This window comes from Pseudomonas sp. MH10, assembly GCF_034353045.1.
In the GTDB taxonomy this organism is placed as follows: Bacteria; Pseudomonadota; Gammaproteobacteria; order Pseudomonadales; family Pseudomonadaceae; genus Aquipseudomonas.
The window spans coordinates 5,464,711-5,522,381 of sequence record NZ_CP133783.1 but is presented as its reverse complement, the minus strand read 5'-3'; the positions used below and the strand labels follow the sequence as shown (position 1 = coordinate 5,522,381).

Below are 57,671 nucleotides of genomic sequence, written 5' to 3'. Positions count from 1 at the left end.
AGAACCGCAACAAAATCGGCGGCAAAAGCGAACGTGATACCGCCCGCGTAAATCAACACGCTGGCCAGTACCGGCCCCAGCAGAATGGAAAAAGACGACATCACGCTTTTTGTGCGAAAGGCCAAGGAGACTTTATCGTCGTCTGCAAACAACGGAATCACCGACGCTTGGAGAGGATCGCGCACGCCGACGATTGCACTGCTGATCATCATCAGCGCACCCACCGCCCAAGGGTTGAACGACCCCATGGCAGACAGCACCACCATCAGCAGCGCCGTCAAAAGACTGATCCATGAGGCCAGCTTGATGATCAATATTTTGTTGTACTTGTCCCCTAGCCATCCCAGTAGAGGTTTGGCCAACACCTCCGCCGTGATGGAACAGGCAATCATGTTCGCGAAGTAATGTGCAGAGCCCGTTTCCTGCAACGCCCACCACGCCACCGCCAATTGATTGCACCGTCCGCCCAGAACCATCAGCAAAAAACTGAATTGCAGTTTGAGCAGACGGAGGTCGATATTGGGGAAGGCCCGAGTGATGCGTGAAAAGTTTGTAAGCATTGGCGGGCCTTGATTCGGGTGGGGCGAGTGCTTGAGAACTAGCTTGATTGAGGAAAGCCTACATGAGCCAACTCAAGCCTTTCGAGGCTTCAAAATATCGGACTGACAAAGACATCATCAGTGAATTTCTCACAGTGTCGCTTGAAGACCCAAAGGCTTCAAAAAATAAACAACCCGCTCGGTCTCAGCGAAGCCCAATGCCTTATGCATAGCGTGGCTTCCCTGGTTATCTAGCAGTGCGTCCGAAGCCAGTTCAGTGCAGCCCATTTCTTCGCCCCATTGCTGGACGCCCACTACGAGTTGCCGCGCTATGCCTTGGCCCCGGCTGGTGGGCCGGACGTAAAGACCTTCGAGAAAAGCCACAGGCGAGGAACGGGTACCGTTGACGTAATCCACTCGGATCGAGGCCTCGGCAAACCCTAGAGCATTGCCGTTCTCACTAACGAAGATCAGCACCAGATAGCGCTCTGGCGCGCTCAGTAGAATCTGTTTTTCATGGTCGTTGTGCGGGCCGGAATCAGGCCACAGGGCAACACGCAGGGGAAGCCAACCGTTATGGTCGAACAAAGTGCAGCGTTTGATCATTGAGGGGAATACTCGAAGGAATAAATGCGGAAGGTTATTGATTATCCTCCGTCAATGCTTGAAAGATCAGCTGGCGCTGGCAGGGGTGGTGTTACGGGTTATTACAGCCGAATCAATTTGTGGAGGAGAGACGGCTACAGCGTGCGTTACTCGCGTTTGCCACGGCAAATGGAGGTACTGGGCATGACCCATGGCGCCGGTCGTTTCGCAGCCCAGTTGTTCCCGAGCCATATAGAGTTGGTGCCGGATCGAGCCATGACGGGCGAATTCAGGGGCGACGCTTCCAATCACTTCCTCACGGACTTGAGATAGTGGCGGCGACGTTTTGAGTCGAAAACACAGCAACGGCCTCCGGATTGGCAGCGCCCAGACTCCTGCGCCGGATAAAAGCCATTCAGCACTGAGAAGGTGTGAGCGCCCTTGGTCAAGCGACAGGCGTATAAGCCTGGGCCCACCTTCATGCCTGCGCCCTTATCCCAATCCTCGGACAGCCGGGCTGCGTCGTATTCCTAGAACGTCTCAAGCGCCTCGAATGCGGTGTAGACCTGTGTGGGCGGGTCGTATTTCATACACGCGGCTTGGACAGCCCACGGGGTGGGCTCGGTGGCCAGCGAGCGCAAGATTCGATACTGCCCCTCATACCGCTAGCCTCTGCCGAATCAGGCCGCCAGCAGGACAGCCTGGTCAACTTCGCCTATTTCCATAAGGGGCAAAAAGACTATCTCCAGGGCGTGCCGAAGCTGGCCTTCGTGTTGGATCGACAGCAGTTCAGGCTTCAAAAAGAGGAAGTATTCCTCAATACCGTCTTCGTGCAAACCGGTGCAGGCGGCGCTGGCAACATCGACCAACTGGCCAACAACTATACGTATCAGCTGTTCGCCGCGATGAGCCACCTAGAATCAAATCACCGAGTTGCTTCGGTGTTGTTTTTTCATCTCCCTTCCCTTTTGAGATACATCTTCCTGAACTCTTAGAGCAACTGCCCGAAAGGCTGTTGAGCTCCTCAGCGAACGCCTGGCCGAAATCCTCTAATTTCAGAACCAACTCACTTGTCTCTTTTTAATGTTTAAAAAAATCAATTAGCGCAAGCATTTTTTTGTATTTTCAATAATATTTTTCCCCATTGAAGGATAACTCCCCCTAACTTTACCGGACCAACCATTAGGTTATGGGCGTTAACTCGACCAAAATTCAGACCACGATGGCCATGAATGACAATGCGGCTCCAAATGATATCTATTTAGTGGCCATGCTTCGAATTTTATACTAACTTTTAGTTACAAAAAAACAATCCCCCCTTCAACCCGCGTCATACAAGCCTCTCAGTGAGTATTCGAGCACAATAAGTTGTTTTCAATTGCCTTTGTGTCTTGACACCCGAATGCATCATTGCTAAACAAAAAAAGGCGATTTTTTCGTCTCCGAGAAAATAACGCAATGGACTCAAGCTCGCGGTAGGTGCAATAGGAAGATGAACTTCCCGCCACTTGCTGAATTAGGGACGATCACTGTTCATTTGGAACAGTCGAAAGGGATCGGGAATGCCGAAATTTGCGCTACGAAACGAAACTTGTCAGCGAATCCTCGTTTGTTCCCTGAACAATCTGACTGAAAGGTGCATCAAGTGCCCCTACGGTTGCTGTTCCGGCGAGCACGGTGTGCGCCCATGAAGGGCCTGCACTTGCTTGAACTTCATTCTAAAAAAATCATCTATCGCTCTCCGATGTATGGCGTATCAGCTGTGTCGGATTCGTTTCAGGTGCTGGTGGCTATCCCTAGCCAGACGTCAGATTTATTAGCCGTGGTGGCACTGTGAGCGGCCCTAATTTTCTCAGGAAAATCGATCATGACGGCAAGATCCAGCAAGTAGCGGGGGCTTTTATCAGCGCTCCCGTTCGGCTCTTGGCCGTGGTCCGGCAAGGTAGAAAAGCTCTACACCAGGCGTTCAGTTCGGGTATTTCTAACAAGTTTTTCATGGAAACCGAGGGCCTCGAACGATTTGTCCTGAAAGAAGCCCCGCCTTACGCCAGCTCATTATCCTTTTGCCGAGCATCTCTACAATTTCAGCAGCACTTGGCCAGAAGTGGGTTATTAATTCCTGAATATCGTTCTCTGTCAGACGACAACACAACATTTCACTTTGTGCTGCTGGAAGATGGCCGCGAAAGGATATTCACGCTTCAACGATTGGCCGACGGATACGAATTCCCTTCCCTTCCTATGATCGTAAAGGGCGCGGTGGATGCCTTGTATTCATTGCACACCTCAGCGCTATCCATGCCCAACAACAAGCTGCCGCACTACAATGTCTTCGATTGTGTAAATGACCTGCTTGTGCAAGGGCGAATCGAACCGGAACCCAAACTGAACTGCCAGTGGCTGCGACACAAAACCAAGGTATTGGAGCTGATCAAAACTTTTTCATGGACGGTCAACCACTATAAAGTGCAGGCAGAATCAGTAGGCTATTTCGAGGATATTCAGCCGGTGCACGGTGATTTTCATCTGAACAATTTAATATTCAGTAGCAGCGGTGCCGTGTCGGCGATGCTGGATTTTGACGACGCCAAGAACGATAACCCAATTCAGGATTTCGCTCGACTGGCTGTGAGCCTTTGCATCTTCAGTTTCCATATTGATCCTCAGCGGCCACTTGCGCTACTTCCTACGTCAATGGACCTGCCTTTACTGCTTGAACTGCTTGCTCACTCAAAAAGCGTTGAGATCGCTCGGATAAAAAAGGGGCCCTTTCCCCCTACCCTAAAGTGCATTGCGCTGCAGATGGCTTTCATCGGACTTCTTTCGGGAATGTATGGTACTGCCCAACTACGAGAGCTCCGACTTTTCCGACAATGTTGGACGCCGGATGCCAAGAACTGGATGCCCTGATTAGAAAGGAGCAAATGCATGGAATATCGTGACCTGCCCTGCCGAAAGAATGTTCGAACCATTCTTCTTAATCCGCACAATCAAATTCTTTTGATGAAGGTTGCACTGCCTGACCGAACCTTCTGGTGCACATTAGGTGGAGGAATAAACCCAAACGAAAGCTTTGAAGACGCTGCGCAACGTGAGCTTTTTGAGGAAGCTGGATACCGCCCGGAAGAGCTTTCCCAGGGACACTTGGTGTGGAAGGGGCAACATATATTAATGCGCCATGGCACGCTTTCTCTTCTGGATGAGTCTTTCTTGCTCTACCGGGTAACCCGCGTCGACTTCACAACCCTGCATCAAACCGACGAAGAAAAAGCTGTCGTAAAAGAGATGCGCTGGTGGACGCTCGAAGAAATTAACAGTTCCCGTCAATTCATCGTGCCACCTCGCCTGGGAGAGCATTTGGAGCGCCTCCTCACCCTGGGTCCTCCGTCCTCTCCAGAACTCATTCAGTTAACGGATGAGTCATGATACCGCTCGATGAACGTTCGTTCACTTGCGCTGACTCATCGCGCAGACACTTAGCAGTGCCGACATGGGGCATGCAGGGCCATCGTTATCATTGGTTGAAATTTTGCGGGTGCTGTATGACTCAGTACTGAGTTTTCACTGCGAGCAACCCTACTGGCCAGACCGTGATCGACTGATTCTCCTTGAGGTGAACTTGGTTGGCTTCGCCAGAGAGGTGCAATCTTGGTGTTGAGCTAACTCTCGGCCTGCGCTCGCAGTGGGTTATCCGTGCTGAATTATCAGTAAATAAATATAAACAAATAATCCATCCAAACAGATGATTGCTCCATGCCCGGCATTGGTGGGTAGTCGCTTAAAGCTTACGCCTTGGTGCAAAAGTTTCGCGTTCAGTCGGGACGGCGGAACGCCACGAGTAACCCCCATAACCCCATCAATAACTATTGAATCTGTTCTCATGCATCACTGCCGCGCTGGCTGTAGTACACCTATAGCCCAGTAAATACGGGCATCAGTGGTCATCCAGCTAAACGTTTATTTGTGAGCAGTCTCGAAAATAGGTTTTTACACTGGAATGTCAGAATTGAATCTCAAATGCCGAATTTGTCACCGATAGCCTAATATGGTCCCACCGTTGATACAGGATGCCTCATGGTTTCAATTTCTGATTTGGGCAAGCCTGATCCAAACGAAGGCGTACCCGACACCCCAAAGAGTCGGGCGAAAGCTGTTGCTGAATTAATGGCTAGACATGAGCACGACGGGCTCGGCCAGATCGCAGCCGTGCTATCGGCACAAGCTCCTACAAAGCTGAGTAGATATCAATCAAGCTTACATTCAGGCTTACATTCGAGCTTCCCTGTAATCGAAATCCCGCCCAACCCTGCTATAGCTCTGATTCGTGAGCAAGCTGCCCATGCACGCTGGGTTAAGGACCAAGCTAACCGCCCTTGGTGGAAAGGCTCTGGGGCTTGGGCGGTGGTTATCGCCATCTTGGCTTTAGTCCTGCCTCTGATAACCGAACACCCTGCTCAGATTCTGCCCAGCCTCTGGTCTTGGCTCAGTGCGTTGGTCGCTAGCTATATGCATTAAGGTATACCCTAATGAATATATCCCATGACGAAAGCTTTGAGCGCTATCCACGTATCTGGCACGAGTTGAGCGGGATGTTCAGTTATGAGCGGCAGTGCGAATGCCAAGATGGCGATAACGAGTGCCCAAGCCCCAGAGCCTTTCCACCAAGGACGATTAGCCAGCTTCTCAACCCGGCGTGCATGGGCAGCTTGCTCACGCATCAGAGCTATAGCAGGGTTGGGCGGGATTTCGATTATAGGGAGCCTTGACTGTAAGCCTAATTGATAGCTACCCAACATTGTAGGAGTTCGGACCGCTATCGCCGCTGCAATCTGACCGAGCTCGTCGTGCTCATGCCTAGCCATGAAATCAGCAACAGCTTTCGCGCGATTCTCTGGCGTGTCCGGTATGTCTTTGTCTGTATCAGGCTTGCCCAAATCAGAAATAGAAACCATGAAGCATCCTCTATCAATCGTGGGGCCATATTAGGCCATTGCTGACAATTTCGGCGTTTGAGATTCAGTTCTGGCGGTATCCATCCTGACGTTCTGCTATAGGCAGCGAATATTCCACAGCGACAAACACACTCTTTTGAGGGCTGTCACTGTCGGGTGGTGTTAAGCCGCTGCGTCGATCCACTGTTGTTTGACATCTGGCGGAGAGTGAAGATACATCCATCGTTCTTCACGTTGAACAGCTCAAACTGCGAATGGCCTGCTGGTGCTATTTGTAAGATAGTCGTTTGCATGGGAGATGCGGTTGATCCGCCCAGTATCAGATAGGAACGACTGGTTCTATCTTACACGTGGGGTAGCTCACCCACTGGGAGCCATCGTACCGCTGTAGACTTAACTCACTAATCGGCACACTCCCTGAAATTGCAAACCAATCGATGTGTGAACCACCCGTTTCTTGCCTTCTTTCTCCAGCTTACGGCGGGTGGTGCTGGTCATACCGGCATATTTGCAAGCCTCCACCCAATTCATCAGGCGTGGATCATCGCTTGAAAGACGGAAGCGGACCACAGTAACGGAGGTTCATTTGCGGCACCTGCATTACTTGGAAGCAAAGCCCCGTGTGTAAGAATCTTCGGGAGGTGATGCGTCTCAGTCGTGTAATGATAAATCAGTTCTAGCATACTCACTCCGTATCTCCTTAATCGAACAGCGGCTCGCTGTCTAATGTCACAAACATGTCCTATGCGTGGAATCTTAGGCACCCAATCTCAGCTCTGGAAATTCATTCTGTGGCGGTTTCTATGCCAGCATATCTATCTACCACTAATCTTACGGTCTGAATCAAACTGTCTTACGCGCTAATTTAATTCACGCTTTATCCTGTACACCGTTGCAATTCCACAGACTACCAACTTAGCAATCTCATCAGCGTTCATGGTTGGATGCTTGGCAATGGAAGTCATTACCATCGTCCATAACTCATCATTTCTACCTTTACCGCTTGGCTTCCAGTCAGGTTCTACAGCGCGCTTATTCGCCAATCCTTGGTTTATGCGTTCGACACGCTTCTCTTGATCCAATCGAGCCATAGTAGCCATGAGGTCAAGCAGCATGTTGTTGATGACTTCCATTATCTGGCCGGTAATTCCCTTATCCTCGACCATCATATGGCTGGTGGGCAGGTCGGCAATTACCAGACGCAGCCCCTTGGCCTTGATGGTTCCTTTCAGCGTCTCCAGTCTTCTTGCGAAAGGCGACTAAGCCGGTCAACGGACTCACACAGAAAGGCGTCCCCCTTCCCAGCGACGTCCAGCAGACGCATTAGCTCAGGACGATTCAACTTGGTGCCAGAAATGTTCTCAGCGTATACGCCGACTATGGATAAACCCTTGTCAGCAGCGAACGCTTCCAGAGCTACCTTGGCACGCAAAGCGTCTTGGTCCTTCGTGCTTGCTCTCAAGTACAAATGTGCTCTCATCGCTGCTATCCTTAGTCATCAATTTCGATAGACAAACGATAACAAGATCATATAGCTATCACTAAATGATATTTGATAGCTGGCGCCAAATAGTTTCTGGCTACCAGATAAGTAGACTCCTTTGATCGGAAAATTTGCGGTGTGTGTGGGGGGGGGTGAGACGGCCATTTTTGGGCATTTACCTGAATGTTTGATTTTTGTGATATGTGTCGACGCAGTGCAACGATTAGCACACGTCGCGTTGATCGTTTGGCGTCCTTATAATTGGTCTTCATTAACAGCGGTAGAGGTGGTAATGAGTGTTTGCGAATGGGAACAGTTTGAAGAGATTCTTCTATCTTCCAGATATCGGCTGACGGATTCTGGGCCTTTGTACGGACCTGTTAAAAGCTTTTCAATTAAAAGAAATTCGAAGCATCAAATCATCCTTTCTACAATATCCGCCGGAAATGCTAAAACATCCGAAGTCGAATGGCCTCCAGGCACTTTACGAGTTAATACCGATGTGGTGTATTTCGAAGATTACCTCGGATGCACAGCACGGGCAGTGGGTGTCATTGGATTTGATCACCGCAAAACGGATAATTATATTTCTGGTGGTTCGGTAACAAAGCAGGAATCAATCGTCGGTCATATTGAGGCTACATTTCCAAATGTGACGGTGGATATGCAAGTCGACTGGTTTATTAATATGGATGATGGAAGCTTACTATGGCCGCATAGTAAAAGGGTCGAAGAAGAGAGCACTCGTACAGTGCGGTGGATTAGCGGCAATGATGAGTTAATTTTAAATTCGAGCGATAACATGGTTAAATCAGGGAGTTCCTGTTTTGCTTTGTCAGTCGCTGGAAATGACATAATTATAGGTCGTAGCCACTCAGAACTAAACGAAGGGCCTAAGCGGGGGTACATTTTATACAAAAAAGAAACACCCGATGACGTTCGCAGAAAGATCAAAGATTGCGTTTCATTTGCACTCGGAATTTATTTGGTATATGTGGGGACGGCCGGGTTCTCAAAAGATGGTGGACTTGGCTATTTTAAATCAATAAGTGCGTACACAATCGGCGATAGAGTCTTTGAAATATACCGATCACCTGCGGCACCACTTGGCTTTACTTATCAAGGGGAGCTAGATCCGGCGTTGACATCTCGGATCATAAACTCATTGTTTGATGCTTACGATCAGTATCGATTCGAAGATGTATTTTGGCAATATTGGCATGCGCATTGTGCACCCTATCATGCTGCAGCAGTTCATTATGGCGCTGCCATTGAGTCATTGCAGAAGCGGTATATTGAGGTTTCCGGGAAGCTTTCAATTGGGTCGATCTTACTCAAGAAGGATTGGCGGGAGCTTCGTAAAAAAATCATATTATTACTTGACTCTGGTGGATTTTCCGAATCGGAAGCAAAGCTTTTATCCCAGCAAATTGATAATTTGAATCGGGCACCTCAGAAAGTAGTGATGGAGCGCTTTTTGGATAGTCTGGATATACCTCTGGGGGCATTGGAACTGTCCGCATGGCAGCAAAGAAATAATGCGGCACACGGCAATGAATTGGTAGAAGATGGACATATTGACGTCATTCGTGGCAGCAAACTTCTAAGGATCATGTTTGATCGGATGATTTTAAAAATGACCAATGCATCAGATCACTATGTGGATTATTATTCCCCAACATTCCCTGTTCGGAGATTGACAGAAGCAGTTCCAGCACATGATTGATTTCTAATGGTGAGCGTGGGGGGTTAGATGATCCAAGCACATCTGAGCCGTGTGAATTCAGCCCCCAAAACGCCTACAATCGTCACTACGAGGCTATAACGCAAAAACCAGTGCCCCCATAGGGCTGCCACTTAGATCGTCCTATGCGACGCCGTAGAGGCTGTACGCGGCACCATAACAATGGTGCGGTATATAACCAATTGCAGGTCTTCAAAAATATCAACAACCGCGACGCTATCTTTCGGGTGTTGGTCGAATAGTTGTTTTCGTAAATCAGGCTTGCCAGCGAGTTTCCATTCTTTCAACGCACGACTGACAACTCGACACGTACTCCAAACCTGGCCAGTATCGGCTTTGGTTGCGACTTTCGCCAGATAGGTCATCCATTCAAAGTAGCTATCTTTTTCTTCAAGGGTCCGGAGGTGATGTCCAAAAGCGTCAGTGTCAGGGCAGACAACCTTGTAGTCCGCTAGAAAACCACCAGCCAAGAGCTGTGCCATAAAACGTTGTAAGCTTGATCTCCGATCTAGCCTGTCGTTCAATATTATAGCGAAGTGATGATGTAAGCCCTCTTCGTCTTCATCGCACTCCACCACCGTTAATCGCAATGGTGTATAGCCAGACTTTCTTTTGTAAAAAGTAGAAAGACGTGCACTGAATGTTTGACTTGTCATTTTTTTTGTAAATCTGAGTCTGACATGATAGCCGCGTGGCCTAGAGCGGGCTTTTGTACCCTCATAAATCATCACATACAGTGCTTCTAAAATTTTGGTGATCGATGGGTATGACGAATCACACTTGACCGGAACTTCCATGAACCGATTGTGGAAGTAATATTCTTTATCAATTAACATAATAATTTTTATTAAAATTTGTATCCTGGTTGGATGCGTGAAAGACCACTTCAATTATTAGTAACACGAAAGCTGAGCTGCCTTGTATTACCCAGTATTATCCGTACGATTTTTATTTCTTGTATTTCTTGTATTCTCCACACCCCTTACACTACCTCCTTCCTTCACAGACCTAACACCCCAATAGATACAGTAGAATACAATAGAGAATTAAAGATCCCGCCCACAGAATACAGCGAATGCCCGACAGTACATGGGCTTGGGGAGTATTTTAGTGTTTGCAAGTCAAGCTTTTTTAGGCCGAAGGCTATTCGCGAAAAATAGCGCTTTTGAATTTTATACAATCATCTGCCGGGAGCGTGCCCCCCTCCCCCCCACAATCGGAAGCTAGACATTACGCTCTTTGGGGGGTGGTATACGACCCATTATACAGCCGCGCCTAGCCCATTCTAAACACTTTGAAAAAATAATTTTAAGTTGGTATTGCGATGTGCATACCAAAACATTGTGCGACAGGCACCATAATTTTGAACCTCGCATCAAGGGCGACTATAAGCCCGTTTGAGCCGCGCACCTAGCAACCCTGTAGGGTGTGTGCGGCTAAGGGCTGTATCGCTATATACGGCGCATCCTGATGGTTGCGATGACAGCATCAAACAAAAGTCACACTTAGTATTTGAGAAGCTTTATGGTGGTAACAAACAAGAAGACTAGGAAGAGACAGCCAGCCATAGCTTGTTTAGAAGGGATTTTTTTGAGGAAACTTTCTTTACAGCTATTGTTCAACACCTGTAGACGTCCATGCCAGTGTAAAATCAAGCCACAAAAAACCTCCTACTCGAGAGGCTTCGTTTGTTTCGCAGATTCACTCACCATCGTCTATCGAGTTCAGATAGTGAGCGATTACATCACCATGACATGCAGCAGGTTTGCAGTGACACCCTAGTGTTTTGCCTCTGAGCTTTTCGATATTTTCATTGAACTTCTCGGGAAGCTTTACAAATCTTCTTTCAAAGTCATAAGAATATTTCGCTATGACTTCATCCCGAGTGCCTTCAGCCCCTATTTGATAAGGGTTACCCCACAGGGTTCCACGACCAATGTAAACATCATAGCGCTGCCCCAAATCTTTGTTTGAAACCTTCGTAATTTTCAAATTCAAAGTTCTAATGGGAATATCTCTGTCTCTCAACTCATTGTAAAGCAGAAAGAAACAATTTCTTTCTCCATCTTGAAACAGAATCGCATGAGTAGCTAAATCGAGAGCTGCTTTCTCATTGGCACAAATGGTGAAATGCAACTGATGTTCTTCACTCAACCTTTTGCAAAAATGGTTTTCATCAGACACACAAATAAGCTCAACCTTCTCAAGTGAGCTTATAATTCTAGCCACCTTCCTTTCAAATTTTGGATAAGAAAGAAAATCACCAGGGTATGCGATTAACACCTTTGCATCGTTATTCATATTAAATCTTTGACAACCACATCAGTTTCACTCCATGAAGACTTCAAGTATTCAACCACCAGTCGCCTATGACATTGGTGGGGTAAATGCTCGCTGCACAGCAAACAACCCTCATCAATCATCTCAGGTTTAACGTGCTTTTCAACGCTTCTTTTGGACATCAGATTTAAGAATTTGTCTTCATACTGTTGCCAAGTAATTTCTTTTTTTTGATACGGCGAAAGAATTTCTTTCGTTGGGGCAAGGTCCGGCATATGAATATAATCAACACCACACAATTCTTTAAGAAAATATTTCAAATCATCTTTTTTAGCGAAAGCCGAAAGCTGTGAGGAATTATTCAGTCGAACATCAACCACTCGCTTTGCGCCAGACAATTTAATCAGTGAGAAAAACCGTTCGGCTTTCTTCTCTGTGAATCCTATCGTAAAGATTTTCATTTCTTTCCTCAAAACACAGCGGCGACAAGCTTATATGCAAAGCCACGGCTATCAATTTCGCCAAGGCTCACAGTGAAAAATGTGATGTCATCTGGCTGATACCGACCTGCACCAGCCTGAACATAGGTGGCTTCATAGGTGGGGTCAGTGACCATCAAACCGTAGTTGACGCGGTTATAAGTGAAGAAAGCTCGCACTCTAAGCCGTTGGTCTCCCCATTGCGCCCCTTCGGCTGACACCTTTATGGAAACATTTACGGGTTGAATGAGATAGAGGGTGCTGATTGGCCCAACCAAGCTAGCTCCCGGAACCCGGTCGTTGAGACCTGAGTAACTGTCATCAACTGAGTCAGGCCAAAGCCTAGGTGGCCCATCGACTAGGGTATGGAGATTTAAGCGGTCGAAACGACCGGCTGGCCCCCAGTGCAAGCTGGTATCAATGATGTGGTTTTCCTGCTGGAAGGTTCCCGGCTGAAGGCCTGTATACGAAATGTTTATCACATCGAGCAGACCGGCATACTGACCACTTAGATAAATCTGGTCCTGCAAAGTAATTGCTCGGTTTTGCCTTGGTGCGACCGGGCGAATCCAATTATTTTGATATTGCCCAAGCGTTACTTTTCCAGCGACACATTTTCCTCCCGGCTTTTTGGAGTTAGCCAAGCAAACCATCTGGTATACATATGCCATTTGTCAGATCTTCCGTGATGGCGATGTGCCAACCTCCATCGTCTCCTTACCACTTGAGCTAATCAAGCTCGACCTTGGGATGATGCACACATTTCGCTTGCCACTATTCCGCCACCCGCCACGGTCAGGCTATGGACAGCCTCAAACTGCCCCGGGAGGCGTCAGCGAGCGATGGCTCTTGCGTAGGAAGGGAGAGCCTGATATGCCCTGTGAGCGCTTGCAAGGTGGCAGGGCGAACGGATCAGAAGGAACCATGAAGACCGGTACAAGGCGCTGGAGGGCCGTCTGGAGTAGTACAATTGAGTAGTACAAATGAAAAACCCCGTGAACTCTAAGTAACTGAATTCACAGGGTTTTCTGTATATGGCGGAGAGATAGGGATTCGAACCCTAGGTACTGTCGCCAGTACAACGGATTTCGAATCCGTCCCATTCGGCCACTCTGGCATCTCTCCAACGGCGCGCATGATAACAGTTCATCTGCCGAACGTAACCCCCCTGCGGAGGAAATTTTCGCGTGCTATCAGGCGCTTGCGTAGATTTTTGCGTTAAAGCGGGACGCCGAGGCGTTTGGCGACTTCTTCGTAGGCTTCGATGACACCACCGAGGCCTTGGCGGAAGCGGTCTTTGTCCATTTTCTTGCGGGTTTCTTTGTCCCACAGACGGCAGCCGTCTGGGCTGAATTCGTCGCCGAGGACGATTTCGCCGTGGAAGGTACCGAATTCAAGTTTGAAGTCGACCAGCAGCAGGCCAGCGTCGTCAAACAGCTTGGTCAGGACTTCGTTGACCTTGAGCGACAGCTCTTTCATCCGGACCAGGTTTTCTGCCGTGCCCCAACCGAACGCCACGACGTGGGATTCGTTGATGAACGGGTCGCCTTTGGCGTCGTCTTTGAGGAACAGTTCGAAGGTGTAAGGGTTGAGCTTGATGCCCTCCTCCACGCCCAGGCGCTTCACCAGGCTGCCCGCTGCGTAGTTACGCACGACGCACTCGACCGGGATCATCTCAAGTTTCTTGACCAGACATTCGGTGTCGCTCAGCAACGCGTCGAATTGGGTCGGGATACCGGCTTCTTCGAGTTTTTGCATGATGAAGGCGTTGAACTTGTTGTTCACCATGCCTTTGCGATCAAGCTGTTCGATGCGCTTGCCGTCGAACGCCGAGGTGTCGTCGCGAAACAACAAAATCAAGCGGTCAGCGTCATCGGTGGTGTAAACCGATTTGGCTTTGCCGCGGTAGAGTTCTTCACGTTTTTCCATGATGGGCTCCGCTTGCTAAGTAGTTGGGCTAGGCGATGTGTCGCCAGTCGAGCCCTGAATCTTGATCGGCCAATTGCAGCCAGTCCGGGTCGCACCCGAGGGTGTCGACAAAACATTGCCGGGCCAGCTGCGGCAGGTTGTTTTTGCTGCTGAGGTGGCCCAGCACTAAATGCTGTAACGACTGCCATCCCAACTCGCTCACCAGGTTGGCAGCCTGATGATTGTTCAAATGTCCCAGTTCGCCACCTACCCGCTCTTTCAAGAAATACGGGTAGCGACCTCTGGCCAGCATGTCGCGGCAATGATTTGCTTCAATCATCAACGCATCCAGTCCGTAATAACTCTTTAACACCGCAGGGCCGTAGGAACCAAGGTCAGTCAGCAAGCCGAATCGGCGCTGGCCGTCGTTGAATACAAACTGCGTCGGCTCAAGGGCATCGTGGGCAACGCACACCACATCAATGCTCAGTGCGCCCACCTGCAATGGTTGACCGCCTGACAGAAACCCTGCGGCTTCTACAGGTTTGCGCATCCCGCGCAAGGTGCCGTTACTGAGGTAGACCGGTAGATTGTAGCGCCGTGACAGCAAAGCCACGCCATGCACGTGGTCGGCATGTTCGTGGGTCACCAGAATGGCACTCAACTGATGCGGGCTAACGCCTAAACGCGCCAGACGTCGCTCGGTTTCTCGCAGTGAAAAACCACAATCCACCAGCACATACGTGTCGTTACTGGCGACCAGCGTGCCGTTCCCTCGGCTACCACTGCCTAAAACAGCGAAACGCACTTAACCGAGGTTGTCTTGAATGATACCCAGCACGCGGCGCGCTACATCAGGAGGCGCTACGGTGTTGATATTTTTCTCGACCGTCACCTGCACGCTGTCACCCACCTTGCTCAAGCGAACTTGATAACGTTCGGCACGGGCTTCGATTTGTTCTTTATCCGGCGTGCTGCTGAACAGACGGCTAAAGAATCCAGGCTCGTTACCAGGCGTCTTCGCCTTCTCGGCCAAGTTGATGTAGTAAAGACCCAGGCTGCGGTTGATGTCTTCTACGCGCCAATCACCTTGATCCAAGGCACGGCCGACGCTTGACCATGCGCGGTCCAGGTCGTCAGCGACGTTCAATACCGGGTTACCACTGCCATCGACGCTCAAGGCAACGCGTTTCGGAGTATCGAAGTCACGCGCAGCAAGCAGGGAAACCGAACCGCCTTTTTCAGCGCTGCGGCTCATGCTGGCCAGCAGATCGTCGGTCAGCGCGGAATCGAGGCCCAGGTTGGTGGTGTTCGCTGGGAAGTCGACGTCCGCCGTGCTGCCCACTGGCCGCGTAACGCTGACGACGTAGATTTCACTGGTGTTGCGCTGCACACCCGGTTCGATACGAACACGCACGCGAGTTTCGGTGTCGGCGCTGGCGCCACTGCCGGTCAGGCGCTTGGCCATCGCGGAAGAAAGCCCATCGATACGCTGCCAACTGGTGTTGAATTCACCGGTCTGCGGACGTTCGTCACCAATGCGGAAACCGTTGTCTTCAAAATACTGATGCGCGATCGGCCAAACTTCGGCAGGCGAACGCTGAGCCAGGATCGAGCGCGACTCACCGGTTTTCTGCAGGCTGAAATCGCTGGCAGTTGCGGTCACTGGCAATTGCTGAGGACGTGGAACGACAAACTCGCCCTTGGTTGTTTCGTTAGCCACGTTACGCGGGATCGGCAGCAAAGGATCAAGCCGTTTCACACCGGTGATGTCGGGTGGCAATTGCATAGGCGCCGCTTGAGGCGCCGCCAGATAATCACTGCCGCGATCACGGAAGTAACCCTCAGGGCCCCAAATCCAGCCACAGCCGCTGGTACTGGAGATAATCAAGGCTAGTGCGGACAGTCCGGCCAATCGCTTCATTGCGTGATACTTCCTCATTAAAGCAATACACCGGACTGGCGCAGGGCCTGACGCAGCGGTTCGTGACAGGGCTCGCTGAGCCAGGTGAGCGGCAGACGGATGCCGTCCGGCATCATGCCCATCTCATGCAGCGCCCATTTCACGGGAATTGGGTTGGATTCGATAAACAGGGTTTTATTAAGCGGCATCAGTTTTTCGTGAATCGCACGAGCAGTGGCAGCATCACCACGCATCGCGGCGGCGCACAAATCGGACATGGCACGTGGCGCCACGTTTGCCGTTACTGAAATATTACCTTTGCCGCCCATCAACATCAGCTCGACAGCCGTCGCATCATCACCGGAATACACCAGAAAGTCGCTGCTGACCCGCGCCAGAATGTCTTTGGCACGTTGCAGGTCGCCAGTGGCTTCCTTGACGCCGATGATATTTGGCACCGTGGACAGACGCACAACCGTGTCTGCCAACATGTCGCACGCCGTTCGGCCTGGCACGTTATACAGAATCTGCGGAATATCGACTGATTCAGCGATGAGCTTGAAGTGCTGATACAGCCCTTCTTGCGTCGGTTTATTGTAATACGGTGTAACCAGCAGGCACGCATCAGCGCCTGCGGTTTTCGCGTTACGCGTCAGCTCGATCGCTTCGCGAGTAGAGTTCGCGCCTGTTCCCGCGATGACGGGGATACGCCCTGCAACTTGGGCTACCACGCGGCGAATCACTTCTATGTGCTCGCTGACGTCGAGTGTGGCCGACTCACCAGTGGTGCCGACCGCAACAATCGCGTTGGTGCCCTCTTGCAGATGGAAGTCCACCAGTTTGCTCAGGCTGTCCCAGTCAAGACGACCATTTGCATCCATCGGTGTGACCAGTGCCACCATGCTGCCCGCAATCATGCGACCGCTCCTGCCGGAAAAAGAGAGCCGTAATGGTACTGGCGCTATCAGGCTTGCACAAGCGAAGTACCGTGCTACGAGCATTCCCCTAAGCGATGCTTTTCGCTACCCTTTGTTCTTTGGTCAGTACGGGTCATCTGCGCAGCGCGTTCAATCGATCGAATTTTCCGTCGAAACCCTTGTTCCAACGAGGTCGCGACCCACCATGGCCTGGCCATGAAGGCAAGCGGCACCGGGGTTTGGGTTGCAGTAGACGAGAATTGGTTGTCGAATCAGCCGTGCAAGCCCAACGTATGTACTCACCGCTCATCGCCTAGGAATGCTGCATGTCGTCCACCCCCACAGTTCGCGAACAATTCCTTGTAATCAGTGCCCTTGGCGCCAACCCAATGGAGCTGACCAACGTGCTGTGCCGCGCCAGTCATGAAAACCGCTGTTCAGTGGTGAGTTCACGTCTGACTCGTCATGGCGAATACAGTGCGCTGATTCTTCAGGTTTCAGGCAGCTGGGACGCTCTGGCCCGTCTGGAAACCGGTTTACCGAGCCTGTCGAAAAAGCACGCCTTCACCGTCAGTGTCGTGCGTAGCGCCAGCCTGGAAAGCCGTCCTGAGGCTCTGCCTTATGTGGCTTACGTCAGCTCGGCTTACCGTCCGGACATCATCAATGAGCTTTGTCAGTTCTTCATCGATCATAACGTCGAGCTGGAAAACCTCATTTGCGATACGTATCAGGCGCCTCAAACAGGCGGCACGATGCTCAATGCGACCTTTACCGTCACATTGCCTGCCGGTATCCAGATCAGCTGGCTGCGTGATCAGTTCCTCGACTTCGCCGACGCGCTGAACCTCGATGCGTTGATCGAACCTTGGCGTCCACAGGCTCCTATGTAAGGAAACATTAATGGCCGTTGCGTTGAATGAACCTGTTGCCGATTTTGAGGCGCAGGCCACCAGTGGGCAGACGATTAGTCTGGCCGGGCTTAAGGGCCAGCAGGTGGTGATTTATTTTTACCCGAAAGACAGCACGCCGGGTTGCACGACTCAGGGTCAGGGCTTTCGTGATCAACACGCTGCGTTCGAGGCGGCCAACACCGTGGTGTTCGGTGTTTCGCGCGACAGCTTGAAGTCCCACGAAAACTTTAAGACCAAGCAGGCGTTTTCGTTCGAACTGATTTCTGACAAAGACGAAGCGCTGTGCCAGCTGTTTGATGTGATCAAACTGAAAAAGCTCTATGGCAAGGAATACCTGGGCATAGATCGCAGCACGTTCTTGATTGATAAAAAAGGCGTATTACGCCAGGAATGGCGCGGCGTAAAAGTACCCGGCCATGTGGCTGCTGTACTGGAAAGCGCGCAAGCATTGAACAACGGTTAACTGTCGTCGAAGGGATTCGCTGCCTGCACACATTGAAGTAGCTTGCAGCGAAAGCGCCTTGCCCTCCTCTTCCAGAAAATCCTAAAGCAGCGGCGACACCGTAGGCTCATTACGGGGCCAGGCGTCCAACACGGCTTTGAACAGGGTGGCCAGGGGAATCGCGAAGAACACACCCCAAAAGCCCCACAACCCGCCAAACAACAGCACTGCGCAGATAATCGCGACCGGGTGCAGGTTGACCGCACCGGAAAATAACAACGGCACCAACACGTTGCCATCCAGCGTTTGAATGACGCCGTAGACCGCCATCAAGTAAATGAATTGATCACTCCAGCCCCACTGGAACAGCGCAATCATTGTCACCGGCACCGTCACGACTACCGCGCCGACATAGGGTACGACCACCGACAAGCCGACCAGTAAAGCCAACAATGCCGCGTAGTTCAGCCCCAAGGCCATGAATGCCACGTAGGTGACGCCACCACAGAGAACAATCTCAATGGCTTTGCCGCGAATGTAGTTGGCTATTTGCCGATTCATTTCCTGCGCAACGCGGGTAATCAATGTTCGCTCACGCGGCAAATAACCGCTGACCCAACGCCCGATCAACTTTCGATCTTTGAGAAAGAAGAACACCAGAATCGGCACCAGTACCAAATAGATCATGGCATTGACCAGCAGTGGCAGGCTGGACAACGAAAATGTCAGTGCCCATTGGCCGAACTTGCCGGTTTCTCCGCGAGCAACCTCAATCGCTTGCAGCACTTGTTCGTCAGAGATCAAGTGCGGATAACGCTCAGGCAACAGCAGCAACAGCGATTGCCATTTGGCGAGCATGCCTGGCAGTTCGTTAAATAACGTGATCAGTTGATGCCAAAGCAGCGGTACAAGCACCAACAGAAAAACCAGCAACACACCCATGAACAACGCAAAAACCAACGAGACCGCGACCACTTCCGGCATCCGCAGACGCTCCAGAAGGCTGACCTGGCCTTGCATCAGAAACGCCAGCACCAACCCCGCCAAGACCGGCGCAAGCATGCCACCGAGCGTCAATACGATGGTGAACGCCAAGACCAACAATACCGCGAGCACCACGGCTTCCTCGTCGGAGAAGTACCGCTGTATCCAGTCGCGTAGCACCTTGAACATCAAAAATCCTTCAGGCAGTCATCGTCAGCAACGATCATTAAGAGGGGGAAATAAAATCACAGGGCATCAGGCTTTGCGTAACCAATAAAGGTAAACGCCCGCCTGGACCTCTTCGTGCAATAACGTGTGGCCGGCGAGCTTGGCAAAGGTCCGGAAATCGCGCTGGGAGCCTGCATCCGTTGAGATGACTTTGAGTACTGAACCACTGGTCAAGCGATTTAGCTCAAGCTTGGCTTTGAGCAACGGCAGCGGACAATTCAAGCCACTGGCGTCCACTTCAGCGTCACAGGCCTCGGGGCGCTCTACAGCGTCAGTCATCATTTCTCTCCAGGCAGGCACATCGAATGGCGTTGCAACCACCCAATTAGCGTGGCGGACGCCTCAAACAGGCAACAAGAATACCTCACTCTGGTCAGCAAGCCATTGAGCCAGCTACAGTAAGGGCTCTTTAACGCCTAGAGCCTTGTGCATGAAATTTCTGCGCCCTACCTTGTTGACGCTCGCTTGCCTGCTCGCCTCTCCGAGTTTTGCTGACGACTTGCCATCACTGGGCGATGCCAGCTCTGCCATCGTCTCCCCACAACAGGAATATCAACTGGGCCGCGCCTGGCTTGGCATGCTTCGCGGTCAGGTGTCGCAACTATCTGATCCGCAGCTCAAGGACTTTGTGGAGACCACGGTTTACCGCCTTGCAGAAACCAGTCAGGTGCAAAACCCCCGGTTGGAATTCATTCTGATCGACAGCCGCGAGTTGAACGCATTCGCCGCCCCTGGCGGGATTGTCGGGGTTAACGGCGGACTTTTTCTCAACGCGCAAAATGAAGCCGAATACGCGGCAGTGCTCGCTCACGAATTGGCTCACTTGTCGCAACGCCACTTCGCGCGGGGCATTGAGGCGCAGCAACGCATGCAGATTCCGGTCCTGGCAGCCATGTTGGCAGGTATCGTCATGGCCGCGGCTGGTGCTGGCGACGCAGGCATCGCAACGATTGCAAGTACCCAGGCAGCGTCGATCCAGGAACAAACGCGTTTCTCTCGGGCAAACGAACAGGAGGCAGACCGCATCGGTATCATCAACCTGCAAAAAGCCGGTTATGACCCGCGAGCGATGCCCAACATGTTTGAACGGCTGATGCGCCAATACCGATTCGACGCCAAGCCACCCGAGTTTTTGTTGGATCACCCGGTCACTGAGTCTCGGATCGCTGACACCCGTAACCGCGCAGAGCAAGAAAAGCCCGGCGGCAAAGAAGACAGCTTGCAGTACCAACTGATGCGCGCACGTGTTGCGCTGTATTACGAAGAATCCACCGGCCTTGCTGCAAAACGCTTCCGCGCGTTATTGAATGAAAACCCTAAATCTGAGTACGCACGCTACGGGCTTGCCATCGCTCAAATTAAGGGCTCGCAGATCAATGATGCACGCGAGACACTCAAGCCGCTGTTAGTCAAAGATCCAAACAACATCACGTATAACTTGGCGCAGGTAGAAATTGATGTCGCCAACAGCAAGATGGTCGACGCCCAGCAGCGACTGGACCGGATGAAGGTGCAATTTCCGGATAACTACCCGCTGAACCAGGCCGGCGTCGATTTATTGATCAAACAGAACAAGCCTGCGCAAGCGGAAAAAGGATTGGACCAACTGCTGAAAAGTCGGCCATCCGATCCAGATATCTGGAGTCAGGTTGCAGACGTGCGCGGGTTGGCAGGCAATATGATTGGCTCCAACCAGGCGCGCGCCGAGTACTTCGCTTTGACCGGTGACTATCGTCAGGCTCAACAGCAGCTCGAAATCGCCAAGCGGCGGGCTAACAACAACTTTCAACTGGCCTCGCGCATTGATGCACGGCAGAAAGAGTTTGCTGAGCAAGAGCGATTGCTGAAAGAAATGATGAACTGACCCGTGCCCGGTAGGAGGGGCCACGTCTCGACGTACCACACTGGATGGGGGATTTGTGGCTTGAGGTTGCAGAGTGTCAGGATTGACGCTTTCCCGAATAAATTCGGTCCCTCCGGTGTTTCAAGCGATGCACAACACCTGTAGGAGCAACTTGTTGGCGAGCGGCTTATGGGGTTCACCAACTAAGCAGCCTCGCCAACAAGTTGGCTCCGTGATAATTGGCAATCTGTTCCACCGACGTCAGGCATTACCCGCCAGTTTCAGGCGTGCGGCGCGGGTGAAATCCAACATGCGCTGCAATGGGCGAATCGCGTGGGGGATCAATGCCGGGTCGACGAATATCTCGTTACTGCCCTCTCGCAGGCACTGCAAGGTGCGCTCAAGGGTGTTCATCGCCATCCACGGACAATGTGCGCAACTACGGCACGCGGCGCCGTTACCGGCGGTTGGCGCTTCGATGAAGATTTTGTCCGGGCACAGCTGCTGCATCTTGTAAAAAATGCCTCGATCAGTCGCGACTATAAACATTTTATTAGGCAGCGATTGCGCAGCAGCGATCAGTTGACTGGTCGATCCGACAGCATCTGCCAGATCGATCACTGACTCGGGCGACTCGGGATGCACAAGAATCGCAGCCTCGGGATAAAGCGCTTTCATGTCCTCAAGCTGCTTGGACTTGAATTCCTCGTGGACGATACATGCGCCGTCCCACAACAACATGTCGGCACCGGTTTCGCGCTGAATATAACGACCCAAATGCTTGTCCGGCGCCCAGATGATCTTTTCGCCGTTATCCATCAGGCTTTCGACGATTTCCAGCGCACAACTGGACGTCACTACCCAGTCGGCGCGGGCCTTCACCGCGGCGGATGTATTGGCATAGACCACCACCGTGCGCTCTGGATGCTGATCGCAGAAGGCCGCGAACTCATCAACCGGGCAACCCAAGTCCAACGAACAGGTCGCCTCCAGCGTTGGCATCAGAATCCGTTTTTCCGGGTTGAGGATTTTCGCCGTCTCGCCCATGAAACGTACGCCTGCGACCAGCACGGTTTTTGCCGAATGCTGATTACCGAAGCGCGCCATTTCCAGGGAGTCGGACACGCAACCGCCGGTTTCCTCGGCCAAGGCCTGGATAACGGGATCGCAGTAATAGTGGGCAACCAAAACGGCGTCTTGCGCTTTTAACTCAGCAGCAATCGCCGCGCGGTAGTGAGCCTGCTCTTCGACGCTCAGCGTTTTGGGCTGTTTGGCATCGAGATGGGCCTGGACCAGAAGGCGTTCGGAAATCTGCGTCATGTTCGCTGGACCTAAAAGCGCTTGTGCGCGGATGCCGAAGTTTACACCTGTGGCGCAGAGTCCTGAATCCCTTAATTACCAATTCAAAACTATCAAAACGATGATGCTTATTGCGCTTATACCGGATGCTTGGGCGTATGGGCGGGAAGTGTCCAGCGACGGTGGCGCCGCCGAACTGCCAGGGATCTAAGCAATTTCTCCCGCCAAAACCACTATCAGCTCATGACGGCAAAACATCCCGTTTCGCGTTCTGTGCTCGTAACGCGGGCGAATGGCTTGAGTATTGCCGCTGCGTGTTGATGCATAGATGCCTCGGATTTTCCCTCCGCCGCCAGTGCCGCCGAGGCGTCTTCGACCAGCGCAAAGCGATAACCACGGTGATAACCCTCAACGATGGTCGACAGGCAGCACATGGTGGTGCCATAGCCAATCACCACAAACTCGTGGTCGGCATGCTGCTTAACGAAATCCACGAAGTCGGGCGAGGAAAACGAAGAGTAGTTACCCTTGATCGCATGAGTTTCACCCCCTTCAGGAACAAAACCGTCAATGAAGTCCGAGGTATCTGACGCGGCATTGAACAGATTACCGTCCTGCAGGTGCTGGACATGGACAATCGGCCAGCCTTCTTTGCGCGCGTGTTGCAGCATCAGGTAAGCATTCTGGAGGGATGGACCGATTGAACCAATATGAAAACTGCGGCCTGTAGAGATGTACTCGCGTTGGATATCAATCACGATAAGCGCTTTCATGGAAGCTTCCTTTCGGGTGGGTTTAATTTTTCAATCAGAGCCGTCACCAAGGCGAGACGGTCACCGTAGGACGACAGCTGCATGAACTCCTTGTCGGAATGCATGCCGCCGCCATAGGGGCCGAGGCCTACCAGTATCGATATGTTCTGGCTGGCGAGGTTGTTGCCGTCGCTGCCATAACCGACCCCGCGCGCTTTGAACGATTGTCCGAGCGATTGGGCGACTTCCTGGGCCTGGACGACCAAGGTGTGGGTATTGCTGTCCGGCAGTAGCGGCATTTCGGCAAGCTGAACCAGCTCGGTGCGAGTGCCTTGTTGCAGTTTTTTGTTGTAGACGTCGCTGTGGCCGCGAATGGTTTCCATGGCGGCAGCCACGCGCTCCCAATCGGAGACATCCTGAAAGCGAACATCCACCGTAACACTCGCTTTTTCGCAGACAACGTTCGGCTTGCTGCCGCCTTCAATGACGCCCGGATTGATGAGCAAGCCTTTCTCCGGCTCGGCCAGCGCCGCTAATTTGGTGATCTTGGTCGCCAGGTCCAAGCAGGCATCAATACCGTTTTCGGGCTCAAGTCCGGCATGCGCGGCTTTTCCGAAGGTGGTCAATTTGATCCAGCGAACGCCCGATTGACTGCTGACGACGGCACCATCTTCAAGGCCAGGTTCAAACACCAGCCCATAAGGAATGCCCTGTGCGAGCTGTTGCAGCACCGATTTGGATTGGCTCGAACCAATTTCTTCATCATCGTTCAGCACCACGCGAATGTTATCCAACTGACCGACGCTCTTGAGGTGCTCCAATGCATTAAGCATCAGGACCACCCCGCCTTTCATGTCGATCACCCCCGGCCCCATCAAGCGGTCGCCTTCTCGGCGGATCGACTGAAAGGGACTGCTGGGCGAAAACACTGTGTCCAGGTGCCCGACGAGCAAAACTGTCGGCTTGGCATTGGCAGTTTCGAAGCGCAGCACTTCACGTCCATCAGCGAGGGGATGATGGGTGACCTGCAAGCCGAGCGCTTCGAAATAGGGGATGAGTGTATTTCCGACGTTGGCGAGGCCGTCCACGTTGTGGGAATCGCTGTTGATATCGACGATTTTTTGCAGCAATTGCAAATAAGCCGGCGCTATCTCGTCGAGCGCATAGGCGCTTTGGGCGGTTAGCACCAACGCCCATGCGCAGAACCAACGCTTCACGCTACCGCCCCTTGGGCGATTAATTGTTGAAGTGTTGCGCTGGCTCGCTGCTCCAACGGCCCTGCGGTGTGCAGGCTGTTTTCCGGCCGATTAAGGGCCATGGGGTGATAACCGATGTGCCTCGAAGGCTGTGGGAAAGAAGCGTCTTCTTCCAGGACCATTTCCACATAGCCATGTTCTGAAAACGAGAACTGGCTGCCTGCGGAACGGAATCCATAGCCCGCATAAAACGATTCAAGGTGGATCTGAGCGTGCAGGTAGAAGCGCGAGAAACCCTTTTGACGGCAGATATCCAACAAGAACGAGAGCAATTGATGGGCGTGCCCGCGTCGTCGGTATTCGGCACGAATGGCCAGGCGTTCGATTTTCGCAAACCCGTTGAAGTAGCGAATTCTGGCGGTCAGCACCGGTTCGCCGGCGAGCAGTCCCACCACTTGAGTGGCGGTATGGTCGTTGAGGTCGAACTCTTCGTTGAAGGGGCATTGTTGCTCGTGCATGTACACGATGGCCCTTACCAACATCGCCTTGAGCCGCTCCTCCTCGCTTTCGACAATCTTGATGATCAATGGCACGTGGGCGACAGGTGTCGGCGCGGGAAAAGCGCGAGGGGTCGATGCTGACATGATGAGCGTCTCAGTGACGTTGGTTAGTGGAGGGGATGGACGGCGGGGTATCGCGAAGCGCTTCGATCATGATCTGCACCGTTGTCGTGGTCAGGCCGGTGGCGCCGTTACGAATAGCCGTGGCGGACACCTTGTCGCGTCGGACGACGGGATAGGGGTAGATCCAGCCCGACTCATCGTAAATACCGCGGACCCACATCCCGCCCAAATCGCTGCCGTGAATGCCATGGATTGGCCGACCGTGAGCCAGGGTCTTGACGTGCTTGAGCACCGAATAAAATCCGCCGCTGGCATAAGCGTCTGGCAAGGACAGCACCTCGACCACCGTGCTCAGACCCGCTTCGTCGATGGCCGCGCGCATCATCGCCAACCGCGTTTCATATTCGTAAAAGCGCGAACCCGTAGGGAAGTAGTTGAGGTGTACGTCCGCACGACGGGTTTTCTCGTACACCCTCATGCCATGTTCGTATTGGGCGATGAGAATTTCGCCGCGCTCCAGAGCCAGGACGTGAAGCTTCGGAATCGTCGTGCTGTGCAAGTAGACCTTTTCCAAACCCCGGGAATTGATCGCGTCACGAATAAGCGATAGATGGGTTCGGTGGATGGGGTTGAATGTCCCAAAAAACACGCCGACTCCGCCGCGCTTGAAGAACACCGCACGCCAGTCCGATAGCAGCCCAATAGCAAACATAAACGCGCCGAAGGTCAGCCCGCAGCCCATAAAAGCAGTTTTGGCCCAAGGCAGCCCGAGGGTGGCAATAGAAGTCACGACAATGTTGGTTGAGAGCGCAATCAGTACATTGCGGTTTCTGTCGCCTATTTCCCGGTTGGCAAACGCCAGGGCAATGTATTGCATGCCTTGTGAGGCACAGGTGGTCAGTAGCGCGATACCTACAACCCCCCCTAGCGTGTCCAGATTGGGCGCCGGAAAGACATCACCGGCGGTCAATACCAGAAAGATCCCCACGTTAAAAACAAACTGCGGAATGAACCGCCCCACGCGGCCCAGGCTGACAACGGTGGTGCGCAGGTTGATGATTTCCTCGAGCTTGTTGCTGAGCTTCGAGTAATAGGGAATGAATAAGCCGACAAAAACGCAGAGGGCTATCAGTACAGGATTACCGAGCGCAGAATGTGCCACGCCGTAACTTCCGTACATGAGCAGACCGATACTCATGCCGAGTTGGACAGAGGGACTTTTCAGGTGACTGGGGATCTTCACGCCTTACCCTCGACGGTCGATATAACGTCTGCCAAAACTTGAGCGTTAGTCGTTTTAAGATGTTCGGTCGTGGTTTTAAGAGTGCATTCAAAAGCGCGATTAAATGTAATAACTTCACCTTGGTTCGTTTGAAGTTTGGCGTTGGGTTGGAAGTTCACTTCCTAACTCCTGTGACTATAGCGTTTCAAGTGCGGCGATCATGTTGGCTATATGTTTGGCGCTCAAACGTTCTTTTGGTACGCTTCGCATGCCGTTTGGGAATATGAAAATACCGTGCTTTTTATGCATCGCGTGAAATTAGAATAATTAAGGGATGATGAGAAATGGCCAGGTCGCTTCCACCACTGGATCTATTGATTGGTTTTGAAGCCGCTGCGCGACAGCTCAGTTTTTCCAAGGCCGGCGATGAGGTATTCGTGACTCAGTCGGCCATCAGCCGTCAGGTCAAGAAGCTCGAGGAGTTCGTCGGCGTCGCACTTTTCGAGCGTCGGCACCGCTCACTGGAACTGACAGAAAAGGGGCGCTTGCTCTTCAAGGTCGCGAGCGAAACGCTGGCGCGACTTTCCGAAACGCTGGAAAGCTTGCGCGATGAGCCTTCGAACCGAAGCATCAAGATTTCCACCACCACCTCGTTTGCTTCATTGTGGCTGGTGCCGCGCTTGGCGCGCTTTCGAGAGCAGCATCCAGACATTGCCATTTACATCGAGGCCGACAACCGAATAGTTGACCTCAAGCAAGGCGTAGTAGATCTTGCGATTCGCTATTGCACCGCCGATCAAATTACCCCTGGCGTCGATATTCGCCTGTCGACCGAAGACATCTTTCCGGTATGCAGCCCTAGTTTGTTGCGCCGAAGCGGACGCACATTTAACCGTATCGAAGACCTTCGGCATCACACCTTGCTGCACCTGAGCGACACTCAAAATGCCTGGCCTTGGTTGCAGTGGTCTGAATGGCTAAAAGAAGCAGGAGCCCCCGGGCCTTTGGCCGATATCGGACTCCGGTTCAGCCATTTTGACCAGATGATTCACGCGGCGACGATGGGGCACGGTATTGCACTGGGCAGTTCGCCGCTGGTGGACTATCTGCTGAAGGAAGGGGCGTTGGTGGCGCCTTTAGTTAAGCGCCTGGTGAGTCCTCGATCGTTTTATATCTGTCGAGGTCCGCGCAGTGATGATGCGGTTTCGTCTTTGGTGGACTGGCTCATGACAGCAGTGGAAACGCCCGATGCCGAGACAGGCCCTTTAGAGACTCTAGCGGGCGCGGCAATCGACCTACGACCCTGGCTCGTCTAGAACCGTGTATCGACGACGGTAACAGGTCATTTGCACTACGGGCGTTACGGCCTCGCTTGGATTAACTGCACCTCTGTGGGACCGAATTTATTCGGGAAGCGGCCGATTCGATTACCGATCTGATCCCAGTATCTTTGTAGGAGCCAACTTGTTGGCGAAGATCCCCGCGCGGCGTGTCAGACACACCGCTTCGCGAACAGCTTGCCCGCGATCGGCTGCGCAGCAGTCGTAAAATCAGCGATTCTGCTCTTCAGTTGGAACCTGGCCAGCTTAACTGAACGCCATAGCCCCGCGTCGAGCAGCTGGAAGTAAAAACGTCGACGCAAAAAAAAAGCCGTAAAGCCTCATTTGCATGGGCCTTACAGCTTTTCAAAAACGTCGAACTTGAAAATGGTGGGTCGTGTGGGATTCGAACCTACGACCAATTGGTTAAAAGCCAACTGCTCTACCAACTGAGCTAACGACCCGACGTGGCGCGTATATTACTGATTTCTATGATTAATTCAACACTTAACTGAAATTAATTCAAAAATAGCGAGTCGGGTCGGCTACAGCCGCCGTGGCAAAGCCTTCTGCGCGCAAACGACAGCTGTCACATTTACCGCATGCGTGGCCTCGATCATCGGCCTGATAGCAGGAAACGGTCAGCCCATAATCGACGCCAAGGCGCATGCCGACTGAGACGATTTCGGCTTTGCTCAGAATCTGCAGCGGGGCCTGGATTCTGAAACCGTTGCCTTCCACGCCTGCCTTGGTCGCCAGATTGGCCATACGCTCGAATGCTTCGATAAATTCAGGGCGGCAATCCGGGTAACCCGAATAGTCCACCGCGTTGACACCGATAAATATATCTCGGGCGCCCAATACTTCAGCCCAACCGAGCGCCAACGAAAGAAACACCGTATTGCGTGCCGGCACGTAGGTGACCGGAATACCTTCGCCCGGAGATTCTGGGACCGCAATCGAACTGTCGGTCAACGCAGAACCGCCTATGCCATTCAGATCAAGGCCAATGACTTTGTGCTCGGCCACACCTAAATCGCGAGCGACACGCACGGCGGCATTCAACTCGGCACGGTGCCGCTGACCGTAATCGAAACTCATGGTGTAGCAGGTGTATCCGTCAGCCAACGCCATTGCCAACACGGTGGCCGAATCAAGGCCACCCGATAACAGGATGACCGCTCTTTTCTCAATCTTCGTCATTTCACTCACCTCAGCGTCCTGGCTCGTCGTCCCAGAGAATCTTGTGCAACTGCATTTGCAGGCGTACAGGCAGATTGTCGGCCACGATCCAGTCGGCCAAATCCCGCGCTTTCAAATCATGATGACTAGGGGAAAACAATACTTCGCCCGCGCGCCGCTCCAGGCCGTATTGAATGAGCTTGGACACAGCCCAGTCGTAGTCTTCGCGGGAGCAGATTACAAATTTGACCTGATCGTTAGGCGTCAACAGCTCGATGTTTTCGTAGCGGTTACGCCCGACCTCGTTAGAGCCTGGGGTTTTCAAATCGACCACACGACTGACGCGGGGATCAACCGCCGAGATATCAAGGGCACCACTGGTCTCAAGTGAGACTTCATAGCCAGCGTCGCATAGGCGTTTGAGCAGTGCGATCGCGTTCGGCTGTGCCAATGGTTCTCCGCCTGTCACGCAGACATAGCGAGGACGATAACTGGCCACTTGTTCGACGATGGCATCAAGCGCCTGGATGCTCCCGCCGCTGAAGGCGTAAGCGCTGTCGCAGTATTGGCATCGCAAAGGACAGCCCGTAAGCCGCACGAATACCGTAGGCAAGCCCGCGGTGCGCGTTTCTCCCTGCAATGAATAAAATATTTCAGTGATTCGTAACGTTTCTTGCATATGAGCCACGGGCGTAATAGCTAAACAGGCCATCCGCCTCCGTTAGGCACTTCAACGACCCTGCAAACGCATGGTCCAGAGAAGCGTATGTATTACCGAAATTTCGGGTGCGAGATTCTAACGAAAAAAGCCGCGACAAGCGCGGCTTTCTTTAATCGGTGGTCAGCCCAGCCTGGTTAGCAGCGCATCACATGCGTTGCAAATCACGTTGCGCGAGCTGCGCAGCGGAGGTGCCAGGGTACTGGGAAACCACTTGTTGCAAGATACCTTTGACCTTATCGGTATGACCGAGACGGCGTTCGACATCAGCAAGCTTGTATAGAGAGTCAGGTACTTTGGCGTGCTTCGGATACAACTGACTCACTTTAGCGAAGGCCTGACCGGCACCTTGAAGGTCACCTTTGGCCAGGTTCACTTCACCCAACCAGTACTGAGCGTTGCCCGCGTACTGGCTGTTTGGGTATTTGCGCAGAAAAGCCGTGAAGGCCTGACTGGCTTTGTCGAAATCCTTGGCTTTGATCAGATCGAAGGCAGCATCGTAATAGATCTTTTCCTTCGCCGGATCGCCCGGTTCCGCGCTTGCCGCCGGAGCCTGCGCTGCAGGTGCCGTAGGCGCACCACCGGCATTTACATCACCGTTGGCTTGAGAATTGTCGGTAGCTGCTGCGGCAGGTGTTCCGCCCGCTCCAGCTCCAGCAGTGATCCGTTGATCAAGTTCTTGATAACGCTCCAATGCTTCTTGCTTCATCCGGTCGATATCGTTCTGTTGAACCTCGACCGTACCGCGTAATTTCGCGATCTCGTCCTGCATTTGTTGCAGCTGCATGAACAGCTGACCCTGTGCCGAGGCAGGGGTCGCAACCCCTCCCCCGGCATAGGCGCCGGACGTGCCATAACCCGCTGGCGGATAACTGTTGCTGCTACCAGAGCCAGAATTGTTATCGACCACAGGAACCGCGCCCCAAGCAAAAAGCGGAAGGGCGAGAGTCAAAACGGTTAAAGCACGACGGCACGTTCGCATGTCAAATTACTTACGCAGTTCGACGCGACGGTTTTGAGCCCAAGATGCTTCGTCGTTGCCGGTAGCAACTGGACGCTCTTCACCGTAGGAAACCAATTCCAGCTGTGCTGGGGAAACACCTTGCAGTACCAGGTAGCGTTGAACGGCTTTCGCGCGACGCTCGCCCAGTGCGATGTTGTACTCACGAGTACCACGTTCGTCGGTGTTGCCTTCCAGAACGACTTTAGCGCCATTGGCTTTCAAGTCTTTAGCGTGAACGTCCAGGGAACGCATAGCTTCTGGTTTCAGGTCCGAACTGTCGTATTCGAAGTAGAAAGTGGTGATAGCGCGCAGAGCAGCTTCTTCACTCAGGCTGCCATCAACAGCGCCAGTGTTAGCGCCGTAACCAGCGTTTGGATCTACAGCAGCGCCTTGGCCAGCGTTATCGCCACCTTTGGACGAGCAACCTACAGCTACAGCCATGGCCAGAGCCAGCGCAGCAAATTTACCAATCTTCAGCATTTCCATCGTAAAACTCCTAATGAACCCCAAGTGTGTTAAGCAAAACGTGTAGCGCCGCGTCAGTTCAGGTAAGGGGACCAGGAAGGTTCTCTGACTTCGCCTTGAGCGGTAGGAAGCTGGACCCTTACGCGTCCGTTAATGGACACGAGCATCAAGACTCCCCGGCCCTGCTGGCGGGTGGCGTAGATTACCATGGTGCCGTTGGGCGCGACAGTAGGCGACTCATCAAGGTTGCTGTCTGTGAGGATTTTTAATGTACCGCGCTGCAAATCCTGCACTGCTACCTTGAAATTTGTGAAGCCGTCCTGACGGTGAATCATTACCAGCGTCTTTTCATCCGCTGACAATTTCGGGTTGGCGTTGTAGTTACCGATGAACGTTACGCGCTCGGCACCACCACCATTAATGCTGGTTTTATAGATCTGTGGCTTACCACCACGGTCTGACGTGAAGTACAGCGTCGAGCCGTCCTTTCCGAAAAACGGTTCGGTATCAATGGCCGAATCATTGGTCACGCGGGTGATTTGGCGAGTGGCCAACGTCATGACATAAATTTCCGGGTTGCCGTCTTTGGAAAGCACGAAGGCCAACTTGGTGCCATCCGGGGACCATGCAGGCGCGCCGTTGATGCCTTCGAAGTTAGTCACCTGTTCGCGGCGACCGGTATCGATATGCTGGATGAAGATACGCGGACGCTTCTGTTCGAACGACACATAGGCAATACGTTTGCCATCCGGCGCGAATCGCGGCGACAGAATCGGCTCGCGCGATTGCAACAAGGTCACGGCACGAGCGCCATCGTAATCAGAACGCTGCAAGGTAAACCGCGTGTTGTCGACAGAGAAACGTTCAGCGGTTACGTAAAGGAGGCGCGTTGAAAACGCACCTTTGATGCCTGTTAGTTTTTCGAATGCCTGATCAGCGATGTAGTGCGCCATGTCACGCAATTGGTCGGTGGTGCCAGAAACGTTACCCGTCATCACCTGTTGCTCGGTGGCAACGTTAAACAACGCGTACTGAATCTGCAGACGACCGCCCGAAGGAACGATGCTGCCGACCATCACGTATTGAGCGCCAAGCGCTTTCCAGTCGCGATAAATGATTTCACTGGCCTGGGTCGGCAAGCTGATCATGTTCTGCTTTGCCAACGGCGAGTAATAACCTGAGTTACGCAGGTCGTTACTGATGATGTCGGCCATGTCCTCGGGCAAGACGGCACCGCCTTGCAACCCGAACGGAACAACCGCTATCGGCGCAGCGCGGTCACTACCGGTGGTGACCATGATGTTCTTTTCATCTGCTGCGGCCATTCCCGCCATACAGCAAAGAACAATAAGCAGTCCTCGAAAAATGTTAATCACAAGGCTAGATCCTCAGGTGTGAATGTCATCTTGAATGAACGGTAGGGGTTGAAATCACTCGGTTTCAGACCCTGCATTTCTGTCAATCGACCAATATTTTTAACTGCCGCCACCGCTGAGCTATCAAACGGCGCGTCTCCGCTGGACTTAAGGACACTGACCGAAGTCACTGTTCCGTCAGGCAACATCCCAATGTGCAACACAACGACCATGCCTTTTCTTGCTGAAGGCGGTCGAGCCCAGCCTTCGGCAGCGCGTGAACGTATCAGGTCATCAAAATTGCCCGCCGTCTCGTCGCCCTGCTCATCTGCCAACGCCTGTTGCCGTTCCGTTTTATCGGAAAGCAAATCAGCCAAGGCTGCGGCTTTTTGATCTTCATTCGATTTACGAGCAGCGTCTTGCTGTTTCTTGGCCGCATCGGCTGTGGACTTTTTCTTGGCGTCCGCTATGGCTTTCTTCTTCGCATCGTCAGCCGCTTTTTTCTTCGCGTCTTCCACTGCTTGTTTCTTCGCGTCGTCTGCAGCCTGCTTTTTAGCGTCGTCAACCGCGGCTTTTTTCGCGTCTTCTTCAGCTTTTTTCTTGGCGTCGTCTTCGGCTTTTTTCTTGGCTATATCCGCCGCTTGCTTCTCTTCAACTTTTTTAGCGTCCGCTACCTTTTTGGCTTCATCGGCTTTCTTGGCGTCGTCTGCCTTTTTCGCCTCAGCTTTGGCTGCGTCGGCTTTTTTCGACTCTTCAGCTTTTTGATCTTCGGCTTTTTGAGCCGCGTCTTCTGCGGTTTGTTCCGCAGCTTTCACAGCATCTTGTTTTAGCTGCTCGATTTTTTTCTTTTCCAACTGTTCGGTTTCAGTCTGTCGGGCGGCCGTTTTTTGCGCTTCACCAGCAATTTTCTGATTGGTCTGGACTGTTGCACGGCTTTTGGATTTCAGCTGATACAGGGTCGCTTGAACAATAGGCTTGGATTCCGGCAAATCCGGGGTCATGGCAAAGCTGACGAAGAGCATCCCAAATATCAGGATATGCAGGGCCACTGCCCAAACGCTAGGCCAGAAGAAGCTCTCCGAGGCGGACGGCTCTCGCTGTTGGTGCATCAGGGCGCCTCGGTAATCAGGCCAACATTACCGACCCCTGCTTTCTGCAGCCCACCCATTGCGCCCATTACAGAGCCGTAATCAACGGTTTTGTCGCCACGGATAAAGACCTGCGTCTGCTTGCCGCCTTCACGACCGGCCTTGATGATTTTGGTCACCGCGTCAGTCATCTGCGGCAAGGTCATGGCCTTGTCCTGCTGTTTTTCGGTATCGACTTCACTGCCAAGGTTCCAGTAATAGGTCTTGTCAGCTTTGATCGAAATGGTCAAAACCTGGGTGTTGTTGTCCTGCGGCAAGGCCTCACTGGAGACTTTGGGCAGATCGACTTTCACACCTTGGTTGAGCATCGGAGCGGTAACCATGAAGATGACCAGCAATACCAACATCACGTCGATGTAAGGCACTACGTTCATTTCGGCAACCGGCTTGCGGCGTTTGCGACGAACTCGAGCGATTAAAGCCATGAAGGATTACCTGCTCACTCTTCGCTGGTGTGCACTTTACGGTGCAGGATCGCCTGAAATTCATCGGCGAACGTGTAGTAACGATTGATCAACGTTTCGCTGCGAGCAGAGAAGCGGTTGTAGGCGATTACTGCGGGGATAGCGGCGAACAGACCAATAGCGGTAGCGACCAGAGCTTCCGAGATACCCGGCGCAACCGTCGCCAGAGTGGCCTGTTGCACAGTGGCCAGACCACGGAAGGAGTTCATGATCCCCCATACGGTACCGAACAGGCCGATATAGGGACTGGTGGAACCCACCGTCGCCAGAAACGGCAAACTCTGTTCGAGTTTTTCTTCTTCGCGAGAAATGGCGACGCGCATGGCCCGAGCCACACCTTCCATCACAGCATCAGGGTCGACGCCTGGCTGCTGACGCAGACGGGAGAACTCTTTAAAGCCTGCACGGAAGATTTGCTCAACACCCGAATCAGGGTCCGGGTTGCTGCCAGCCTGACGGTAGAGCTTGGACAGATCGATACCCGACCAGAAGCGCTCTTCAAAGCTCTCCAGTGCCCGACGAGCCGCGCGTATCATACTGCTACGCTGAAAGATCATGATCCAGGAGGTGATTGAAGCACCCACCAAAATCAGCATGACCAACTGAACAACGATGCTGGCATTGCTGACCATACTCCACATGGAGGAATGGTCGACTACGTTAGCTTCCACGCGCTATCTCCTGCTCTAAATGTGTACCCGCGCCGCCCTGGTCGGCAAAGGCCGCACGCAAAGCTTCGGGAATGGCCCGGGGTTTCAAACTGTCGGCGCGCACACACGCCACCAAAAACTTTCCTTCGCAAAGCAGCGTTTCGTCCGCAGCCAATCTGACCTGTTGACGAAATCGCAGGCTGGCGCGGTTCGACTCAATGACTTCAACGCTTATCAACAGCTCATCGTCCAATCGCGCCGGCTTGTGATAACGCGCCTCGCAGGAATGAACGACAAACAACAGATCGTCCCCTACCAGCTGCGACTGGGCAAAACCCAACGCTCGTAGCTGCTCGGTTCGAGCCCGCTCCATGAATTTCAAATAGTTAACGTAATAAACGATGCCGCCCGCATCGGTGTCCTCGTAATAAACGCGACAGCGATGGACGAATGACTGAACCCCGTTTTGCGCGCGCATACTCTAGTGCTTACTCCTCGGAATTCCAATCCGCCAGACAACTGTTTTTCATTTTTTGCCGCTTAATGTTGGTCTGATCAGCGCATCTGCCTGTCAGACCACCAAAACCCCGAATAAATCAGCACCTTGTGCGTTTTATTTAATCGTCTGCGTCATCAACAAAATCACTGGCGACGGGCATGTCGCCCATTCGCGATGGAATGTTCAATCCAAAGTGCAGGTACGCGTGTCGAGTGACGACCCGACCACGCGGGGTACGCATGATATAGCCTTGTTGGATCAAATAGGGTTCAAGAACATCTTCAATGGTATGGCGCTCTTCGCTGATGGCGGCAGCTAAGCTGTCGACACCCACCGGACCACCGTCAAACTTCTCGATCATCGTCAACAGCAGACGTCTGTCCTGGTGATCGAAGCCACGCTCATCGACATCGAGCAGGTTCAATGCCAGGTCAGCAGTTGCTTTTGAGATGTGACCGTTGCCCCGAACTTCTGCGTAATCTCGCACCCGACGAAGCAGTCGATTGGCGATTCGCGGCGTGCCCCGGGCACGACGGGCAATTTCAAAAGCGCCCTCTGCTTCAATCGGCAACCCCAGGATACCGGCCGAGCGGGTGACAATCGTGGCCAAGTCTGCGGTGTTATAGAACTCGAGACGCTGGACAATACCGAAGCGGTCACGCAACGGGTTAGTCAACATGCCTGCACGGGTGGTAGCCCCCACCAGCGTAAACGGCGGCAAATCCAGCTTGATCGAGCGCGCGGCAGGACCTTCGCCGATCATGATGTCAAGCTGGAAATCTTCCATGGCCGGGTACAGCACTTCCTCGACGATAGGCGAAAGCCGATGAATCTCGTCGATGAACAGCACGTCGTTGGGTTCAAGATTGGTCAGAATCGCTGCGAGATCACCTGGGCGTTCCAATACCGGCCCGGAGGTGCTCTTGATCGAGACGCCCATTTCTTGGGCAATGATATGCGCCAACGTGGTTTTGCCCAGACCGGGCGGTCCGAAAATCAACGTGTGGTCCAGTGCTTCGTTGCGGCCTCGCGCAGCTTGGATGAATAGCTCCATCTGCTCGCGCACCACCGGCTGACCAATATAGTCGGCCAAGCTCAGCGGACGAATTGCACGGTCCAATTGTTCATCCCGGTCGCGGCCGGTAGCGGTTATCAAGCGGTCAGCGTCGATCACTTAAGCCATTCCCTTCAAAGCACGTCGAATCAGGTCTTCGCTGCTCAAGTTTTTATCTTTGATCGCAGAAACCGCCTTACTGGCTTCCTGAGGCTTATAGCCCAGGGAAATCAAAGCGCTGACGGCATCGGATTCAGCACTGGCCACCTGTGGCGCTGCAGTAGGACCATTGGAGACCAAGGTGAAACTACCGGGTACCGATTCCCACGCTTTGAATCGATCCTTGAGTTCGACCAACAAGCGTTCGGCAGTTTTTTTGCCGACCCCAGGGATTCGAGTCAAGGCAGAAGTATCCTGCGCCTGAACGCAACGAACCAGCTCATCCACTTCCAGCCCCGACATCAGCGCCAACGCCAGTTTCGGACCTACGCCATTAAGACGAATCAGCTCACGAAACAGTTCACGCTCACGCTTTTCAAAAAAACCGTACAGCAGATGGGCGTCCTCACGAACCACCAGATGGGTGTGCAAGGTCACAGGCTCGCCCAAATGAGGCAGGCGATACAACGTACTCATCGGCACTTCCAACTCATAGCCGACGCCGTTGACATCCAGAACCAGATGCGGCGGCTGTTTTTCAACCAGAAAACCGCGTAACCGTCCAATCACGTATCAGATCCTTTCTTATGGTCAGCCGCAGCCATCAGGCTGACACAAATAATGGTCGCCATCATTACAGGAGTGACGCAACCATGGGAAAAAAGTTAAGCGAATGATGCATCAGAGACGCAAACGACCGCTGCGACTGCGGGCAGCACTTAATCCATGAGGAATAAGGCTCGAACGGGTGTGCGCATGACACAGCGCAATGGCCAGCGCGTCTGACGCATCAATCTGAGGTTTTTGGGTCAGCTTCAATAAATGCATGACCATCATCATCACCTGCTCTTTATTGGCCCCACCTGTTCCCGCCACTGCCTGCTTGACCTGTGTGGCCGTGTATTCAGCAATTTCCAGACTTTCTTCGGCGCCCGCCACAATCGCAGCGCCTCGCGCCTGCCCAAGTTTGAGCGCCGAATCGGCGTTACGCGCCATAAATACTTTTTCGATGCCCATGGTCACTGGACCGTACGTCTGAATGACTTCCCGAACGCCTCGATAGACAATTTGTAACCGTTCATGCAGCAGACCACTGCCGGTCCGAATACAACCCGATGCCACGTACACGCAGCCGCGGCCGGTGTCCCGCACTACGCCATAGCCGGTAATTCGCGAACCGGGGTCGATACCAAGGATAAGAGTCATAACGCCTGCAGCTTAAGAAGTGACGCACAATTAGCGCAGCATAAAGGCAGAAACCGGAAGCCGATAGCGATGTGAGTACCGCGGCTTCGCCCCTCCTGCTTCAAGAACGCACTGATAGCGATTGATCAGCCGAGCTGCTCCAGAACGTCGTCTGGAATTTCCGCATTGGAGTAGACGCTTTGCACGTCGTCCAGATCTTCAAGCATCTCGATCAACTTGAGCACTTTTTCTGCAGTGTCGAGATCAAGCACGGCACTCGTGGTGGGCAACATGACGATCTCTGCGTCGGCGGCCTTAAAACCTGCGGACTCCAGCGCATTACGCACGGCATAGAAACCGGTGAACGAGGTGAAGACGTCAATCGAGCCATCGTCGTTGCTCACCACATCATCGGCGTCCGCTTCCATCGCAGCCTCTATCAGGGCGTCTTCATCAACACCTGCCGCAAAAGAGATTTGCCCCTTGCGGTCGAAGAGATAAGCCACCGAGCCGTCGGTCCCGAGATTACCACCGCATTTGACGAACGCATGACGCACGGCCGCGGCAGTGCGGTTACGGCTGTCGGTCATGGTTTCGACCATAATCGCTACACCACCTGGACCGTAGCCCTCGTAGCCAAGCTCTTCGACATCATCACCTTCGGCAGCGCCGGCGCCACGGGCGACAGCACGATCGATGGTGTCACGGGTCATGTTGGCGCCCAACGCTTTGTCCAACGCCAGCCGCAAGCGTGGATTAGTGCCTGGATCGCCACCACCCTGACGTGCCGCGACGGTCAGTTCACGGATCCACTTGGTGAAAATCTTGCCTTTCTTGGCATCCTGACGCTCTTTGCGGTGCTTTATGTTCGCCCACTTAGAATGACCTGCCATCTCTCGCTCCGAATTCTTTTGAAACGCTCACACTTTTTGCCGGCTAAACGCGGGCAAAAGCTCAACTATTCTGTGGCCGGATGGATCGGGGCGCAGCAACACGGGCTTTCACCCAGGCAATGCGCCCCGCTCGGCTATTACTCAGCTTTTGGCTGTTCGCGCAAACGAATGTGCAGCTCACGCAGTTGCTTGGCATCAACCACGCCCGGTGCCTGGGTCATGACGTCAGCCGCGCTCTGGGTTTTCGGGAATGCGATCACTTCACGGATCGATTGGGCGCCGGTCATCAGCATCACCAGACGGTCAAGACCGAAAGCCAGGCCGCCATGGGGTGGCGCACCGTATTTCAGAGCATCAAGCAGGAAGCCGAATTTCTCTTGCTGCTCGTCTTCACTGATACCCAACAGACGGAACACCGCTTGTTGCATTTCCTTTCGGTGAATACGAATCGAACCGCCGCCCAACTCGGTACCGTTAAGGACCATGTCGTAGGCACGCGACAACGCCGTTGCCGGGTTGGCTTCGAGTTCTTCCGGGCTGCATTTGGGTGCAGTGAACGGATGGTGCAACGCAGTGAAGCTGCCGTCGTCGTTCTCTTCGAACATCGGGAAATCGACGACCCACATTGGCGCCCATTCACACGTGTGCAGTTTCAGGTCGTTACCGACGCGGATACGTAACGCGCCCAAGGCTTCGCTAACGATCTTGGATTTATCTGCACCGAAAAACACGATGTCGCCATCGACAGCACCAACGCGGTCGAGAATGACCTTGAGGTTTTCCTCAGGAATGAACTTGACGATTGGCGACTGCAGGCCTTCGGCGCCTTTGGCGCGATCGTTGACCTTGATATAAGCCAAGCCCTTGGCGCCGTAGATGCTGACGAACTTGGTGTAGTCGTCGATCTGGCTACGCGGCATGCTGGCGGCGCCGGGTACTCGCAACGCGGCAACACGGCCTTTCGGATCGTTGGCCGGGCCACTGAACACCTTGAATTCTACGGCACTCAACTGGTCGGCAACGTCTACCAGTTCCAGCGGATTACGCAGGTCCGGCTTGTCGGAGCCATAACGGCGCATGGCTTCGGCGAAGGTCATGTGCGGGAATTCACCGAACTCCAGGTCCAGGACTTCCTTGAACAACTGACGGATCATCTTTTCAGTGATGCCGATGATATCGGCCTCATTGAGGAAGCTGGTCTCGATGTCGATCTGAGTGAATTCCGGCTGACGGTCAGCGCGCAGGTCTTCGTCGCGGAAGCACTTGGCAATTTGGTAATAACGATCAAAGCCGGCAACCATCAACAGCTGCTTAAACAGCTGCGGCGATTGCGGCAAAGCAAAAAAGCTGCCTGGGTGTGTGCGGCTAGGCACTAAATAGTCGCGAGCGCCTTCCGGCGTTGCGCGAGTCAGAATCGGCGTCTCGACATCGAGGAAGCCGTTCTCATCCAGGTAGCGACGGATGCTGGTGGTAACACGCGAACGCAGACGCAGCTTTTCAGCCATTTCTGGACGGCGCAAATCAATGAAGCGATAGCGCAGACGCGTCTCTTCGCCCACGTCAGAGAATTCGTTCAGTGGGAACGGCGGGGTTTCCGATTCGTTCAACACTTCAAGCTCATAGCCCAACACTTCAATAGCGCCAGAAGCCATGTTCGCGTTTACTGCGCCTGCTGGACGCGCACGGACCTTGCCGGTGACTTTGACCACGTATTCGCTGCGCACGCGGTCGGCGGCGGCGAAGGTGTCAGCGCGATCAGGGTCGAACACCACCTGAGCCAAGCCTTCACGATCACGGATATCGAGGAAAATAACCCCGCCGTGGTCGCGACGGCGGTGAACCCATCCGCAAAGGGTAATTTCCTGACCTTCCAGGCTCTCGTTCAGTTGGCCGCAATAATGGCTGCGCATCATGATGGTGTTTTCACTTCTCGTAATTCGGAATTCGGTGGAGCCCTTGCCCTTCGCTTTCGCTCAAGAACCCTGGCGTGCAGTTCAACCCGACGGCCTGCGCCCCGTAGTAAGGCGGGGGATTATATAGGGTAAATTGACGCAGTGCAGCCGCACGAACTGATCGCCACGACATAAGTGTACTGCCCATGGCGAACCCCTGCCGAACCCACGCCCCCGACAGGCCCAAGCGCCACCGTTACGCGGGTGACATGACTATCGATTCGGCCTTTAAAAGGTAAGCCACACAGACCACCCGGATCAGCCCACTAAAATTTTTCACGCCACCATGGCGCAGATGCACTTCACGATCGACGTACGACAGTACCGCGTTAACTGAACAACTATTGGCGCGGGCAATATTGGCGAGAATATTCCAATACACCTCCTCCAGACGCAAGCAGGTGGCTAATCCATTCAAGCGAACGGACTTGGAATGAGGCCGCGCAAGATTCATATTAAAATCCTCTACAAAAGGATCATCTTGTATCTTCCCGTAACGACTGAACTCTTTATTTTGATACCCACTGCGCTGAACCATTATCGACTCTCCCCTGAATTATTTAACAATTCCCTTGAGCACAAACAAATGCAAAATCCACTTGCATGTAAAGCCAATGAACGGTTTCTAGCCAGTAGAAGAAGCACTTCAAACCTGTAGGACACAGCGACATTTCTACGAGGATTGTAGAAACTCGAAAATCGTTAACTCAAATCATTCAGGCGTGTGTCATCAATAGTTATATTTTAACTGCCAAGACACGGGGAGCACCATCGACGGCTGCGGCGAGGCACCAAGCAGGCTGAGCGCCAGCCGCGGATGGCAGAGGCCAAGCGAGACTGAGGGCGAAACAAACCCAATGCGACGGCATTAGGCGATGCGAGTGACATTGAGGTGTCACTCGCGAACGTTTATTACTTTGTTTCAAGTAGCGAGCGAAGCATCCATGCAGTCTTTTCATGAACTTGCATACGTTGGGTCAACAGATCGGCAGTTGGCTCATCACTCACTTTATCGACCAGAGGAAAAATGCTGCGGGCGGTACGTGAAATCGCTTCTTGCCCTTGGACCAATTGCTTGATCATGTCTTCAGCACTTGGTACCCCTTCCTCTTCTTTAATAGAAGTCAAACGCGCGTAAGCGGCGTAAGTGCCGGGAGCCGGAAAGCCCAACGCACGGATTCGCTCAGCGACCAGATCTACCGCCAGTGCAAGTTCGTTATATTGCTCTTCGAACATCAAATGCAGGGTGCGGAACATTGGACCGCTGACGTTCCAGTGAAAGTTGTGGGTCTTCATATAAAGCACATATGTATCCGCCAATAGACGAGAAAGACCGTCCACAATTTCTTTGCGATCTTCTTCGTTGATACCGATATCGATTGCCATGCTTTTCCCCTTTATATGATGGTGTTACGTGACACGTGCAGGACCACTCTACCAAGAGAACCGAAGCAACGCAGCCATCGATTGGGCTATCGCCTGCGACAAAAAGGTCGCAGGGAAGCACATACCATCTGCGCCGCGGGCCGAACGACAAGCGTTCTCGTCATTTTTTGAAACTGATGCTTACGATCCAGACAGCACCTAAGAGAGGCTAAGCCTTGCCGCTCTAGATCGGGCATCGGCGGAGTAATACGGCCTTACTTTAACGGATCCGCCGAGCGCCACCGAGGTTGCGCCAAGCGCTTGATTTGAGTAGCCCCCAGCTTTGCTGTTAAATACACGCGTGTCGCTACTGACCTGCCGTTTTTGAAGTAGTGCATAGGCTGACCCACCGTCCGTGCAGCACGCCTCCTTTTATTTAGAAGCGTACCGAGCGTAATCAGCTATTTCCTCGTAATCCGTCTCAATGTGAGTTATCAAAATGTTAAAAATCGTCCACCTGCTAACGGGAGCAGCAGCCCTGCTGCTTTCCTTCATCCCTAGCCTGCGTAGTGAAGCGCTGTCTACGTACCTTCTGCAACCCGATGCTCTTTATCTGGCGCTTTTCGGTTTACTCAACCTGGTACTTGCTCCAGTAATTCCCTACTGGAACCGGGGCACACGTCATCAGCTACAAAACCTGGTCAGCGCGTTGCTCGTGCTCGCCGTCATCCTCCAAACGTTGACCCTGCTTGTTCCGCTACAAACTATTGCTGGCCAACCGGCGATCATCGTCAGCTTGCTCAGTGTCTTCATCGCCGTGGTGCTGCATCTGGCCGTCAGCTTCTACCAATCGTCACCCTCACCCTCCGCCCTTAGCCACGATATGACCAACCGCGATACCGGGACCGTCAAGTGGTTCAACACGTCCAAAGGGTTCGGGTTTATCTCCCGAGACTCCGGCGACGATATTTTCGTGCACTTCCGTGCCATTCGCGGCGAAGGCCACCGCGTTCTGGTAGAAGGTCAGCGCGTGGAATTCTCTGTAATGAACCGCGACAAAGGTCTGCAGGCTGAAGATGTAATCGCAGCCCTGCCGCGCCGCTAACACCCAACGCGTCACCAGAAAGACAAAACCCGCGTCTCTCAAGAGAGCGCGGGTTTTTTGTCGCATAGTGAAAAGCGCCTCAATAATGCGGCGGCGGAGCGTCTTCCTCGAATGTATCGAACTGACTGCCCATTTCTTCCTGACGCTTGAGCAGCGCGGCCATCTGTAACTGCAGGCGCTCAACCACACGCTGCTGGCTGACCAGCACATCGTTCAGCGACTGGATCGTGTCATCCTGAAAAGCCTGCCGACTTTCCAATTCGTTAATACGTTGCTCAAGGCTCATGCCCGCTCCTCTTCAAAACGAAAATCAGTCATCAACACGTCCCGCAACCGGTGACGAACGGCCGCGAGTTCTTCACGACTGTAAGGTTTTGCAGGGTGCTTACCCCAAACAGGCGCAGGCCAAGCGGCATCGTTGCGGAAGCGGACGACAACATGCACATGGAGTTGGCTGACGACATTACCCAGCGCGGCCACATTGAGCTTATCGGCACTAAAGGACTCGTTGAGCAGCTGCGCTAGCACAGTGGCTTCTTGCCAAAGCTGCAATTGATCGGATGCTTCCAGCTGAAACAACTCACTGATACCCGGCCGACGCGGTACAAGAATGAACCACGGGTAATTCGAATCGTTGGATAACAACAAACGGCACAACGGAAAGTCTCCGATAGCCACTGTATCTTGCGCAAGACGCGGATCTAAAACGAACACCGCAGACCTCCTGATCAATCGGTTGATTTTGTGCTTTTTTTTGAGGCGAGAAACACCCCCGAGCAATGCCGAGCAGGATACTCGGGTATGGATTATCGATTACGGGCAATCGGTTGTCATAGACTAGTAGATAACGTCCAACAATCTGACACGCTACACCCCCTAATGAACACCTCCATGCACCAGCACAGCACGCAATCAGCAGGTTTGCACCGCTATGGATCAATTTCCCCTCCGAGCGCAAACTGAGCAACACCTCTTTAACAATCCTCAGGCTCAGGGTGCAAGTGGCGCGTTTGCGGCTAACCGTCGTTTTGAATAAAAAAACACCGTTCACCCGCTGGCTAGCGCCTTATCACCAATCACCCAAGCCCAACATCAAGCATCTCAACCTCCCAACGCACCAAAACGACTCACATCTCGTCGACAGCAGTGCTACCTCATCCGCCGTTTACCCATTTCTAACGTCACTCAGGTAACGCTTTGGGGATATTCTTCCTGGCCAATGGCCTTTTGTGAAATTTTCATGTCGCAAAAAAAATAAAAAATATCGTTAAAAAACAAATAGTTAAGAAATATATTCATTGGCGGATTGACCAAATGTGAAAAAAAAGTAAATGCTTAGGAACTTTGTGCACGGTTGTTGCTATGACTCACATAAGAGTTTGAAGAGCCACCGGTGTTAAAAGCGGAGCTTTGAAAACGAAAAAAAACGGAAGCGTTGGATGCAAAGGAGTGTTTTTGAATGGCTGCTCATAGATTGTTTCTACCTATGCTCAAGCCTTCAAAAAGCACTGTTGTAGTTACGGAGCTTGATAGCGGGAAGCTACGTGATTGCGACATGGACAACCTACATTTGCGACAAGGCCGTAAAGATAACGAAAGGATAGGTTTGCAACTATCGCCAACATGGTCAGCGTGATATAAGTTTGCGCCGACACAAAAAACGAAAGAGCCTCCCAGATAAAAAAACAGGTGGGATGGCGGTAACTTATTAAAAACCAAAGGAGCAAGTCACGATGAAAGTGATGAAGTGGAGCGCAATCGCCTTAGCAGTTACTGCGGGTATGACTCAATTGGCATCGGCGGCAGCATTCGTCACTGACCAAGCTGACGCAAAGGGTTTTGTAGAAGACACAACACTGAACGTGTTGCTGCGGAACTACTACTTTAACCGTGACAACAAAAACGGCGCTCATGACTCCGTTGACTGGACTCAAGGCTTCCGGGGCAACTTGAGCTCTGGCTTCACCCAGGGCACTGTAGGTTTTGGCGTTGACGCATTCGGCTACCTCAGCGTTAAGCTGGACGGCGGCGACGGCACTACCGGCACTAACAACACTGCTTTGAGCGCTAATGGCAAGACTCAGGACAGCATGGGCAAAGCGGGCGCAGCACTGAAAATCCGCGTATCGAAAACCCTGTTGGAAATCGGTCAGCAACAACCGACTACTTCACCTGTATTCGCTGTAGGCGGCTCGCGCGTTCTGCCGCAAACCGCTACTGGTATCTCGTTGATGAGCAGCGAGATCAAGGGCCTGGACGTAGAAGCAGGTCACTTCACTTCGGCATCCAGCGAAAGCCAGATGAACAGCAACGGTGAATTGTGGTCCGAGTACGGCACCATTGCTGGTGCACACGCCAAGTCTATGAATTACGTCGGCGGCAAGTACGCAATCAGTGACAGCCTGTCGGCCTCCCTGTACGCAGGCAAGCTGGAAGACATCTGGAACCAGTACTACACCAACGTGAACTACGTACTGCCAATCACTGACACTCAGTCAGTGGCATTTGACTTCAACTACTACCTCACTCGCGATACCGGCGACGCAAAACTCGGCAACATCGACAACAACTCGTACTCGTTGCAAGCCGCTTATTCGTTCATGACTGCGCACACCGTAACTCTGGCGTTCCAGAAAGTTAACGGTAACACGCCGTTCGACTACGTCGGTGTGGGTGACAACGACCGTGGTGCGGATTCAATCTTCCTCGCCAACTCCATCCAGTACTCCGACTTTAACAGCCCGGGTGAAAAATCGGCTCAGGTCCGTTACGACATCAACATGGCGTCCTACGGCGTTCCTGGTCTGAGCTTCATGACCCGTTACGTTTACGGTTGGGATATCGACTACAGCAAAGTTAACCCAACTGGCGGCTACGGCGGTTACTACAGCGCCACTGCTACCGACGTATCGCACCACGAGACCAACCTGGAAGCCAAGTATGTTCTCCAGACAGGTCCAGCGAAGAACCTCTCGTTCCGTATCCGTCAAGCTTGGCACACTGCCGATGCTGGCCAGATCGACGGCGACACCAAAGAGTTCCGCCTGATCGTCGACTACCCGATCTCGATCTTGTAATCGCAGTCAGCTAACTCGTTTCAAAAAAAACCCGGCTGATGCCGGGTTTTTTTATGGGTTAAAAATCCCATTATCCCGACTTTGCTACCTCGCCCTGCCCTGTACGCGACCGGATCACCACCGTACAATGCCGGGTCATTTCTAGTCTCAGCAACCGACAACGGCCTACCATGCGCACCAGTCAATATTTGCTCGCCACACAGAAAGAAACACCTTCCGACGCAGTCGTCGTCAGCCACCAGCTAATGCTGCGTGCCGGCATGATTCGTAAACTCGCTTCGGGCCTCTATACCTGGCTCCCCATGGGTTTGCGCGTTTTGCGCAAGGTCGAAGCTGTCGTTCGCGAAGAAATGAACGCCGCGGGTGCGCTTGAAGTGTTGATGCCAGGCATCCAGCCCGCAGAATTGTGGCAAGAGTCCGGCCGCTGGGAGCAGTACGGCCCCGAATTGCTGCGCATGAAAGACCGACATGATCGTGAGTTCTGCGCGGGTCCGACCCACGAAGAAGTCATCACCGATCTGGCGCGCAATGAGCTAAATAGTTACAAGCAGCTGCCGATCAACATGTATCAGATCCAAACCAAATTCCGCGATGAAATTCGTCCACGCTTCGGTGTAATGCGCGGACGCGAATTCATCATGAAAGATGCGTACTCATTCCATGTTGATCAGGCTTCATTGCAAGCCACCTACGATCGCATGCACCTGGCGTACTGCAATGTTTTCACACGCTTGGGCCTGAAATTTCGCCCGGTTGAAGCGGATAACGGCTCGATTGGCGGCGCTGGCTCCCACGAATTCCACGTACTTGCCGAGTCTGGCGAAGACGACATCGCGTTCAGCGACAGCTCCAATTACGCCGCCAATATCGAGAAAGCCGAAGCCGTTCCTCGTGAACAGTCGCGTCAGGCACCCACGCAAGCGATGCGCCTGGTCGATACACCACATGCAAAAACCATTGCGCAGTTGGTTGAGGGTTTCAATCTGCCCATCGAAAAAACCATCAAGACCCTGGTGGTGCACGCGGCAGAAGAAGGCAAGCTGATTGCGCTGATCATTCGTGGCGATCACGAGCTCAACGAAATTAAAGCGGCAAACCTGCCCCAAGTTGCCAGCCCTTTGGTTATGGCCTCTGAATCCGAGTTGCGTGACGCCATTGGCGCTGGCGCCGGTTCCCTCGGTCCTTTGAATCTGCCGTTGCCCTGCGTCATTGATCGCTCCGTCGAACTGATGAGTGACTTCGGCATTGGTGCCAACATCGATGACAAGCACTATTTCGGCGTCAACTGGGAGCGCGACCTGCCTGTTCCAGCGGTAGCCGACTTGCGTAACGTTGTGGCTGGCGACCCAAGCCCGGATGGCAACGGTACGTTGGAAATCAAACGCGGCATTGAAGTCGGGCACATCTTCCAGCTCGGAACCAAATACAGCGAAGCCCTGAAATGTCAGGTACTCGGAGAAAACGGCAAACCCGTAACGTTGTCCATGGGCTGCTACGGGATTGGTGTTTCTCGCGTGGTGGCTGCCGCCATCGAACAGAACAACGACGCAAACGGGATCATCTGGAATGATGCGTTGGCACCCTTCCAGATCGCGCTTGTGCCATTGCGCTATGAAACCGAAGCGGTTCGCGAAGCCACCGACACGCTGTATGCCGAATTGACCGCAGCTGGTTTTGAAGTACTGCTGGATGATCGCGACAAAAAAACCAGTCCGGGCAACAAGTTCGCTGACATGGAACTGATCGGCATCCCGCACCGCATCGTCGTCAGTGATCGTGGTCTGGCCGAAGGCAATCTTGAATACAAGGGCCGTACCGAAGCGGCGCCACAAGCACTGCCTGTCGCCGATGCACTGTCCTTTCTTCAGGCCCGTATCCGCCGATAAAAACCGAAGGCGCGCACGCCATAACGTGCGCGCCCCGGCTATCTGCGCATATCGAGGCAAGATACGCCCCCTCATCAAGAGATCACATGCTCAAGCGAAGTTCCTTAAGCCTGCGCTGCGCTGCACTTTGCGGCACTTTATTCGTGAGTGGTTGCGCCAATCATTTGTCGCAACGTAGCGAACATGAAGAACGCGTCGAGCGAAAATTGCTTGAGCACACACTGCAAATCGACATCGGCGAACCCACGTTGCTGGAGTTACCGCAACGCCGGGTACGAATCAACGAACAGAAGACGTTCGAAGTCACAGAATTCGAAGTCACCCGCAACTATGATCGCTACACGCCTTATCAGCCTTGGCGCGAATTGTATGAAGTCCCGCTGGGCGCTGTGGCCCTGGTCGCCGGCACCGGCGCCAACATTCTCAATGTGTTCATGCTCGGCCACTTGCCGGGCACGGTGACCAAAGACTGGATCGACTACGGCGTCGCCGGAATCAATCCATTCATGAATGTGCAGTCCCATGGACGAGCGCAACAGAACCTCGCCAGCATCGATGAAATTCAGCACGACAAGCGCACCGAACGCACCAGCCTTCCCTGGAGTGAACGCCCGGTCAACGTTAATGCAGGCGCCAAAACCTTTACGTTGACGACTGATCACAACGGCGTATTGCGCCTGAACCTGTTGGACACCCCGTTTGCCGAGCAAGACCTCACTCACCTCGCCCGCCTACAGATCAACGTCGAGGATGAGCAGGACAGTGTTCGAGCCGATGCCACCTTACCGATCAGCACTTCGTTGAGGGGCAAACTGCTCCAAGCGCATGCGTTGATTTACGACGACCTTGAAGAGGATGGCGTCAGCCAGTGGGTTTATCGAGTCAAACGTCTTTCACAATTGGGTCTAGAGGAAGAGGCCAGCGAACTGGAACAAAACCTGATTGAACTGACCCACAACGATCCAGAGCTTCAAAAGCAACTCCTCAAATCGTTGACGCGAGACGCAGGCCGCTTGGTTGCCGACCCTGAAGCAGACGACTAAAGCGTGAACAATTCCAACTGCTCATGGGCACCCCGCAGGTCTAGCAAGCGTACACCAATGCCCAGCAAACGAACCGGCTTGCCGCCGCGCGCAAAAGCCTGAGTCAGCAACTGCTCAAAACTCTCAAGATCACGCCCTGCCCCAGACTGCTCAAGAGTGGTCTGAGTAAAATCGTGAAACTTCACTTTAACGAACGGCTTGCCAGCTCGGTAACCGTCACCGATTCGAGCCATTCGCCCTGCGAGGGTTTCGAGCAGGTCAGGGAGTTTTGCCAGGCAACTGGTCAGATCAGGCAAATCTGCATCGTAGGTATTTTCGACACTAACCGACTGACGGCGACTGTCGTTTTGCACCGGCCGCTCATCAATACCTCGTGCCAAATTCCACAACCGTTCACCGAATGTGCCAAATTCGCGCATCAGGGCCAATTTGTTCCAATCGCGCAGATCAGTGCAACTGACAATGCCCAATCGTCCCATCTTGTCCGCAGTCACCTTGCCGACTCCGTGAAGCTTGGTGACCAGCAAGGTCGCGACAAAGTCCTCCACTTGGTCCGGGGTGATGACAAACAGACCGTTAGGTTTTTTCCAGTCACTGGCGATTTTAGCCAGAAATTTATTGGGCGCTACCCCAGCCGATACCGTGATATGCAATTGATTGGATACTCGACGGCGAATATCCTGAGCCATTCGAGTAGCACTCCCACCAAAAAGGCCGCTTTCAGAAACATCTAGAAAGGCTTCATCTAACGACAAAGGCTCGATCTGATCGGTGTAATCACGAAAGATCGTCTGGATCTCGCGAGAGGCTTCTTTATAAGCCTCCATCCGCGGCTTGACTATGGTCAGGTCCGGGCACAGCTTCAGCGCATGCCGAGACGACATCGCTGAGCGCACTCCATAGGCCCGCGCCTCATAGTTACAGGTCGCAATCACCCCCCGGCGGTCCGCCGAACCACCCACCGCCAACGGCTTGCCGGCTAAGCGGGGATCGTCGCGCATTTCGATAGCGGCATAAAAGCAGTCACAGTCGACGTGGATGATTTTGCGCTGCGTCATGGGGTGTAGGTTTGGAGGCTATGGGCCGAGCAGTATCTCACCGAGATGGGACGCTGGCATCCACGATGCTACACGGGACGTGCGAAAGCGCCGAAATAGCTCTGGAAATATGCTCACACGACCGCACGCCAAGGCCCATGCCCATTTATTGACAGCTGCATCGTAGCTAAGCAGTTGAAGGAAAAGCATTTTTTTAGAATTAACCATTGACAGCCAGCGGTTCCGCTGTAGAATGCCGACACACAGACGCGGGATGGAGCAGTCTGGTAGCTCGTCGGGCTCATAACCCGAAGGTCGTCGGTTCAAATCCGGCTCCCGCAACCAAACATCAAAAAAGGCTACTCGAAAGAGTGGCCTTTTTTGTATCTGCAATTTGACACCCTCTTCCTACCAGGCAACGCATAACTAATTGAGTTTTAAATTAGGAGCTGCCGAAGGCTGCGATTCGACCCTGCCAGGAAACGTATTGCGCCTAACAAGCCCGCTAACATCGATAACCTAACCGTCCGGTCAGCTCATTTTCAGTTATTTATCATTTGTTTAGCTTTATTGATTGACACTCAGCCATTCGGCTGTAGAATGCCGCCACACAGACGCGGGATGGAGCAGTCTGGTAGCTCGTCGGGCTCATAACCCGAAGGTCGTCGGTTCAAATCCGGCTCCCGCAACCAAACATCGAAAAAGGCTGCTCGAAAGAGTGGCCTTTTTTGTGCTTGCCGGAAAGGCTCAGGAACAGTAGCCCAAAAAGCTTGTCAGAAATGTCGATCCCAAGGATGGTGTCGATAGGTGTCTACCGTCGGTTAAAGTATCGACTGAAACGAATCCGCTACATTCGCTCGTTAAACTATGACGCGCTAATATTTCGAAAATATTTTTTGCGTAGGGATTGGTAACTTGTCTGTATACCTCCATCCTGTCGCGCACGATCCAAGGAGTGATTGATGCGCGCCTCGTCCGAAGAAACCAATGAAGCTGTCACGGTTCCCCATCCGATCGCGCCCGCGCGCCTGCGGTGGCTGGAGCTGCTGAGCAAATATCGCCAGCCTTTAGGGCTCGCAGTGACATTGTTGCTATTCACCATCGCACTGATCGCCTGCCGCCATCTGTTGAGCGAACTCGATCTTTATGCGCTACACGACTCATTGCTGAGCGTTCCAAAGCCCGCACTGGCCGGCGCGTTTGCCGCAGCAGTTGTCGGTTTTATCGTGCTGCTCGGTTATGAGTGGTCGGCAAGCCGATACGCCAACATTACACTGCCCACGAAGACCTTGATCCTTGGCGGATTTACGGCGTTCGCCATTGGCAACGCTGTCGGGCTGTCTTTGCTTTCAGGAGGCTCTGTTCGTTATCGGCTGTATGCACGCCATGGGTTAGGTGCGGCAGAAGTCGCACGCATGACTTTATTTGCCAGTCTTTCATTGGGTTGCGCCCTGCCCCCGCTGGCCGCGCTGGCCACGCTGAGTAATTTACCTGCTGCCTCTGCCGCCTTGCACCTGTCCATCACGCTCCTGGCCGTAGTCGCTATCAGTATCCTGTTACTCAGCGCTTTATTGGCAGTCGGCATTTATCGCCGGCGCCTGCCGGAGCAGCCAATCCCCCACAACCTGCTGGTTCGTGCCGGACGCCGAACTATCCGCCTGCCAGGCCTGCGCCTGACCTTGATGCAGTTGGTCATTACTGCATTGGACGTCGCCGCCGCCGCGACAGTGCTTTATTTGCTGTTACCCGACGCGCCTCCCTTTGGCGCGTTCGTGCTGGTTTATCTGTTGGCATTAGCTGCAGGGGTACTGAGTCATGTGCCAGGTGGCGTCGGCGTGTTCGAGGCGATTCTGCTCGCCGCGTTTGCCGACCAATTAGGTTCTGCACCACTGGCTGCGGCCTTGTTGCTCTATCGCCTGATCTATGTGGTATTGCCTCTGCTGCTAGCCTGTCTGGCATTGCTGTTCACCGAAGCACAACGCTTGCTGCCCACCCGCCAAGCGATGCGCGTGGCGTCGGGTCTGGCTGCACCGATCTTGGCCCTGCTGGTTTTTCTGTCGGGTGTGGTCCTGCTGTTTTCCGGCGCCACGCCAGAAATCGACTCACGCCTGCGGCACCTCGGGTTTTTAATCCCGCATCGCTTGATTGACGCGTCCCACTTCGGCGCGAGCCTGATCGGCGTCCTGTGCTTGCTGTTGGCTCAAGGTTTACGCCGCCGCCTTTCTGCCGCCTGGATGCTGACTACCGTGCTGTTAGTGGTCGGCGCCTTGCTGTCGGTGCTTAAAGGGTTTGATTGGGAGGAGGCATCCCTACTGGTCTCTACGGCCATCTTGCTGGCGATCTTCCGTCGCTCGTTCTATCGCCAAAGCCGGCTGCTTGAGCTTCCGTTCTCACCGCTGTACCTGGTCGCCAGTGTGTGCGTGCTTGCCGCGTCGATTTGGTTGCTGTTGTTTGCCTACCAAGACGTGCCTTACAGCCAAGAGCTTTGGTGGCAATTCACGCTTAACTCCGATGCACCGCGCGCCTTGCGGTCTGCGCTGGGCAGCGCGGTATTGTTAGTGGTCGTCTCGTTGACTTGGCTGCTGCGTACCGCGCGTCCGGTGATTACGCTGCCCAATGTCGAGGAACTGGCTAAGGCCGCACAAATCGTGAATGCTTCCGACCAGCCGGACGGAGGGCTTGTATTGACCGGTGACAAGGCGCTGCTCCTTCACCCTAGTGGTAAGGCGTTTATGATGTACGCCCGCCGTGGTCGAAGCCTGGTGGCACTGTACGACCCTATCGGACCTACGCAGCAACGCGCCGAGCTGATCTGGCAATTCCGCGACCTGTGCGATCTGCACCATGCGCGACCCGTGTTTTACCAGGTGCGCGCAGAGAATCTGCCCTTCTATATGGACATCGGCTTGACCGCGATCAAGCTGGGTGAAGAGGCACGGGTCGACTTGCAGCGTTTCGACATTGAGTCGAAGGGCAAAGAGATGAAGGACCTGCGTTACACCTGGAACCGGGGCGGTCGAGACGGCTTGTCGCTGGAGATTTATGAAGTCGGTCAGGCCCCCCTGGACGAACTGAAGGTAATCTCCGACGCATGGCTTACCGGCAAGAACGTCCGTGAGAAGGGCTTCTCGCTTGGCCGCTTCAGCGCAGCTTATTTAAAACATTTCCGCATCGCGATTATCCATTTCGAAGGTAAGCCAGTAGCATTCGCCAACTTGCTGGAAACCTCCAGGCACGAACTGGCCAGCCTGGACCTGATGCGGGCCCACCCGGATGCGCCGAAGCTGACCATGGAGTTCATGATGGTTGGCCTGATTTTGCATTACAAAGAACAGGGCTACGGGCGCTTCAGCCTGGGAATGGTGCCGCTGTCGGGCCTGCAACCACGTCGCGGCGCCCCCCTGACCCAACGGCTTGGGTCGATGGTCTTTCGCCGTGGCGAACAGCTGTACAATTTCCAAGGTCTGCGCCGTTTCAAAGATAAATTCCAGCCCGACTGGGAACCCCGCTATATGGCCGTACCCGCCGGACTTGATCCGCTCGTGGCACTGGCTGACACCGCCGCCCTGATTGCGGGCGGCCTGACTGGATTGGTGAAACGCTAATGATTCAACGCTACTGGCGCTTTTTGCTCGCAGCCCTGATTGTTCTCGCACTGGTACTTGGCTTTTGGCTGTGGAACCGCCCAGCTCCTCAGCCGGTTCTCGAACACCTGACCTTGGAAGATGGTACGGCGCTGATCCATGTTTCGCCCGGTACTCAGCCCAAAGCTCGGGTTGGCCTTGCTGCGCTTGCCGATGAAGGGTTAACCGACAAACAGCTGCTGGCGCTGAGCCAAGACGGTAACGCCGAAGTCGTTCAAGTCACGCTGCCCAAGGATGATTGCGCGCTGCAGGATAAAACCCTAACAGCCGCACTGACGAAATTAGACGGTCCAGCAACGCTGGTAGGCGGCGTTGGACCGGGCGCGACCCTGGCTTGGCGCTGGCTGGCAGGGCAAAACGATGACAATGCAAAAGCGGTATCGGTAGGTTTTAGCCTTGACCCACCTGCGTGCGTAGACAACGTGCCAAAAAGCGCAGCGCACGGTCACTGGTTAGTTGCTTGGAACGATGGACCAGACGACGCTGCCGCTACCCTGGTGCGTGATCAGCCCAACGCTGAAAACAGCATCAGCGACTACGATGTGCACCTGCCGCAACTATTCAACAGCCAACTGCGCCAACAATTGGTCCAGGATGACCAGAGCGGCGGTTTGAAAATCCCCGTAGTCGAAGTTCCGGCTGGAACAACCACCGACACCGTGACACTTTTCCTGTCAGGCGATGGCGGCTGGCGTGACCTTGACCGTGACGTGGCGGGGGAAATGGCCAAAAAGGGCTATCCGGTGGTTGGTATCGATACGCTGCGCTACTACTGGGAGCATAAAACGCCCGAGCAAACCGCTCTGGATTTAGCCGAACTGATGGATCACTACCGCCAGAAATGGGGTACTAAACGTTTCGTACTGATGGGTTATTCGTTCGGTGCCGATGTACTACCCGCCATTTATAACCGCTTGGCGCCGGATGAGCAAAAGCGTGTTGATTCCATCGTCTTGTTGGCTTTCGCGCGCACTGGCAGCTTTGAAATTCAGGTTGAAGGCTGGCTAGGTACAGCAGGTAAAGAAGCACCTACCGGTCCCGAGATGGCTAAGCTGCCCCCTGAAAAAGTGCTGTGCGTGTATGGCGCCGAAGAAACAGCTGAAAGTGGCTGCACCGAAACAACCGCCGTGGGCGAAAAGCTCATGTTGCCCGGCGGCCACCACTTCGATGAGAACTACCCCGCACTGGCCAAACGCATGACTGATGCTATTGATAAGCGGCGAGGGACAGGGCCGAAGGCATGAAGTTTAGCGGCAAACTTCAAGCTGCAAGCCTCAAGTAAAGAGCGGCAAGGATAGAAACTTGCCGCTTGTAGCTTACAACTTACCGCCACTCCTCCCTTACATCTCTACTTGGGTACCCAGCTCAATCACCCTGTTGAACGGCAGGTTGAAGAACCGCAGGTTACCGTTGGCGTTCTTCAGCATGAAGGCGAACAACGCCTCACGCCAACGCGCCATACCGTCCAGCTTGGAGGCAATGATCGTCTCGCGGCTGAGGAAGTAGGTGGTGCGCATCGGGGCAAAGTCCAGTTCAGCCAGATGGCACAGCTTCAGAGCAGCCGGTACGTCTGGCTCATCGATGAAACCAAAGTGCAGCACCACACGGTAGAAGCCCTCGCCATAAGCTTCGACTTCAAACCGTCGGCTCGCCGGCACCCGGGGAGAATCTTCATACACCACTGTTAGCAGGACTACTTGCTCGTGCAACACCTGGTTGTGCAACAGGTTATGCAATAAAGCATGCGGCACCGCATCAGGACGGGCAGTCAGAAACACCGCTGTGCCTTGCACTCGATGAGGCGGCTGTACGCGAATGCTGCTGATGAAGATGGGGAGAGGCAGACCACCCTCCTCCAATCGCTCGACCAACAGTTGTTTACCGCGTTTCCAGGTCGTCATCAGAATGAACAACACTATTCCCGCCAATACAGGAAACGCCCCGCCCTGAGCTATTTTCGGCACGTTAGCGGCGAAGAACAGCCCGTCGACCAGCAGAAAACAAAGCAGAACCGGTACTGCCAAGAGCGGTGGCCATTTCCACAACAACAGAACGACCGCCGCCACCAGAATCGTCGTGATCAGCATTGTTCCTGTGACCGCAACACCGTAGGCCGAGGCCAGCGCCGTGGAGGATTCAAAACCGAGCACCAACAAGATCACACCTATCATCAGTGACCAGTTCACCGCGCCAATGTAAATCTGGCCCTGTGAAGAACTGGAGGTGTGTTGAACGTGCATCCGGGGAATGTAACCCAGTTGAATGGCCTGAAGCGTCATGGAGAACGCCCCCGATATGACTGCTTGCGAAGCGATCACGGTGGCCAAGGTCGACAAAAAGACCAGTGGCACCAGCGCCCAGCTCGGCGCCAACAGATAAAACGGGTTACGTGCGGCTTCAGGATTGTCGAGCAGCAGTGCGCCTTGGCCGAAGTAGTTCAACACCAACGCCGGCAACACCAGCGCGAACCAAGCGCGAGCGATGGGCTTGCGACCGAAGTGCCCCATGTCGGCATACAGTGCTTCAGCGCCCGTCAGTGACAGAACGACTGCGCCCAGAATGGTGACGCCAATGCCCGGATGAGCCACAAAGAACCGCACCGCCCAAATTGGGTTAAGCGCTTTGAGCACTTCGGGGTTCTGCATGATTCCGTAGACACCCAGCGCTGCCAGGACCAGGAACCAAATAACCATCACCGGACCGAACAAAATTCCGATCCGCGCCGTACCGTGCCGCTGAATCAGAAATAATCCCACCAGTACGACCAGCGACAGCGGCACAACCCAGTGCTCGACGCCTTTGAACGCGAGTTCCAGACCCTCTACCGCAGACAATACCGAAATGGCCGGGGTAATCATGCTGTCGCCATAGAAAAGCGCAGCACCGAACAAACCGAAGACCACCAACGTACTGCGCAATTTCGGATACGAAATGGACGCCCGACGCGCCAGCGCGGTCAGCGCCATAATTCCGCCTTCGCCCTGGTTATCCGCACGCAGAATGAACAACACGTACTTAAGCGAAACCACCCAAATCAGCGACCAGAAGATCAGCGCCAGAATACCAAGCACACCCACATGGTCGACTTGAACCCCATACCCCCCAGTAAATACCTGCTGAAGGGTATACAACGGGCTGGTGCCGATATCGCCGTAGACCACCCCGACGGCTGCAATCAACAAACTCAACGGCTTTGCCGGATGATGCTCCGCCTCTACCTGACTAATTGCCTGACCCATTAACCACTCCTACCACCAAGACCTGGGCCTCAAAAACACATTGATGTGTTTGAGCAAGCTCCGTTTTTACAAACACTGATTAACGCCATCGCCATGATTGGACGCAACGCCGCGAAGCATAGCGCAGCACTCGTCGTAATTCTCTGCATAAAGCTGGTCAATCTACGGTCCCACCGCTAGAATTGCGCACTTTTTGATCAGAGGCGCACCAAGCGCCCGTCGACGCCCCGGCCATTTGCCCGGCGTCAGCCCAATGCCGAGGTTCGCCATGTCCACCGTCACCACGCCTTCCGCCCCTAAGGTTGGCTTCGTTTCACTGGGTTGCCCAAAGGCCCTGGTCGATTCCGAGCGCATCCTTACCCAGTTGCGCATGGAAGGCTACGAAATCGTCGCCACCTACCAAGACGCCGACGTGGTGGTGGTTAACACCTGCGGATTTATCGACACCGCCAAAGCTGAATCACTGGAAGTCATCGGCGAAGCCCTCGCTGAAAACGGCAAGGTGATTGTCACCGGCTGCATGGGCGTCGAAGAAAGCGCGATTCGTTTGGTCCACCCAAGCGTGCTGTCCGTCACCGGGCCGCAACAATACGAACAAGTGGTCATGGCCGTTCACGACGCCGCGCCGCCTAACCTCAATCACAACCCGCTGATTGATCTGGTGCCGCCGCAAGGCATCAAACTGACGCCGCGCCACTACGCCTACTTGAAGATTTCCGAAGGCTGCAACCACAGTTGCAGCTTCTGCATCATCCCGTCCATGCGCGGCAAACTGGTCAGCCGCCCGGTGGGCGATGTCTTGGACGAAGCTCAGCGCCTGGTCAAGTCCGGCGTAAAAGAGCTGTTGGTCATTTCTCAAGACACCAGCGCTTATGGCGTCGACATCAAGTACCGCACCGGTTTCTGGAATGGCCAACCCGTGAAAACACGGATGACGGA

General features: G+C 53.5%; 55 protein-coding genes, 4 tRNA genes and 2 pseudogenes (2 of these 61 only partly in view). 20 read left to right on the top strand and 41 right to left on the bottom strand.

The features are described 5' to 3' along the window. Nucleotides 1-560, bottom strand: the 5' end (the start) of a protein-coding gene (locus RHM59_RS25030) for an MFS transporter (protein WP_322285663.1). The gene continues 742 nt to the left of window position 1, outside the view; 560 of the gene's 1,302 nt are visible here — the first part of the coding sequence; it begins with the start codon at nucleotides 558-560; its stop codon lies off the left edge, out of view. Between the two features lie 129 nt (nucleotides 561-689). Beyond that, nucleotides 690-1,145 (bottom strand): aminoglycoside 6'-N-acetyltransferase, encoded by a 456-nt coding sequence (aac(6'), locus tag RHM59_RS25025; protein WP_322170807.1) that lies wholly within the window; start codon nucleotides 1,143-1,145, stop codon nucleotides 690-692. Nucleotides 1,146-1,271: 126 nt separating this feature from the next. Between aac(6') and RHM59_RS25630 the strand changes: the two are divergent. From RHM59_RS25630 to RHM59_RS25625, 6 genes and pseudogenes are all read left to right on the top strand, one after another. Continuing rightward, nucleotides 1,272-1,355: pseudogene (locus RHM59_RS25630) on the top strand (AAA family ATPase); the annotation flags it as partial. A 368-nt stretch (nucleotides 1,356-1,723) separates the two neighbouring features. Continuing rightward, entirely contained in the window at nucleotides 1,724-2,119 is a 396-nt protein-coding gene (locus tag RHM59_RS25015) for a hypothetical protein (protein WP_322285662.1), read from the top strand. Nucleotides 2,120-2,811: 692 nt separating this feature from the next. Beyond that, on the top strand, nucleotides 2,812-2,961 hold the full coding sequence (locus RHM59_RS25010) for a hypothetical protein (RefSeq protein ID WP_322285661.1): 150 nt from the start codon (nucleotides 2,812-2,814) through the stop codon (nucleotides 2,959-2,961). Beyond that, nucleotides 2,958-4,034 (top strand): aminoglycoside phosphotransferase family protein, encoded by a 1,077-nt coding sequence (locus RHM59_RS25005; RefSeq protein ID WP_322285660.1) that lies wholly within the window; start codon nucleotides 2,958-2,960, stop codon nucleotides 4,032-4,034. The genes RHM59_RS25010 and RHM59_RS25005 overlap by 4 nt, the downstream gene beginning before the upstream one ends. 18 nt (nucleotides 4,035-4,052) lie before the next feature. Beyond that, nucleotides 4,053-4,550 carry an NUDIX hydrolase gene (locus tag RHM59_RS25000; RefSeq protein WP_322285659.1) on the top strand — a complete coding sequence of 166 codons (498 nt, stop codon included), beginning with the start codon at nucleotides 4,053-4,055 and terminating at the stop codon, nucleotides 4,548-4,550. 64 nt (nucleotides 4,551-4,614) lie between these two features. Then, the gene (locus RHM59_RS25625) at nucleotides 4,615-4,782 is read left to right on the top strand and encodes a hypothetical protein (protein WP_416195043.1); all 168 of its coding nucleotides are present in this window, start codon (nucleotides 4,615-4,617) and stop codon (nucleotides 4,780-4,782) included. A gap of 865 nt (nucleotides 4,783-5,647) precedes the next feature. Here the strand turns inward: RHM59_RS25625 and RHM59_RS24995 are convergent. Continuing rightward, nucleotides 5,648-6,076 (bottom strand): hypothetical protein, encoded by a 429-nt coding sequence (locus RHM59_RS24995; protein WP_322285658.1) that lies wholly within the window; start codon nucleotides 6,074-6,076, stop codon nucleotides 5,648-5,650. 860 nt (nucleotides 6,077-6,936) lie between these two features. Beyond that, nucleotides 6,937-7,556 (bottom strand): annotated as a pseudogene (locus RHM59_RS24990) (recombinase family protein). A gap of 121 nt (nucleotides 7,557-7,677) precedes the next feature. Here RHM59_RS24990 and RHM59_RS24985 point away from each other — a divergent pair. After that, on the top strand, nucleotides 7,678-9,285 hold the full coding sequence (locus tag RHM59_RS24985) for a hypothetical protein (RefSeq protein ID WP_322285657.1): 1,608 nt from the start codon (nucleotides 7,678-7,680) through the stop codon (nucleotides 9,283-9,285). 131 nt (nucleotides 9,286-9,416) lie between these two features. On the opposite strand, the gene RHM59_RS24980 is transcribed toward RHM59_RS24985, so the two are convergent. The 9 genes from RHM59_RS24980 to dapA form a co-directional block, all read right to left on the bottom strand. Continuing rightward, complete coding sequence (locus RHM59_RS24980; RefSeq protein ID WP_322285656.1) at nucleotides 9,417-10,139, bottom strand: hypothetical protein; 723 nt, start codon at nucleotides 10,137-10,139, stop codon at nucleotides 9,417-9,419. 865 nt (nucleotides 10,140-11,004) lie between these two features. Then, a complete protein-coding gene (locus RHM59_RS24975; RefSeq protein ID WP_322285655.1) occupies nucleotides 11,005-11,604 on the bottom strand; it encodes a DUF4326 domain-containing protein in 600 nt (199 codons plus the stop codon). Then, entirely contained in the window at nucleotides 11,601-12,044 is a 444-nt protein-coding gene (locus RHM59_RS24970) for a DUF488 domain-containing protein (RefSeq protein ID WP_322285654.1), read from the bottom strand. Before RHM59_RS24970 ends, RHM59_RS24975 begins: the two co-directional genes overlap by 4 nt. Nucleotides 12,045-12,052: 8 nt before the next feature. Further along, nucleotides 12,053-12,706, bottom strand: a complete 654-nt coding sequence (locus RHM59_RS24965) for a dual OB domain-containing protein (protein ID WP_322285653.1) — start codon at nucleotides 12,704-12,706, stop codon at nucleotides 12,053-12,055. Nucleotides 12,707-13,097: 391 nt separating this feature from the next. Next, nucleotides 13,098-13,187, bottom strand: a tRNA-Ser gene (locus tag RHM59_RS24960). Between the two features lie 93 nt (nucleotides 13,188-13,280). After that, nucleotides 13,281-13,991 (bottom strand): phosphoribosylaminoimidazolesuccinocarboxamide synthase, encoded by a 711-nt coding sequence (gene purC / locus RHM59_RS24955; RefSeq protein WP_322285652.1) that lies wholly within the window; start codon nucleotides 13,989-13,991, stop codon nucleotides 13,281-13,283. Between the two features lie 28 nt (nucleotides 13,992-14,019). Then, nucleotides 14,020-14,778 (bottom strand): MBL fold metallo-hydrolase, encoded by a 759-nt coding sequence (locus RHM59_RS24950; RefSeq protein ID WP_322285651.1) that lies wholly within the window; start codon nucleotides 14,776-14,778, stop codon nucleotides 14,020-14,022. Then, entirely contained in the window at nucleotides 14,779-15,894 is a 1,116-nt protein-coding gene (gene bamC / locus RHM59_RS24945; protein ID WP_322285650.1) for an outer membrane protein assembly factor BamC, read from the bottom strand. Between the two features lie 17 nt (nucleotides 15,895-15,911). Next, complete coding sequence (gene dapA, locus RHM59_RS24940) at nucleotides 15,912-16,790, bottom strand: 4-hydroxy-tetrahydrodipicolinate synthase (RefSeq protein ID WP_322168151.1); 879 nt, start codon at nucleotides 16,788-16,790, stop codon at nucleotides 15,912-15,914. A gap of 326 nt (nucleotides 16,791-17,116) precedes the next feature. On the opposite strand from dapA, the gene RHM59_RS24935 reads away from it, so the two are divergent. Both RHM59_RS24935 and RHM59_RS24930 read left to right on the top strand, forming a co-directional pair. Then, on the top strand, nucleotides 17,117-17,680 hold the full coding sequence (locus RHM59_RS24935) for a glycine cleavage system protein R (RefSeq protein WP_297836046.1): 564 nt from the start codon (nucleotides 17,117-17,119) through the stop codon (nucleotides 17,678-17,680). Nucleotides 17,681-17,690: 10 nt separating this feature from the next. Continuing rightward, nucleotides 17,691-18,164 carry a peroxiredoxin gene (locus RHM59_RS24930; protein ID WP_322168150.1) on the top strand — a complete coding sequence of 158 codons (474 nt, stop codon included), beginning with the start codon at nucleotides 17,691-17,693 and terminating at the stop codon, nucleotides 18,162-18,164. A gap of 81 nt (nucleotides 18,165-18,245) precedes the next feature. Here RHM59_RS24930 and RHM59_RS24925 read toward each other — a convergent pair whose 3' ends face one another. Together RHM59_RS24925 and RHM59_RS24920 are read right to left on the bottom strand one after the other, a co-directional pair. Continuing rightward, nucleotides 18,246-19,316, bottom strand: coding sequence for an AI-2E family transporter (locus tag RHM59_RS24925; RefSeq protein WP_322168149.1), 1,071 nt, complete (start codon nucleotides 19,314-19,316; stop codon nucleotides 18,246-18,248). A gap of 66 nt (nucleotides 19,317-19,382) precedes the next feature. Beyond that, nucleotides 19,383-19,634: a sulfurtransferase TusA family protein gene (locus tag RHM59_RS24920; protein WP_322285649.1), complete on the bottom strand. Its 252-nt coding sequence runs from the start codon at nucleotides 19,632-19,634 to the stop codon at nucleotides 19,383-19,385. Nucleotides 19,635-19,785: 151 nt separating this feature from the next. Here RHM59_RS24920 and RHM59_RS24915 point away from each other — a divergent pair, with 151 nt between their 5' ends. Further along, entirely contained in the window at nucleotides 19,786-21,219 is a 1,434-nt protein-coding gene (locus RHM59_RS24915; RefSeq protein ID WP_322168147.1) for a M48 family metalloprotease, read from the top strand. 240 nt (nucleotides 21,220-21,459) lie between these two features. On the opposite strand, the gene nadA is transcribed toward RHM59_RS24915, so the two are convergent. The 5 genes from nadA to RHM59_RS24890 form a co-directional block, all read right to left on the bottom strand. Next, nucleotides 21,460-22,518, bottom strand: a complete 1,059-nt coding sequence (gene nadA / locus RHM59_RS24910) for a quinolinate synthase NadA (protein ID WP_322168146.1) — start codon at nucleotides 22,516-22,518, stop codon at nucleotides 21,460-21,462. 215 nt (nucleotides 22,519-22,733) lie between these two features. Beyond that, nucleotides 22,734-23,270, bottom strand: coding sequence for a cysteine hydrolase (locus RHM59_RS24905; protein ID WP_322285648.1), 537 nt, complete (start codon nucleotides 23,268-23,270; stop codon nucleotides 22,734-22,736). Then, complete coding sequence (locus RHM59_RS24900) at nucleotides 23,267-24,466, bottom strand: M20 family metallopeptidase (RefSeq protein ID WP_322285647.1); 1,200 nt, start codon at nucleotides 24,464-24,466, stop codon at nucleotides 23,267-23,269. Before RHM59_RS24900 ends, RHM59_RS24905 begins: the two co-directional genes overlap by 4 nt. After that, nucleotides 24,463-25,089 (bottom strand): GNAT family N-acetyltransferase, encoded by a 627-nt coding sequence (locus RHM59_RS24895; protein WP_322285646.1) that lies wholly within the window; start codon nucleotides 25,087-25,089, stop codon nucleotides 24,463-24,465. The genes RHM59_RS24900 and RHM59_RS24895 overlap by 4 nt, the downstream gene beginning before the upstream one ends. 10 nt (nucleotides 25,090-25,099) lie before the next feature. Further along, complete coding sequence (locus RHM59_RS24890; protein WP_322285645.1) at nucleotides 25,100-26,311, bottom strand: hypothetical protein; 1,212 nt, start codon at nucleotides 26,309-26,311, stop codon at nucleotides 25,100-25,102. A gap of 323 nt (nucleotides 26,312-26,634) precedes the next feature. Between RHM59_RS24890 and RHM59_RS24885 the strand changes: the two genes are divergently transcribed. Next, entirely contained in the window at nucleotides 26,635-27,606 is a 972-nt protein-coding gene (locus tag RHM59_RS24885; RefSeq protein WP_322285644.1) for a LysR substrate-binding domain-containing protein, read from the top strand. Between the two features lie 391 nt (nucleotides 27,607-27,997). Here the strand turns inward: RHM59_RS24885 and RHM59_RS24880 are convergent. The 17 genes from RHM59_RS24880 to RHM59_RS24800 all read right to left on the bottom strand — a co-directional run bounded on the left by RHM59_RS24880 (nucleotide 27,998) and on the right by RHM59_RS24800 (nucleotide 41,722). Next, a tRNA-Lys gene (locus RHM59_RS24880) sits at nucleotides 27,998-28,073 on the bottom strand. A gap of 58 nt (nucleotides 28,074-28,131) precedes the next feature. Further along, entirely contained in the window at nucleotides 28,132-28,812 is a 681-nt protein-coding gene (queC, locus tag RHM59_RS24875) for a 7-cyano-7-deazaguanine synthase QueC (protein ID WP_322285643.1), read from the bottom strand. Between the two features lie 10 nt (nucleotides 28,813-28,822). Beyond that, entirely contained in the window at nucleotides 28,823-29,470 is a 648-nt protein-coding gene (gene queE / locus RHM59_RS24870) for a 7-carboxy-7-deazaguanine synthase QueE (protein ID WP_322168144.1), read from the bottom strand. Between the two features lie 187 nt (nucleotides 29,471-29,657). Beyond that, nucleotides 29,658-30,491: a tol-pal system protein YbgF gene (gene ybgF, locus RHM59_RS24865; protein WP_322168143.1), complete on the bottom strand. Its 834-nt coding sequence runs from the start codon at nucleotides 30,489-30,491 to the stop codon at nucleotides 29,658-29,660. A gap of 6 nt (nucleotides 30,492-30,497) precedes the next feature. Further along, nucleotides 30,498-30,998: a peptidoglycan-associated lipoprotein Pal gene (pal, locus tag RHM59_RS24860; protein WP_322168142.1), complete on the bottom strand. Its 501-nt coding sequence runs from the start codon at nucleotides 30,996-30,998 to the stop codon at nucleotides 30,498-30,500. A 53-nt stretch (nucleotides 30,999-31,051) separates the two neighbouring features. After that, nucleotides 31,052-32,311 (bottom strand): Tol-Pal system beta propeller repeat protein TolB, encoded by a 1,260-nt coding sequence (gene tolB, locus RHM59_RS24855; RefSeq protein WP_322286754.1) that lies wholly within the window; start codon nucleotides 32,309-32,311, stop codon nucleotides 31,052-31,054. Between the two features lie 38 nt (nucleotides 32,312-32,349). Beyond that, complete coding sequence (tolA, locus tag RHM59_RS24850; RefSeq protein WP_322285642.1) at nucleotides 32,350-33,441, bottom strand: cell envelope integrity protein TolA; 1,092 nt, start codon at nucleotides 33,439-33,441, stop codon at nucleotides 32,350-32,352. Further along, entirely contained in the window at nucleotides 33,441-33,896 is a 456-nt protein-coding gene (gene tolR, locus RHM59_RS24845) for a protein TolR (RefSeq protein WP_322170801.1), read from the bottom strand. Before tolR ends, tolA begins: the two co-directional genes overlap by 1 nt. Before the next feature lie 23 nt (nucleotides 33,897-33,919). Then, nucleotides 33,920-34,615: a protein TolQ gene (gene tolQ / locus RHM59_RS24840; RefSeq protein WP_322168140.1), complete on the bottom strand. Its 696-nt coding sequence runs from the start codon at nucleotides 34,613-34,615 to the stop codon at nucleotides 33,920-33,922. Further along, nucleotides 34,605-35,072 (bottom strand): tol-pal system-associated acyl-CoA thioesterase, encoded by a 468-nt coding sequence (gene ybgC, locus RHM59_RS24835; protein ID WP_322285641.1) that lies wholly within the window; start codon nucleotides 35,070-35,072, stop codon nucleotides 34,605-34,607. Before ybgC ends, tolQ begins: the two co-directional genes overlap by 11 nt. 139 nt (nucleotides 35,073-35,211) lie before the next feature. Next, the gene (gene ruvB, locus RHM59_RS24830; RefSeq protein WP_322168138.1) at nucleotides 35,212-36,267 is read right to left on the bottom strand and encodes a Holliday junction branch migration DNA helicase RuvB; all 1,056 of its coding nucleotides are present in this window, start codon (nucleotides 36,265-36,267) and stop codon (nucleotides 35,212-35,214) included. After that, nucleotides 36,268-36,876 (bottom strand): Holliday junction branch migration protein RuvA, encoded by a 609-nt coding sequence (ruvA, locus tag RHM59_RS24825; protein ID WP_322168137.1) that lies wholly within the window; start codon nucleotides 36,874-36,876, stop codon nucleotides 36,268-36,270. Between the two features lie 111 nt (nucleotides 36,877-36,987). After that, nucleotides 36,988-37,512, bottom strand: coding sequence for a crossover junction endodeoxyribonuclease RuvC (ruvC, locus tag RHM59_RS24820; RefSeq protein WP_299833790.1), 525 nt, complete (start codon nucleotides 37,510-37,512; stop codon nucleotides 36,988-36,990). A 125-nt stretch (nucleotides 37,513-37,637) separates the two neighbouring features. Further along, nucleotides 37,638-38,384, bottom strand: a complete 747-nt coding sequence (locus RHM59_RS24815) for a YebC/PmpR family DNA-binding transcriptional regulator (RefSeq protein ID WP_322285640.1) — start codon at nucleotides 38,382-38,384, stop codon at nucleotides 37,638-37,640. A 137-nt stretch (nucleotides 38,385-38,521) separates the two neighbouring features. After that, on the bottom strand, nucleotides 38,522-40,297 hold the full coding sequence (gene aspS / locus RHM59_RS24810; protein WP_322285639.1) for an aspartate--tRNA ligase: 1,776 nt from the start codon (nucleotides 40,295-40,297) through the stop codon (nucleotides 38,522-38,524). Between the two features lie 235 nt (nucleotides 40,298-40,532). Beyond that, nucleotides 40,533-40,874, bottom strand: a complete 342-nt coding sequence (locus RHM59_RS24805; protein WP_322168134.1) for a ribbon-helix-helix domain-containing protein — start codon at nucleotides 40,872-40,874, stop codon at nucleotides 40,533-40,535. 374 nt (nucleotides 40,875-41,248) lie between these two features. Continuing rightward, nucleotides 41,249-41,722: a Dps family protein gene (locus tag RHM59_RS24800; protein WP_322168133.1), complete on the bottom strand. Its 474-nt coding sequence runs from the start codon at nucleotides 41,720-41,722 to the stop codon at nucleotides 41,249-41,251. 478 nt (nucleotides 41,723-42,200) lie between these two features. On the opposite strand from RHM59_RS24800, the gene RHM59_RS24795 reads away from it, so the two are divergent. Beyond that, nucleotides 42,201-42,806 (top strand): cold-shock protein, encoded by a 606-nt coding sequence (locus RHM59_RS24795; protein ID WP_322168132.1) that lies wholly within the window; start codon nucleotides 42,201-42,203, stop codon nucleotides 42,804-42,806. A 79-nt stretch (nucleotides 42,807-42,885) separates the two neighbouring features. On the opposite strand, the gene RHM59_RS24790 is transcribed toward RHM59_RS24795, so the two are convergent. Next, nucleotides 42,886-43,092 carry a SlyX family protein gene (locus RHM59_RS24790; protein WP_299833777.1) on the bottom strand — a complete coding sequence of 69 codons (207 nt, stop codon included), beginning with the start codon at nucleotides 43,090-43,092 and terminating at the stop codon, nucleotides 42,886-42,888. Continuing rightward, complete coding sequence (locus RHM59_RS24785) at nucleotides 43,089-43,520, bottom strand: HIT domain-containing protein (protein WP_322168131.1); 432 nt, start codon at nucleotides 43,518-43,520, stop codon at nucleotides 43,089-43,091. The genes RHM59_RS24790 and RHM59_RS24785 overlap by 4 nt, the downstream gene beginning before the upstream one ends. A gap of 1,019 nt (nucleotides 43,521-44,539) precedes the next feature. Between RHM59_RS24785 and RHM59_RS24780 the strand changes: the two genes are divergently transcribed. From RHM59_RS24780 to RHM59_RS24770, 3 genes are all read left to right on the top strand, one after another. Beyond that, nucleotides 44,540-45,883, top strand: coding sequence for an OprD family porin (locus RHM59_RS24780; RefSeq protein ID WP_322168130.1), 1,344 nt, complete (start codon nucleotides 44,540-44,542; stop codon nucleotides 45,881-45,883). Between the two features lie 170 nt (nucleotides 45,884-46,053). Next, nucleotides 46,054-47,769: a proline--tRNA ligase gene (locus tag RHM59_RS24775; RefSeq protein ID WP_322168129.1), complete on the top strand. Its 1,716-nt coding sequence runs from the start codon at nucleotides 46,054-46,056 to the stop codon at nucleotides 47,767-47,769. A gap of 86 nt (nucleotides 47,770-47,855) precedes the next feature. After that, nucleotides 47,856-48,812, top strand: coding sequence for a hypothetical protein (locus RHM59_RS24770; protein ID WP_322285638.1), 957 nt, complete (start codon nucleotides 47,856-47,858; stop codon nucleotides 48,810-48,812). On the opposite strand, the gene dinB is transcribed toward RHM59_RS24770, so the two are convergent. Next, the gene (dinB, locus tag RHM59_RS24765; protein ID WP_322285637.1) at nucleotides 48,809-49,870 is read right to left on the bottom strand and encodes a DNA polymerase IV; all 1,062 of its coding nucleotides are present in this window, start codon (nucleotides 49,868-49,870) and stop codon (nucleotides 48,809-48,811) included. The genes RHM59_RS24770 and dinB overlap by 4 nt on opposite strands. A gap of 247 nt (nucleotides 49,871-50,117) precedes the next feature. On the opposite strand from dinB, the gene RHM59_RS24760 reads away from it, so the two are divergent. The 4 genes from RHM59_RS24760 to RHM59_RS24745 all read left to right on the top strand — a co-directional run bounded on the left by RHM59_RS24760 (nucleotide 50,118) and on the right by RHM59_RS24745 (nucleotide 54,737). Next, a tRNA-Met gene (locus tag RHM59_RS24760) sits at nucleotides 50,118-50,194 on the top strand. 270 nt (nucleotides 50,195-50,464) lie between these two features. Next, nucleotides 50,465-50,541, top strand: a tRNA-Met gene (locus RHM59_RS24755). A gap of 270 nt (nucleotides 50,542-50,811) precedes the next feature. Beyond that, complete coding sequence (gene mprF / locus RHM59_RS24750) at nucleotides 50,812-53,454, top strand: bifunctional lysylphosphatidylglycerol flippase/synthetase MprF (protein WP_322168126.1); 2,643 nt, start codon at nucleotides 50,812-50,814, stop codon at nucleotides 53,452-53,454. Further along, on the top strand, nucleotides 53,454-54,737 hold the full coding sequence (locus RHM59_RS24745; RefSeq protein ID WP_322285636.1) for a virulence factor family protein: 1,284 nt from the start codon (nucleotides 53,454-53,456) through the stop codon (nucleotides 54,735-54,737). The genes mprF and RHM59_RS24745 overlap by 1 nt, the downstream gene beginning before the upstream one ends. A 96-nt stretch (nucleotides 54,738-54,833) precedes the next feature. Here the strand turns inward: RHM59_RS24745 and RHM59_RS24740 are convergent, their stop codons facing one another. After that, nucleotides 54,834-56,732: a potassium transporter Kup gene (locus tag RHM59_RS24740; RefSeq protein WP_322285635.1), complete on the bottom strand. Its 1,899-nt coding sequence runs from the start codon at nucleotides 56,730-56,732 to the stop codon at nucleotides 54,834-54,836. A gap of 268 nt (nucleotides 56,733-57,000) precedes the next feature. On the opposite strand from RHM59_RS24740, the gene rimO reads away from it, so the two are divergent. Then, nucleotides 57,001-57,671, top strand: the 5' portion of a protein-coding gene (rimO, locus tag RHM59_RS24735) for a 30S ribosomal protein S12 methylthiotransferase RimO (RefSeq protein ID WP_322168123.1). It continues 667 nt past the right edge of the window; the window shows 671 of its 1,338 coding nt (coding positions 1-671); its start codon is at nucleotides 57,001-57,003; the stop codon falls past the right edge of the window.

Coding starts and splice junctions, on each gene's coding strand:
- RHM59_RS24805 (WP_322168134.1), bottom strand. CDS start 40,874: ATGGTTCAGCGCAGTGGGTATCAAAATAAAGAGTTCAGTCGTTACGGG.
- purC (WP_322285652.1), bottom strand. CDS start 13,991: ATGGAAAAACGTGAAGAACTCTACCGCGGCAAAGCCAAATCGGTTTAC.
- RHM59_RS24915 (WP_322168147.1), top strand. CDS start 19,786: ATGAAATTTCTGCGCCCTACCTTGTTGACGCTCGCTTGCCTGCTCGCC.
- tolB (WP_322286754.1), bottom strand. CDS start 32,311: ATGGCGGGAATGGCCGCAGCAGATGAAAAGAACATCATGGTCACCACC.
- RHM59_RS25625 (WP_416195043.1), top strand. CDS start 4,615: ATGGGGCATGCAGGGCCATCGTTATCATTGGTTGAAATTTTGCGGGTG.
- RHM59_RS24800 (WP_322168133.1), bottom strand. CDS start 41,722: ATGGCAATCGATATCGGTATCAACGAAGAAGATCGCAAAGAAATTGTG.
- pal (WP_322168142.1), bottom strand. CDS start 30,998: ATGGAAATGCTGAAGATTGGTAAATTTGCTGCGCTGGCTCTGGCCATG.
- RHM59_RS24885 (WP_322285644.1), top strand. CDS start 26,635: ATGGCCAGGTCGCTTCCACCACTGGATCTATTGATTGGTTTTGAAGCC.
- dinB (WP_322285637.1), bottom strand. CDS start 49,870: ATGACGCAGCGCAAAATCATCCACGTCGACTGTGACTGCTTTTATGCC.
- RHM59_RS24920 (WP_322285649.1), bottom strand. CDS start 19,634: ATGACTGACGCTGTAGAGCGCCCCGAGGCCTGTGACGCTGAAGTGGAC.
- RHM59_RS24790 (WP_299833777.1), bottom strand. CDS start 43,092: ATGAGCCTTGAGCAACGTATTAACGAATTGGAAAGTCGGCAGGCTTTT.
- RHM59_RS24815 (WP_322285640.1), bottom strand. CDS start 38,384: ATGGCAGGTCATTCTAAGTGGGCGAACATAAAGCACCGCAAAGAGCGT.
- RHM59_RS24905 (WP_322285648.1), bottom strand. CDS start 23,270: ATGAAAGCGCTTATCGTGATTGATATCCAACGCGAGTACATCTCTACA.
- RHM59_RS24930 (WP_322168150.1), top strand. CDS start 17,691: ATGGCCGTTGCGTTGAATGAACCTGTTGCCGATTTTGAGGCGCAGGCC.
- ybgF (WP_322168143.1), bottom strand. CDS start 30,491: ATGCGAACGTGCCGTCGTGCTTTAACCGTTTTGACTCTCGCCCTTCCG.
- RHM59_RS24995 (WP_322285658.1), bottom strand. CDS start 6,076: ATGGTTTCTATTTCTGATTTGGGCAAGCCTGATACAGACAAAGACATA.
- RHM59_RS24770 (WP_322285638.1), top strand. CDS start 47,856: ATGCTCAAGCGAAGTTCCTTAAGCCTGCGCTGCGCTGCACTTTGCGGC.
- RHM59_RS24780 (WP_322168130.1), top strand. CDS start 44,540: ATGAAAGTGATGAAGTGGAGCGCAATCGCCTTAGCAGTTACTGCGGGT.
- ruvC (WP_299833790.1), bottom strand. CDS start 37,512: ATGACTCTTATCCTTGGTATCGACCCCGGTTCGCGAATTACCGGCTAT.
- ybgC (WP_322285641.1), bottom strand. CDS start 35,072: ATGCGCGCGCAAAACGGGGTTCAGTCATTCGTCCATCGCTGTCGCGTT.
- queC (WP_322285643.1), bottom strand. CDS start 28,812: ATGACGAAGATTGAGAAAAGAGCGGTCATCCTGTTATCGGGTGGCCTT.
- RHM59_RS24975 (WP_322285655.1), bottom strand. CDS start 11,604: ATGAATAACGATGCAAAGGTGTTAATCGCATACCCTGGTGATTTTCTT.
- tolA (WP_322285642.1), bottom strand. CDS start 33,441: ATGCACCAACAGCGAGAGCCGTCCGCCTCGGAGAGCTTCTTCTGGCCT.
- bamC (WP_322285650.1), bottom strand. CDS start 15,894: ATGAAGCGATTGGCCGGACTGTCCGCACTAGCCTTGATTATCTCCAGT.
- RHM59_RS25010 (WP_322285661.1), top strand. CDS start 2,812: ATGAAGGGCCTGCACTTGCTTGAACTTCATTCTAAAAAAATCATCTAT.
- RHM59_RS24970 (WP_322285654.1), bottom strand. CDS start 12,044: ATGAAAATCTTTACGATAGGATTCACAGAGAAGAAAGCCGAACGGTTT.
- dapA (WP_322168151.1), bottom strand. CDS start 16,790: ATGATTGCGGGCAGCATGGTGGCACTGGTCACACCGATGGATGCAAAT.
- RHM59_RS24775 (WP_322168129.1), top strand. CDS start 46,054: ATGCGCACCAGTCAATATTTGCTCGCCACACAGAAAGAAACACCTTCC.
- RHM59_RS24745 (WP_322285636.1), top strand. CDS start 53,454: ATGATTCAACGCTACTGGCGCTTTTTGCTCGCAGCCCTGATTGTTCTC.
- RHM59_RS24935 (WP_297836046.1), top strand. CDS start 17,117: ATGTCGTCCACCCCCACAGTTCGCGAACAATTCCTTGTAATCAGTGCC.
- nadA (WP_322168146.1), bottom strand. CDS start 22,518: ATGACGCAGATTTCCGAACGCCTTCTGGTCCAGGCCCATCTCGATGCC.
- RHM59_RS24895 (WP_322285646.1), bottom strand. CDS start 25,089: ATGTCAGCATCGACCCCTCGCGCTTTTCCCGCGCCGACACCTGTCGCC.
- RHM59_RS25000 (WP_322285659.1), top strand. CDS start 4,053: ATGGAATATCGTGACCTGCCCTGCCGAAAGAATGTTCGAACCATTCTT.
- RHM59_RS24980 (WP_322285656.1), bottom strand. CDS start 10,139: ATGTTAATTGATAAAGAATATTACTTCCACAATCGGTTCATGGAAGTT.
- aspS (WP_322285639.1), bottom strand. CDS start 40,297: ATGATGCGCAGCCATTATTGCGGCCAACTGAACGAGAGCCTGGAAGGT.
- mprF (WP_322168126.1), top strand. CDS start 50,812: ATGCGCGCCTCGTCCGAAGAAACCAATGAAGCTGTCACGGTTCCCCAT.
- RHM59_RS24925 (WP_322168149.1), bottom strand. CDS start 19,316: ATGTTCAAGGTGCTACGCGACTGGATACAGCGGTACTTCTCCGACGAG.
- RHM59_RS24795 (WP_322168132.1), top strand. CDS start 42,201: ATGTTAAAAATCGTCCACCTGCTAACGGGAGCAGCAGCCCTGCTGCTT.
- queE (WP_322168144.1), bottom strand. CDS start 29,470: ATGCAAGAAACGTTACGAATCACTGAAATATTTTATTCATTGCAGGGA.
- RHM59_RS24740 (WP_322285635.1), bottom strand. CDS start 56,732: ATGGGTCAGGCAATTAGTCAGGTAGAGGCGGAGCATCATCCGGCAAAG.